This window comes from Halobellus ordinarius (assembly GCF_031823395.1).
Lineage (GTDB): Archaea > Halobacteriota > Halobacteria > Halobacteriales > Haloferacaceae > Haloquadratum > Haloquadratum ordinarius.
Map to the genome: position 1 here is coordinate 229,039 of NZ_JAVQKJ010000006.1, position 56,520 is coordinate 285,558.

The 56,520-nt window shown below is 61.7% G+C and carries 53 protein-coding genes and 1 tRNA gene (2 of these 54 cut by a window edge); 23 read left to right on the top strand and 31 right to left on the bottom strand.

Annotation, left to right across the window (positions count from 1 at the left end; translation table 11 throughout):
- From RJT48_RS10220 to RJT48_RS10240, 5 genes are all read left to right on the top strand, one after another.
- Positions 1 to 136: the final stretch of a hypothetical protein gene (locus RJT48_RS10220; protein ID WP_311172178.1), read on the top strand. It extends 800 nt beyond the left edge of the window; the window shows 136 of its 936 coding nt (coding positions 801-936); the start codon falls outside the window, past its left edge; its stop codon occupies positions 134 to 136.
- Positions 137 to 1,092: 956 nt separating this feature from the next.
- Positions 1,093 to 1,779: a helix-turn-helix domain-containing protein gene (locus RJT48_RS10225; RefSeq protein ID WP_311172179.1), complete on the top strand. Its 687-nt coding sequence runs from the start codon at positions 1,093 to 1,095 to the stop codon at positions 1,777 to 1,779.
- Between the two features lie 97 nt (positions 1,780 to 1,876).
- A complete protein-coding gene (locus tag RJT48_RS10230; RefSeq protein ID WP_425604712.1) occupies positions 1,877 to 2,935 on the top strand; it encodes an ABC transporter ATP-binding protein in 1,059 nt (352 codons plus the stop codon).
- Positions 2,932 to 3,849, top strand: coding sequence for an ABC transporter permease (locus RJT48_RS10235; protein WP_311172181.1), 918 nt, complete (start codon positions 2,932 to 2,934; stop codon positions 3,847 to 3,849). Before RJT48_RS10230 ends, RJT48_RS10235 begins: the two co-directional genes overlap by 4 nt.
- Positions 3,850 to 4,574: 725 nt before the next feature.
- Positions 4,575 to 4,787 (top strand): hypothetical protein, encoded by a 213-nt coding sequence (locus RJT48_RS10240; RefSeq protein ID WP_311172182.1) that lies wholly within the window; start codon positions 4,575 to 4,577, stop codon positions 4,785 to 4,787.
- A 144-nt stretch (positions 4,788 to 4,931) separates the two neighbouring features.
- On the opposite strand, the gene RJT48_RS10245 is transcribed toward RJT48_RS10240, so the two are convergent.
- From RJT48_RS10245 to RJT48_RS10280, 8 genes are all read right to left on the bottom strand, one after another.
- A tRNA-Glu gene (locus tag RJT48_RS10245) sits at positions 4,932 to 5,006 on the bottom strand.
- A gap of 110 nt (positions 5,007 to 5,116) precedes the next feature.
- Positions 5,117 to 5,866: an archaeal proteasome endopeptidase complex subunit alpha gene (gene psmA, locus RJT48_RS10250; protein WP_311172183.1), complete on the bottom strand. Its 750-nt coding sequence runs from the start codon at positions 5,864 to 5,866 to the stop codon at positions 5,117 to 5,119.
- Positions 5,867 to 6,021: 155 nt separating this feature from the next.
- A complete protein-coding gene (locus tag RJT48_RS10255) occupies positions 6,022 to 7,545 on the bottom strand; it encodes an FGGY family carbohydrate kinase (RefSeq protein WP_311172184.1) in 1,524 nt (507 codons plus the stop codon).
- A gap of 58 nt (positions 7,546 to 7,603) precedes the next feature.
- Positions 7,604 to 8,950, bottom strand: coding sequence for an ABC transporter substrate-binding protein (locus RJT48_RS10260; protein ID WP_311172185.1), 1,347 nt, complete (start codon positions 8,948 to 8,950; stop codon positions 7,604 to 7,606).
- Positions 8,951 to 9,003: 53 nt separating this feature from the next.
- On the bottom strand, positions 9,004 to 9,786 hold the full coding sequence (locus RJT48_RS10265; protein ID WP_311172186.1) for an ABC transporter ATP-binding protein: 783 nt from the start codon (positions 9,784 to 9,786) through the stop codon (positions 9,004 to 9,006).
- Positions 9,783 to 10,577, bottom strand: a complete 795-nt coding sequence (locus tag RJT48_RS10270) for an ABC transporter ATP-binding protein (protein WP_311172187.1) — start codon at positions 10,575 to 10,577, stop codon at positions 9,783 to 9,785. The genes RJT48_RS10265 and RJT48_RS10270 overlap by 4 nt, the downstream gene beginning before the upstream one ends.
- A complete protein-coding gene (locus RJT48_RS10275; protein WP_311172188.1) occupies positions 10,570 to 12,558 on the bottom strand; it encodes an ABC transporter permease in 1,989 nt (662 codons plus the stop codon). The genes RJT48_RS10270 and RJT48_RS10275 overlap by 8 nt, the downstream gene beginning before the upstream one ends.
- Before the next feature lie 216 nt (positions 12,559 to 12,774).
- Positions 12,775 to 13,584, bottom strand: coding sequence for a high-potential iron-sulfur protein (locus RJT48_RS10280; protein WP_311172189.1), 810 nt, complete (start codon positions 13,582 to 13,584; stop codon positions 12,775 to 12,777).
- 187 nt (positions 13,585 to 13,771) lie between these two features.
- Here RJT48_RS10280 and RJT48_RS10285 point away from each other — a divergent pair, with 187 nt between their 5' ends.
- From RJT48_RS10285 to RJT48_RS10290, 3 genes are all read left to right on the top strand, one after another.
- Positions 13,772 to 14,128, top strand: coding sequence for a helix-turn-helix domain-containing protein (locus RJT48_RS10285; protein WP_311172190.1), 357 nt, complete (start codon positions 13,772 to 13,774; stop codon positions 14,126 to 14,128).
- A gap of 138 nt (positions 14,129 to 14,266) precedes the next feature.
- A complete protein-coding gene (locus tag RJT48_RS20795) occupies positions 14,267 to 14,539 on the top strand; it encodes a DUF7521 family protein (protein WP_425604713.1) in 273 nt (90 codons plus the stop codon).
- A 416-nt stretch (positions 14,540 to 14,955) separates the two neighbouring features.
- On the top strand, positions 14,956 to 15,798 hold the full coding sequence (locus RJT48_RS10290) for an acyl-CoA thioesterase (RefSeq protein ID WP_311172191.1): 843 nt from the start codon (positions 14,956 to 14,958) through the stop codon (positions 15,796 to 15,798).
- A 36-nt stretch (positions 15,799 to 15,834) separates the two neighbouring features.
- Here RJT48_RS10290 and RJT48_RS10295 read toward each other — a convergent pair whose 3' ends face one another.
- The 6 genes from RJT48_RS10295 to RJT48_RS10320 all read right to left on the bottom strand — a co-directional run bounded on the left by RJT48_RS10295 (position 15,835) and on the right by RJT48_RS10320 (position 21,225).
- Complete coding sequence (locus tag RJT48_RS10295) at positions 15,835 to 16,305, bottom strand: MaoC family dehydratase (protein ID WP_311172192.1); 471 nt, start codon at positions 16,303 to 16,305, stop codon at positions 15,835 to 15,837.
- 5 nt (positions 16,306 to 16,310) lie between these two features.
- A complete protein-coding gene (locus RJT48_RS10300; protein WP_311172193.1) occupies positions 16,311 to 17,003 on the bottom strand; it encodes an ABC transporter ATP-binding protein in 693 nt (230 codons plus the stop codon).
- Entirely contained in the window at positions 17,000 to 17,731 is a 732-nt protein-coding gene (locus tag RJT48_RS10305; protein ID WP_311172194.1) for an ABC transporter ATP-binding protein, read from the bottom strand. Before RJT48_RS10305 ends, RJT48_RS10300 begins: the two co-directional genes overlap by 4 nt.
- Positions 17,732 to 17,831: 100 nt before the next feature.
- Complete coding sequence (locus RJT48_RS10310) at positions 17,832 to 18,851, bottom strand: branched-chain amino acid ABC transporter permease (RefSeq protein WP_311172195.1); 1,020 nt, start codon at positions 18,849 to 18,851, stop codon at positions 17,832 to 17,834.
- Entirely contained in the window at positions 18,848 to 19,711 is an 864-nt protein-coding gene (locus RJT48_RS10315) for a branched-chain amino acid ABC transporter permease (RefSeq protein ID WP_311172196.1), read from the bottom strand. The genes RJT48_RS10310 and RJT48_RS10315 overlap by 4 nt, the downstream gene beginning before the upstream one ends.
- 224 nt (positions 19,712 to 19,935) lie before the next feature.
- Positions 19,936 to 21,225: an ABC transporter substrate-binding protein gene (locus tag RJT48_RS10320; protein WP_311172197.1), complete on the bottom strand. Its 1,290-nt coding sequence runs from the start codon at positions 21,223 to 21,225 to the stop codon at positions 19,936 to 19,938.
- Between the two features lie 177 nt (positions 21,226 to 21,402).
- Between RJT48_RS10320 and RJT48_RS10325 the strand changes: the two genes are divergently transcribed.
- On the top strand, positions 21,403 to 23,043 hold the full coding sequence (locus tag RJT48_RS10325; RefSeq protein WP_311172198.1) for an acetate--CoA ligase: 1,641 nt from the start codon (positions 21,403 to 21,405) through the stop codon (positions 23,041 to 23,043).
- Positions 23,044 to 23,312: 269 nt separating this feature from the next.
- Here the strand turns inward: RJT48_RS10325 and RJT48_RS10330 are convergent, their stop codons facing one another.
- Both RJT48_RS10330 and RJT48_RS10335 read right to left on the bottom strand, forming a co-directional pair.
- Positions 23,313 to 24,746 carry a zinc ribbon domain-containing protein gene (locus RJT48_RS10330; RefSeq protein ID WP_311172199.1) on the bottom strand — a complete coding sequence of 478 codons (1,434 nt, stop codon included), beginning with the start codon at positions 24,744 to 24,746 and terminating at the stop codon, positions 23,313 to 23,315.
- Positions 24,743 to 25,918: a thiolase domain-containing protein gene (locus tag RJT48_RS10335; protein ID WP_311172200.1), complete on the bottom strand. Its 1,176-nt coding sequence runs from the start codon at positions 25,916 to 25,918 to the stop codon at positions 24,743 to 24,745. Before RJT48_RS10335 ends, RJT48_RS10330 begins: the two co-directional genes overlap by 4 nt.
- Before the next feature lie 77 nt (positions 25,919 to 25,995).
- Between RJT48_RS10335 and RJT48_RS10340 the strand changes: the two genes are divergently transcribed.
- Positions 25,996 to 26,763: an enoyl-CoA hydratase/isomerase family protein gene (locus RJT48_RS10340; RefSeq protein WP_311172201.1), complete on the top strand. Its 768-nt coding sequence runs from the start codon at positions 25,996 to 25,998 to the stop codon at positions 26,761 to 26,763.
- Between the two features lie 45 nt (positions 26,764 to 26,808).
- Here RJT48_RS10340 and RJT48_RS10345 read toward each other — a convergent pair whose 3' ends face one another.
- Together RJT48_RS10345 and RJT48_RS10350 are read right to left on the bottom strand one after the other, a co-directional pair.
- Positions 26,809 to 27,642: an enoyl-CoA hydratase/isomerase family protein gene (locus RJT48_RS10345; protein ID WP_311172202.1), complete on the bottom strand. Its 834-nt coding sequence runs from the start codon at positions 27,640 to 27,642 to the stop codon at positions 26,809 to 26,811.
- A gap of 1,091 nt (positions 27,643 to 28,733) precedes the next feature.
- Entirely contained in the window at positions 28,734 to 29,492 is a 759-nt protein-coding gene (locus RJT48_RS10350) for an IclR family transcriptional regulator (RefSeq protein WP_311172203.1), read from the bottom strand.
- Between the two features lie 218 nt (positions 29,493 to 29,710).
- Here RJT48_RS10350 and RJT48_RS10355 point away from each other — a divergent pair, with 218 nt between their 5' ends.
- A complete protein-coding gene (locus RJT48_RS10355) occupies positions 29,711 to 31,237 on the top strand; it encodes a 2-oxo acid dehydrogenase subunit E2 (protein ID WP_311172204.1) in 1,527 nt (508 codons plus the stop codon).
- Between the two features lie 97 nt (positions 31,238 to 31,334).
- On the opposite strand, the gene RJT48_RS10360 is transcribed toward RJT48_RS10355, so the two are convergent.
- The 3 genes from RJT48_RS10360 to RJT48_RS10370 all read right to left on the bottom strand — a co-directional run bounded on the left by RJT48_RS10360 (position 31,335) and on the right by RJT48_RS10370 (position 34,962).
- Positions 31,335 to 32,303, bottom strand: coding sequence for an alpha-ketoacid dehydrogenase subunit beta (locus tag RJT48_RS10360; RefSeq protein WP_311172205.1), 969 nt, complete (start codon positions 32,301 to 32,303; stop codon positions 31,335 to 31,337).
- 2 nt (positions 32,304 to 32,305) lie between these two features.
- The gene (locus RJT48_RS10365; protein ID WP_311172206.1) at positions 32,306 to 33,463 is read right to left on the bottom strand and encodes a thiamine pyrophosphate-dependent dehydrogenase E1 component subunit alpha; all 1,158 of its coding nucleotides are present in this window, start codon (positions 33,461 to 33,463) and stop codon (positions 32,306 to 32,308) included.
- Positions 33,464 to 33,582: 119 nt separating this feature from the next.
- A complete protein-coding gene (locus tag RJT48_RS10370; protein WP_311172207.1) occupies positions 33,583 to 34,962 on the bottom strand; it encodes an FAD-binding oxidoreductase in 1,380 nt (459 codons plus the stop codon).
- A gap of 170 nt (positions 34,963 to 35,132) precedes the next feature.
- Here RJT48_RS10370 and RJT48_RS10375 point away from each other — a divergent pair, with 170 nt between their 5' ends.
- From RJT48_RS10375 to RJT48_RS10390, 4 genes are read left to right on the top strand one after another with little or no spacing between them, the layout of a single operon-like run.
- Positions 35,133 to 36,461: an ABC transporter substrate-binding protein gene (locus tag RJT48_RS10375; RefSeq protein WP_311172208.1), complete on the top strand. Its 1,329-nt coding sequence runs from the start codon at positions 35,133 to 35,135 to the stop codon at positions 36,459 to 36,461.
- A 9-nt stretch (positions 36,462 to 36,470) separates the two neighbouring features.
- Positions 36,471 to 38,396, top strand: a complete 1,926-nt coding sequence (locus tag RJT48_RS10380) for an ABC transporter permease (RefSeq protein ID WP_311172209.1) — start codon at positions 36,471 to 36,473, stop codon at positions 38,394 to 38,396.
- The gene (locus RJT48_RS10385; protein WP_311172210.1) at positions 38,393 to 39,148 is read left to right on the top strand and encodes an ABC transporter ATP-binding protein; all 756 of its coding nucleotides are present in this window, start codon (positions 38,393 to 38,395) and stop codon (positions 39,146 to 39,148) included. The genes RJT48_RS10380 and RJT48_RS10385 overlap by 4 nt, the downstream gene beginning before the upstream one ends.
- A complete protein-coding gene (locus RJT48_RS10390) occupies positions 39,145 to 39,879 on the top strand; it encodes an ABC transporter ATP-binding protein (RefSeq protein WP_311172211.1) in 735 nt (244 codons plus the stop codon). The genes RJT48_RS10385 and RJT48_RS10390 overlap by 4 nt, the downstream gene beginning before the upstream one ends.
- A gap of 351 nt (positions 39,880 to 40,230) precedes the next feature.
- On the opposite strand, the gene RJT48_RS10395 is transcribed toward RJT48_RS10390, so the two are convergent.
- From RJT48_RS10395 to RJT48_RS10410, 4 genes are all read right to left on the bottom strand, one after another.
- Positions 40,231 to 41,037 carry an enoyl-CoA hydratase/isomerase family protein gene (locus RJT48_RS10395; RefSeq protein ID WP_311172212.1) on the bottom strand — a complete coding sequence of 269 codons (807 nt, stop codon included), beginning with the start codon at positions 41,035 to 41,037 and terminating at the stop codon, positions 40,231 to 40,233.
- A complete protein-coding gene (locus tag RJT48_RS10400) occupies positions 41,034 to 41,918 on the bottom strand; it encodes a 3-hydroxyacyl-CoA dehydrogenase family protein (RefSeq protein ID WP_311172213.1) in 885 nt (294 codons plus the stop codon). Before RJT48_RS10400 ends, RJT48_RS10395 begins: the two co-directional genes overlap by 4 nt.
- A gap of 543 nt (positions 41,919 to 42,461) precedes the next feature.
- Positions 42,462 to 42,746 (bottom strand): 2Fe-2S iron-sulfur cluster-binding protein, encoded by a 285-nt coding sequence (locus tag RJT48_RS10405; protein ID WP_311172214.1) that lies wholly within the window; start codon positions 42,744 to 42,746, stop codon positions 42,462 to 42,464.
- A gap of 1 nt (position 42,747) precedes the next feature.
- The gene (locus tag RJT48_RS10410) at positions 42,748 to 43,233 is read right to left on the bottom strand and encodes a GNAT family N-acetyltransferase (protein WP_311172215.1); all 486 of its coding nucleotides are present in this window, start codon (positions 43,231 to 43,233) and stop codon (positions 42,748 to 42,750) included.
- Positions 43,234 to 43,441: 208 nt separating this feature from the next.
- On the opposite strand from RJT48_RS10410, the gene RJT48_RS10415 reads away from it, so the two are divergent.
- Genes RJT48_RS10415 through RJT48_RS10435 form a run of 5 tightly spaced genes read left to right on the top strand, consistent with a single transcriptional unit; the run spans position 43,442 to position 45,965 of the window.
- Entirely contained in the window at positions 43,442 to 44,362 is a 921-nt protein-coding gene (locus RJT48_RS10415) for a Phenylacetic acid catabolic protein (RefSeq protein WP_311172216.1), read from the top strand.
- Between the two features lies 1 nt (position 44,363).
- A complete protein-coding gene (locus RJT48_RS10420) occupies positions 44,364 to 44,738 on the top strand; it encodes a metal-sulfur cluster assembly factor (protein ID WP_311172217.1) in 375 nt (124 codons plus the stop codon).
- Positions 44,735 to 44,938, top strand: a complete 204-nt coding sequence (locus RJT48_RS10425; RefSeq protein WP_311172218.1) for a phenylacetic acid degradation PaaB family protein — start codon at positions 44,735 to 44,737, stop codon at positions 44,936 to 44,938. The genes RJT48_RS10420 and RJT48_RS10425 overlap by 4 nt, the downstream gene beginning before the upstream one ends.
- A complete protein-coding gene (locus tag RJT48_RS10430) occupies positions 44,935 to 45,714 on the top strand; it encodes a Phenylacetic acid catabolic protein (RefSeq protein ID WP_311172219.1) in 780 nt (259 codons plus the stop codon). Before RJT48_RS10425 ends, RJT48_RS10430 begins: the two co-directional genes overlap by 4 nt.
- Complete coding sequence (locus tag RJT48_RS10435; RefSeq protein ID WP_311172220.1) at positions 45,711 to 45,965, top strand: PaaD-like zinc ribbon domain-containing protein; 255 nt, start codon at positions 45,711 to 45,713, stop codon at positions 45,963 to 45,965. Before RJT48_RS10430 ends, RJT48_RS10435 begins: the two co-directional genes overlap by 4 nt.
- A gap of 238 nt (positions 45,966 to 46,203) precedes the next feature.
- Here the strand turns inward: RJT48_RS10435 and RJT48_RS10440 are convergent, their stop codons facing one another.
- From RJT48_RS10440 to RJT48_RS10460, 5 genes are all read right to left on the bottom strand, one after another.
- Entirely contained in the window at positions 46,204 to 47,358 is a 1,155-nt protein-coding gene (locus tag RJT48_RS10440) for an acyl-CoA dehydrogenase family protein (RefSeq protein ID WP_311172221.1), read from the bottom strand.
- Positions 47,359 to 47,436: 78 nt separating this feature from the next.
- Positions 47,437 to 48,582: an MBL fold metallo-hydrolase gene (locus RJT48_RS10445; RefSeq protein WP_311172222.1), complete on the bottom strand. Its 1,146-nt coding sequence runs from the start codon at positions 48,580 to 48,582 to the stop codon at positions 47,437 to 47,439.
- A 3-nt stretch (positions 48,583 to 48,585) separates the two neighbouring features.
- The gene (locus tag RJT48_RS10450) at positions 48,586 to 50,145 is read right to left on the bottom strand and encodes a UbiD family decarboxylase domain-containing protein (protein ID WP_311172223.1); all 1,560 of its coding nucleotides are present in this window, start codon (positions 50,143 to 50,145) and stop codon (positions 48,586 to 48,588) included.
- Complete coding sequence (locus RJT48_RS10455; RefSeq protein WP_311172224.1) at positions 50,142 to 51,749, bottom strand: UbiD family decarboxylase; 1,608 nt, start codon at positions 51,747 to 51,749, stop codon at positions 50,142 to 50,144. The genes RJT48_RS10450 and RJT48_RS10455 overlap by 4 nt, the downstream gene beginning before the upstream one ends.
- Complete coding sequence (locus tag RJT48_RS10460) at positions 51,746 to 52,249, bottom strand: hypothetical protein (protein WP_311172225.1); 504 nt, start codon at positions 52,247 to 52,249, stop codon at positions 51,746 to 51,748. Before RJT48_RS10460 ends, RJT48_RS10455 begins: the two co-directional genes overlap by 4 nt.
- A gap of 226 nt (positions 52,250 to 52,475) precedes the next feature.
- Between RJT48_RS10460 and RJT48_RS10465 the strand changes: the two genes are divergently transcribed.
- The 3 genes from RJT48_RS10465 to RJT48_RS10475 all read left to right on the top strand — a co-directional run bounded on the left by RJT48_RS10465 (position 52,476) and on the right by RJT48_RS10475 (position 55,302).
- Positions 52,476 to 53,252 (top strand): enoyl-CoA hydratase/isomerase family protein, encoded by a 777-nt coding sequence (locus tag RJT48_RS10465; protein WP_311172226.1) that lies wholly within the window; start codon positions 52,476 to 52,478, stop codon positions 53,250 to 53,252.
- A gap of 507 nt (positions 53,253 to 53,759) precedes the next feature.
- Complete coding sequence (locus RJT48_RS10470) at positions 53,760 to 54,560, top strand: IclR family transcriptional regulator (protein WP_311172227.1); 801 nt, start codon at positions 53,760 to 53,762, stop codon at positions 54,558 to 54,560.
- 472 nt (positions 54,561 to 55,032) lie between these two features.
- Positions 55,033 to 55,302 (top strand): hypothetical protein, encoded by a 270-nt coding sequence (locus RJT48_RS10475; RefSeq protein ID WP_311172228.1) that lies wholly within the window; start codon positions 55,033 to 55,035, stop codon positions 55,300 to 55,302.
- A gap of 211 nt (positions 55,303 to 55,513) precedes the next feature.
- On the opposite strand, the gene RJT48_RS10480 is transcribed toward RJT48_RS10475, so the two are convergent.
- Positions 55,514 to 56,520, bottom strand: partial view of an iron-containing alcohol dehydrogenase gene (locus RJT48_RS10480; RefSeq protein ID WP_311172229.1) — the 3' portion only. It continues 193 nt past the right edge of the window; the window shows 1,007 of its 1,200 coding nt (coding positions 194-1,200); its start codon lies beyond the right edge, outside the window — the gene reads right to left on this strand; the stop codon is at positions 55,514 to 55,516.

The following is a 56,520-nucleotide window of genomic DNA, read 5'->3' on the forward strand; positions in this document are numbered from 1 at the left end:
TCCACTTTCGACGGAGTACATGAATTTGATCGACGCCCTTGACCTCGAACACGTCGAGACTGCCTCCAACGGACACCATCTCTGGTACGACGATACACTGTACCGATACAGCCTCTACATTAGCGATGCGAACTAACTATCACTCACATTCCTTACGAGAAACACCTGTGATTTACTATCTCCCGCGGTTTATATGACTACCTATGGTCTCTCTGCATACGCTCCGAAACACCCTCCTTGGCCGTGATGTCGCCATCACCTATGCGATTATCGTGGCACTATATCTCCTGAAATTCAATCCGCTCTAACCCCTGCAGATACCGTCCTACCTCTTGATTGTCGCCTACGATTTCGTTGAGGTAGCGCTTCCGTTCCTTGCTCCCTACTATCCAGTTGCGTTCCCCTTGTTCCTGTACATACTCGCTGCGAGTGGGGTGAAGATCACTCAGAGCCTTTGGGACACTGATGATGAACAGTCAGCCTGGCCGCAGATACTTGGCGGTGTCTGTGTTCTCATCGGAACCCTGTCACTCGGGTTCGCCGCGTTCGTCGGCGGCCCACTCATCTCCCCGACAGACAACCCTACACCGTTGGCTATTACCGGTGTGACGGGCATCATCTTTTTTGTGGCAGCCTGGTGGTTGCTCGGACGCCCGACCATACACTCACCCACTCCTATCTGAGCGAATGCATCGTCTCTCAGACTATAGTAGCGTTCGCAACTGATTGCATATCCGATCGCACGACTGCGTGCGATCGTGTGAGTGAAGACTTGCAAACGCTACTATAGCCCTGCGTGGCTGGCTCGTGCAGCAGGTGTCGGACTGAGTAGTGTCTCTATCGGGTTTGTCTTACTCGTGGTGTTCACTATTGAGAGAGGCGGCGATCTCACGCTGATCACACGACCGCTCCCGATGCAAATAGCACTCGCACTCCCGTATCTCATCCTCGTCGGGAGCCGTACTGGGTTGGCTCAATACCGAACCACCACGAGGTCCGAACACAGAGGTCGTGGCGAATCACGGTCTGTAGCCGTGTGAAATCCGACGACTTCAGTCGTTGGGAAACTCAGGACAGTAGGAATATCCACATATGGGACTCGTTGCAGAGTTCGAGATCGACTGCGAGGGGTTACCGCTCACTGATGTTGCGGTGGCCGCTCCCAACGCAACACTGACCCTTGATATGCAGTTCAATCACGGGAACCGACCCGTGTTCCTCGTCACTGTCCGAGGTGGTTCTCAGTCGAGAATTGAGAACGCTTTCACGGACGCATACGACGTTGGGCAGTGGACGCTCGTTGGGCAAGCTGACGAGACCCGACGATACCGGGTACTCCCAGCACTCAGTCTAGAAGAGCAACTCGGTGAGCATCTTGACGACCTCGCAGGTCTTGAAGCGCTTGCGACGGCTGACGCAATCATCGGACGGATTGATGTGATACCAGACGGGTGGCGACAGACCGGGTGGTTCGCTGACCGGGATGCATTCAGTAAATTCTCCTCGTTCTGGCAGCGGAACGCTGACTTCCGGTTGCACCGACTCACCCACGATGGAGAGTCTGAACCGCCGGGAGACGGACTTACCGACCGTCAACGCGAGGCACTCCGGATCGCGTACGAACTCGGGTATTTCGACATCCCACGACAGGCATCCTTAGGAGAGATCGCCACGGAACTCGATATTTCTCCGTCGTCAGTCTCTGAACGGCTGCGCCGGGCACAAACCCAACTCATCGAGGAGACCGTGGCGACAAGGTGGCCGCCACTCCCAAACTGACGGAGACTGACACGCTCGTCGACGGGCGAGGGTATTTAACCGCCCTCACGAATTCGAGAATTCCCTACCCGCGTCTATCTCGATGTTTTACTCGCCTATGGTATTGCAACAGGCACGACAACAATCTGAGAACGAGACGAACGCCTCGCAGCGTCATACTGCAATCGACACTGAGGATGTGTATGTGACGTACGAGGATGGAACTGAAGCTGTCCGAGGTGTCTCTCTCACCGTCGAAAAAGGCGAGTTCTTCGGATTTCTCGGTCCCAACGGGGCTGGCAAGACGACCACTATCAAGACCCTCGTCACGCTACTGTACCCGACGCAGGGATCGGTCCGAATCAACGGGTACGATACGAAACAGGAGCCGCAGGCTGTGCGCGAATCGATCGGGTATATGGCTCAAGAGACAAGTGTCGACTTTGAGCTCACACCCCGTGAGAATCTCCGCGTTGCCTGTCGGATGTACGGTGTTCCGAAAGAAGAGCGAGAGGCACGCATCGACGAATTACTCGACCTCGTCGATTTACGAGACGTTGCGGACAAGCGAGCAGAGACGTTCTCGGGCGGTATGCAGAAACGTCTCGACACTGCGACAGTCCTTGTTCATCGTCCCCCAGTAGTCTTCCTCGACGAGCCGACGACTGGTCTCGACCCCGAGGCACGGCTCCGAGTCTGGGAGTACTTTGAGAAGATCAACGACCGCGGAACGACGGTGTTTCTCACGACGCAGTACCTCGAAGAAGCAAACGAGTTGTGTGACCGCCTCGCCATCCTTCAAGAGGGAAAGATCACCCACACGGGGACACCAGCCGCGCTAAAATCAGCCGTGGGGACGGAGACCATCAGGTTAGCGCTGGAAGATCCGTCTGCGGAAACACATCGTCGTGCGATGAACGTTCTTCGTCAGCTCAACGCGCTCGATGCGGCGACTATGGAAAAAACCGCCCACGGTCTGACCATCGAAGCTGACAACGCTCGCGGAGCTACGAGCGAACTGTTCACGGAGCTGGCCGCGGCTGACATCACAGTCACTGATTTCGACCTTCAGTCGCCAACGCTCGATGATGTCTTTCTCACGCTGGCTGGTGAGGACGATGCCAACGAGAGTAGGGCGAGCAACGAATCGGCGGGTACTCAAGAGGTGGTTCGATGAGCGGAATCACCGACGAGCGGGATCAAATCGACAGTAACTCCGCACAGAGGGCCTCGGGGAACAGTCTCACAACCGACGCGCGGATCAGCTTCAGGCGGTGGCTGCTTAAAACATCCCGCAATCCCTACGTGACGTTCACCTCGCTGGTCCAGCCGATCATCTTCTTTGTCTTGATGGCGGAAGTCCTCGGCGTAATCGCGGGCGGTGCCATAGCCCAGTCGGTACAGAGTGACGTTACGTATGTGACGTATCTCACGCCTGCAATAATCATTCAGTCAGCGCTGGCTGCCGCGGCTGTCTCCGGGATCGGACTGGTCGACGATATGGAGACGGGAATGTTCGACAAGACGTTGATCTCCCCGATGAATCGCAGCGCGATGTTCGTTGGAAAAGTGTTGTCGGAAGTGGTTCGAATCACGGTCCAAACCGGGATTATTCTCGGGCTCGGGTATCTCCTGTTGATTCTCAAGTCAGGAACGTCTGCGACGCATTATCTCCAGACGGGGTTGTTCGGCGTCCTCGGAATATTCGTCGTGACCGTCATATTCGGTAGCGTCTTTATGGCGTACTCGAACATTGTCGCGCTCGTTACTCGTGATCGAGAAGCGACAGTACTGATTGCGAATCTGTTGACGTTCCCGCTTCTGTTCATTTCGAGCGCGTTCCTACCACTTGATGTCTTACCTGGGTGGATTCAGGCAGTCGCAGTCGCCAATCCCATCACGTACGGCGTCGACGGGATCCGAGCGCTAATGCTCGGACAGGACGTGATGTCAGTCTTTGAGGTAACGGCGTTTACTGGGCTCTGGAATACAGTCGTTCCTGCAACAGTTGTTCTGCTGGGATTCAATATCGTTCTGGGCGGTATTGCTGTTGTCCTTCTCAAACGAGCTTCCAAGGCTGAAGTTCAGTAACGGTTCTCTGCTATCTCTTTCATACGAACCCGCTGATTTACCAGTCTTCAGGAGCAACTTTGCCGCGCCCAAGGACAACTCACAGAGGAGACTGGGAGCTATCCCACTCAACTGAAAGTGACGAGAGGGTAGACGGGTCCCCTCGACTCTCAATTATCAACAGAGACTCACAAGACGACGGAGAGTTCGTGGAACTGAGAACAGAATTTGGAGTTCCTATGGTGGTAACGACACACCCGAAGAGACAGTATACCGGGCGGAAGGCGCCGAGGCCGAAGGCAATCCCCGAGACGGAACAACCGTCGACAGTTGAGGAGTATGAATCTCTTGGTAGGCATTTCACCAGTATTGAACCCTCTCTTCCCTCGATGAATAGATGAGTGCTATCCAAGACCTTCCTCTAAAATGAGTGAAGAGAGGTACCGAGCTCTCATCGGTCACGGATTTCAACAGAGCCAGTCAGGCCTATATTCAATGTAATTACCGTTGTGGGAACCGTTTAACCATCACAGGCTGTGAAAATTCACGTATTCGACGACTGATCTGTTCGAAATTCAATCCACTACCGTCGGGTCAGTTGGGTACAAATATCGAGATACGCGGCTCTGTTGAAATCCCATTTTTCAAAATACACTCGCCTGAAAGTTGGTCGATGAGAGCAGTGAATCTTGTAGATACACACTCGTAGCGTGACAATTATGATATCGTGTCGCAGACGAACAACAATGGTTGAGTTGGCCTATTTACTCATTGTCGGCGCGATCGCTATTCAGATTCCGATAGGAGCTTTGATGTATTTCGACGCAAAGCGGCTTAATCTGAAGAATCCGGATAAGTACTGGTTGGGAGTAATAGTACCTGCCGCAGGGTTTATTGTGATTCTATATTACTTTTCAGAGCGGAAGAACCTCCCAAAGAAGGAAAACGATGATTCCTAGCGTAACGGGACAGATTGTATCAGGTACCAAGAATTTTAACAAAGCCAGATACACACGGTCGTTCTGATCGATATGGCCTGAGCCTCGAGTCGATCATCGGTGGTGCATACAGGCGAAAACCGCAAGAAGGCGACCGAATTGGGATGCTCCGTCAGGGATTCGAACCCTGGTCCTTGCCGTGAGAGGGCAAGATGATTGGCCGGACTACACCAACGGAGCCTTGCTTCACTTCCCGATATCGGTGGGACGATTAAAACGGTTCCGTTTTGGCCACGCTGTGCGGTGGTGTCCCGTGGGCGAGCCCCACGTCGAAACCGCGGAACGGCGGCTTATTCCTCGTTTTCGGAGTCGCCGTTGGCTCCGTACTCGGCGATGATCTCGCCGATCCGGTCGTCCGAAACCGAACGGTACCCATCGGCCGTGACGGTGGCGACGGTCACTCCCTCCGCATCGAGTTCCTCGTCCGTGTCCAGCAGCGCTCGAACGGCGACCGTGATCCCCTCGTCGAGCGAGAGATCGTCAGCCCAGTTGTCCTCGAGGAACTCCTGGAGGTCGTCTCGACCCGACCCGATCGCAACGGCGCGCCACTCCTGTGGGGCGCCAGAGGGATCGGTCTGGAACAGCCGTGGACTGGGATCCGTCTCGGTGTCGTCGACACCGCCGATCAGCAGAGCTGCACCGAATGGACGCGTGCCGCCGATCTGCGTCGTTTCCTGAATTTCGTCGGAGAGTGTCTTCGCGAGGGCCTCGACACCGAGCGGTTCGCCGTAGCGAAGCCGGTTCCCCTGTGCTGCCCGCCGGGCGTCGTCGATCAGCCGTCGGGCGTCAGCGACGTGGCCCGCCGATGCGGTCCCCAGATAGTCGTCGAGTTTGTGGAGTTTCTCGATGCTGTCGCTTTCCATCAGCGACGAACTCGTCCGACGCCGCGCTGCGAACACGACGCCCTCTGTGGTTCGGATCCCGAGACTCGGCGCCCCGCGCTTGACCGCTTCGCGGGCGTACTCGACCTGGTAGATGCGTCCGTCCGGGGAGAAAAGCGACGTCCCCCGATCGTACGCTTGCTGGTCGTTTCGGTTCATCTACTCCTATTCCGGCCCGGGCACGGATAAAGGCTCCACCGGCCCCCGATATTACCGGAATCGGCCGACGAGTCTGACGATGAACGCTGCTCTCACAGTCTTCAGGAACCTACGTGGATGCGTGTTACGTTCGTTCACCCATCTGCATCCGCCGTTCACTCCGTTCGGCCCGAAATCGCCTCATTGTACACTGCCGCGCGGTCCGCCCAGACCGACTGCATCTCCCGTCTGGACTCCGCGAAGAACTCATACAGCGCTTCATACTGAGCGGCCACCTCGTCCCGCGGTTCGAACCGTCGATCGATCGTGACCATCCGGTCGACTGCGGCTTCCAGTGAGGGATACTCCGCTTGCGACAGCGCTAGCAAGACTGCTGCACCTTTCGCCCCCGGCTCGGAGCTTGCGGGTACAGCGACCGGACAGTCGAGACAGTCAGCGATGAGTTGACACCACAGGTCCGAACGCGACCCGCCGCCGCTCAGTGTCACTCGGCCGGTGTCGGCAGGCAGATGCTCAACGCAGTCCCGGATCGCGAGCGAGAGCCCCTCGTAAACCGCCCGTAGCAGGTGCTCGGTGTCGTGTTCCGGAGTCAGCCCCACGAACTGGCCACGTGCGTTCGGATCGACGAACGGGCCGCGTTCGCCGCTCGTGCTCAGATACGGGTGATACACCACCCCCTCACTTCCCGGCGGTGCCGCGCCCGCTCTCTCTTCTAACGCCGCGACGTCGTCGTCTCCGGCGAATGTCCCAGCAGCCCATTCCAGACTCGGAGTGCCGGCGTTCGATCCGATCGCGTACGTCCAGAGGCCGTCCAGACCGAGACTCATCTGGATGCCCGACGTTTCCGGCTGTGCACCGTCGACGAGCACTTGGTGAGTCAGGGACGTTCCGAGCGTCACGGCGGTCCCGCCGGCTGTGGCGGCGCCGCTGCCGATCGCCGAGGCGGGCACGTCGAACACGCCCGAAACGACCGGCAGGCCCGCTTCGAGGCCCGTCGATTCGGCGGCGCCAGCCGTGATCGTCCCGATCGTTTCGGTCGGCGCCGCCAGCCGTGGCAGCGTGTCCGCCGCCGCCGGGAGATCGACCAACTCGAAGACGCTGGAATCGTAGCGCTCGGTCGATTTGTTCAGATAGGGGACGGTCGCCTCGGTGTTGTCGAGCGTCCGCTCACCGGTCAGTTTGTACTTGAGCCAGTCTTTACACGAGAGGATCGTCGCCACCTGCTCGAACTGTGCCGGTTCCTCCCGGGCCAGCCACGCCAAAAGCGGGAGGCTCATCCCCGGATACGGCGCCGATCCACACTGGTCGATGATCGCCGCTAACTGGCCGTTTTGTTCCCACTCCTCTAAGATACCAGCCGATCGGCTGTCAGACCAGAGGATGGCGTTTCTGACAGGGTCGCCGTCGTCGGTGATCGCCCAGAGCCCATCGCCCTGCCCCGTGATGCTCACACCGATCGGTGCAGCCTCCTCGGGGAGCGCTGCGTTTACCTCACGGAGTGTCGCCGCGGTCCGCTCCCATACGGCCACCATCTCCTGTTCGACGTGCCCCGGCTCCGGCCGGATCGTCTCCGTCTCCCGCGTCGCCGTCGCCAGTTCGTTTCCGGCCGTGTCGAACGCCACCGTCTTGATCGTCGAGGTTCCGGCGTCGACGGCCAGGAGTACGTTTGTTTCGTTCATAGCGAAGTACTCGTTCGGTCGAATGAACTCCCGTGTCGTCTGTCTCGTCGATCCGGACTCAGAGGCTACAGCCGGTCTCCGCACAGGGCCGGATCGCGTCCTCGCCGGAGACTTTCGTGAGCAGTTCCACACCCGGAATCTCTTCGCCCTCGACGACCTGCCCGGTCCAGACCGGATTGACCGCCTGGTGGTCACACTCGCGGAACCGCGTCGTCCCCAGGGCCGTCGTCATCTCGAGTCCCTCGAGGGTCGATCTGACATCGGTCGGATCGTTCGAGCCGGCCTCCTGAATCCCGCGGGCGGTCATCCGAACCATATCGTAGCCCACGCGGGCGAAACTCCCCGGGACGCCGTCGTACTCGTTCCGGTAGGCCTCGACGAACTGTCGGTTGTCCCCCGTGTCCAGGGTGTGGTTGTACAGCGTCGAGGAGTAGGCCCCGACCGCATCGGACCCCAGCGCCTGGCGACTGACCTGCGCGAAGATCGCCGTCCCGATGACGTCGATCTCGTCGGTCAGGCCGCTGCTTTTGGCCTGCTTCATAAAGTTGATCAGGTCCGCCCCTGTGTCCGGGAGCGCCAGCACGTCCGCCTCGGAGTTCGAGATGTTGCTGATCTGCGGCCCGTAGTTGCTAGTGCCCTTGTCGGGCATCGTCTCGCCGACGACGTCGAGGTCGAGCCCCTGGGCCTCGATCCGCCGTTTGATCTGGGTGACTGCGGAGTTCCCGTACGTGTCGTCGGTGGTGTGAATCCACAGGTTCGACCCGAGTTCCGCGGCGGCGAAGTCGACGAGGCCGGCCATCTGCTGGGCGGCGTTCGTCTCCGTTCGGAACGTATTCGCGTTGCAGTTCTCGCCCGTCAGTTCGATCGTCGCGGCCCCGGAGGTGTAGAGGACGTCCTGATCGCTCACGTAATCGGCGACTGCGAGCGCGACCGAACTTTCCAGGGCGCCGACGATGTAGTCGGCGCCGTCGTTCTCGACGACCTGCTGTGCCCGCTGGAGGCCGGTCGAGGGATCCGTCTGCGTATCCTCGTAGACCGGCTCGATCGTGAAGTCGAACTCGTCGCTGTCGTTGACGTACTGCACACCGAGTTCGGCCCCCTGACGTTGCGCCCCCCCGAGCGGCGCCGACGGACCGCTCTCGGGGACCAAGACGCCGAGGGTGAGAGCTTCGGCGTCCGATCCGTCGTCGCTGCTCGTCGTCGCTGTCGACCCGTCGTCGGTCGCCGTGTCGGTATCCGTCGCCGTGTCGGTGCCGCCGTCGTCTCCCGTCTGCTGGATACAGCCGGCGGTTCCGAGCGTCGCAGCGAGTGCGCCGCCGCCGAGATACTGTAGTGCTCGTCGTCGCCGCACCCCACGGGTCGTCGATCTGTCGACCCCTGTCGTCTTCTCCTCGCGTCCGTCCATACCACTCGTAATTAAAGGCTGATATAAAATAATACGGACTTCCACCGTCGCTGTCAGTCCTCCGCCGAGTCGTCGAGTGAGACACTCAGATACCGGTCGAGTACCGCGTCGTCGTCGCGGAGCGCATCGCTCGAACTTTCGTGGACGATCCGGCCGTTGTCCATCACGTAGATGTAATCACAGACGTCCAGTGCCATCCGGACGTTCTGTTCGACAAGCAGGATCGTCAGTCCCTGCTCCTGCAGCGCTTCGATCGTCTCCACGACCTGTTCGACGACGTACGGCGCGAGTCCCTCTGTCGGTTCATCGAGGAGCAAGGTCCGGGCGTTGCTGACGAGCGCTCGCCCGATTGCGAGCATCTGCTGTTCGCCGCCGCTCAGGGTACTGCCCGCCGCCGTCTCCCGTGCCGCCAGATTCTCGAACGTGTCCAGAACCGCTTTGATGTCCCACTCGCTGGTTCCGCCGCCCCCGCCGAGTCGCGCGAGTTCGAGATTCTCGCGGACGCTGAGGCCGCCGAAGATACGCCGCTCCTCGGGGACGAGCGCGATCCCCCGACGGACGGTGTCTTCGGGTTCGAGGTCCGCTATCGACCGTCCCTCGTAGGTTATCTCCCCAGCCCGCGGCGTCAAAGAGCCCATAATCGTCCGGAGTGTCGTCGTCTTGCCGACGCCGTTGCGGCCGACGATCCCCACGACTTCGCCGTCGCCGACGTCGAAGCTTACACCCTGCAACACTGTCGTCGCGCCGTACCCGGCTGTGACCTCGTCCACGCGCAGCAGCGGATCGTCGAGGCGTCGGGACTCCGACCGCGGCGTGTCGTCGTCGTTCGGCGTCACGCGGTATACCCCCCGAGGTACGCCTCCCGGACCTGCTCGTTTTTCGCGATCTCCTCGGGCGTTCCCGTGGCTACTACCGCCCCGCTGTTGAGCGTCGTGATGCGATCGGAGACTCGCATCACCAGATCGACGTTGTGCTCGACGAGGACGACCGTCTTGTCCGTCAGGACCTCCTCGATGAGTTCGATCGTGGCCGCCGTCTCGTCGCCGCTCATCCCCGCAGTCGGTTCGTCGAGCAGCACAACTTCCGGATCGGTCGCCAAAACGAGGGCGACTTCGAGTCGCCGTCGGTCGCCGTATGAGAGATCGCTCGCCTGTGCGGTCGCGACCTCTCGGAGTCCGAGGTCGTCGATGATCGCGGCTGTCCGATCGTTGATCGCGTCGAACCGGTCCGGATCAGCGAACAGTCGCTCGATCGGAGACATCGTTGCGAACCGGGCCGATTGCGCCGCCAACCGGACGTTTTCGTGCACCGACAACCCGTTGAACACCGTCGTTAGCTGAAACGAGCGAGCCAGGTTTTCGGCGACCCGTTCGGCGGGCGAGAGGGCAGTGATATCCCGCCCCGCGAGCGTGATGGTCCCCTCTGTCGGACGCATCGCGCCGCTGATGAGGTTGAAAAGCGTCGTCTTCCCGGCGCCGTTCGGTCCGATGATGCTCCGGAATTCACCCTGTTCGACGGCTAAATCGACGTGGTCGACCGCGGTGAACTCCCCGAATCGCTTCGTGAGCCCCGCGGTTTGCAGAAGCGCCGCGTCGGCGTCGCCGGCCGTCCGCTCCGGTTCAGTCATCGGCTTCCACCTCCGGTTGTTCGTCGTTCGAGAGTGGCTTGCCCCCCACTCGGGACCGCTGGAGGTCGCGAAGTCGCGTCGGCAGCGACACCAGGCCCTTCGGGAGGAACAGGACCACGAGCACGAAGAGGGTCCCGAGCAACAGTCGCCACCAGGGGATGAGCGAGGAGAGTTGCCGCTCGATGAGCGTAAACACGGCCGCGCCGACCATCGGCCCGTAGAGCGTGCCCGAGCCGCCGAGCACGACCATGATGATCGCGTTGCCGCTGTTGATCCAGTTCAGCAGATCGGGCGCGACGAACCCATTGAAGAGCGCAAACAGCGCGCCAGAGAGTCCGGCGAGCGTGCTACTGATGACGAACGCCTGGCGCTTCACCGAACGCACCTCGTAGCCGACGAAGCGCGCCCGCAACTCGCTTTCCCGGATCGACTGCAGCACCGTCCCGAAGGGGGCGTTCATCATCCGTCGCACGGCCAGATACGCGGCAACGACGATCGCGAGGAGGAAGTAGTAGAACAGCGAGGTTCCCGTGAAGGCCAGCGGTTCGATACCGATCAGGACCTCGCTGAACCGGATGCCGACCCCACCGACCCCGTACAGCGGTTCGGGTGCGCCGAAGAGGCCGCTGCTTCCGCCCGTCGCATCGATTTTGAAGACTGCCTGGCGGACGATTTCCGCGAACGCCAGGGTGATCATCACGAAGTAAACGCCGGAGACGCGAATCGCGAGGTGCCCGACGATCCAGGCGGTGACTGCAGTCACGGTCAGTGCGATCCCGAGGGCGACGAACGCCGACGGCGAGACGTGTAACAGCGTCAGCAAGGTGGCGTACGCCCCGAGCCCGTAGAACAGCGCGTGGCCGAGTGAGATCAGGCCGGTGTATCCGAGGACGATATCGAGACTCATTGCAAAGAGCGCCCAGATCAGCACGGTGATCAGCAGCGAGACCACGAACTCGGAGTAGAGAATCCCGTTGAACACCGGGACCAGCGCCAGCACGGCGACGAGTCCGATTCCCAGCCGGGACCGGAGGCGGTCGCCGAGCACGCCGCCGCCCAGCCCGCTGACGAACTCGCTGGGCTCCGATCGGCCCGCGTCGAGTTGCTCTTTCGATCCGCCGAACAGTCCCTCCGGGCGGGCGAGGAGGACACCGATCATCAGAAGAAAGATGACGACACCCTGGATCTGCGGGACGAAGGTACTGACCGCGCTCTGGATGATCCCGACCAACAGGCCGCCGACGACGGCACCGCGAAAGCTGCCGAGGCCGCCGAGGACGACGATCACGAACGCCGGAATGATGACCGCGTTGCCCATTTCCAGGCTGACGTTCTGGTACCCGCCCAGCACGACGCCGCCGAAGGCTGCAAGCGCCGCGCCGAACCCGAACACGAGCGTGTAGTAGCGATCGATATCCACGCCGAGGTTCCGCACCATCGCCCGGTCCTCGGAGCCGGCCCGGATGACCAGCCCGAATCGCGTGAACCGCAGCAACGCCCAGATGCCGAGCGCGATCAGTCCACCGGAGGCGATGATGAAGTAGCTGTATCCGGAGTAGGAGAACCCGGCGAGGGTGACTGTCTGGTCGATGAGCTCCGGCGGCGAGAAGAACTTGGGACTCTTCCCCCAGACGAACCGCTTCAGATCGTAAATGATCAAGAGCAGGCCGAACGTGAGCAGAATCTGTGCCAACTGTCCGCGGCCGTACACGCGATTGATGAGTTTGCGTTCGACGAGCGCACCGAGCAGGCCCACGAGGAGGGGAACCACGATCAACGCCGCCCAGAAGCCGCCGACGCTGAATCCCGTGACCAGCGAGAACGCAAAGTAGGCGCCGAGCGCGAGCAACTCCCCGTGAGCGAGGTTCAACACGCCCATCACGCCGAAGACGATCGAGAGACCGGCCGCCACGAGCACGTAGACCATTCCGATCGTCAGCCCGTTGAGCAGGATGTCGAGTAGCTGTACAGCCGAGACCATCGCGACGTTATCTGTGTGCGAACCGGTGTGCTTCGATAAAAGTATCGGGTTGGGACTCGGTGGAACTGCCAGGACGCGAGTGGAGTTGGTCTCCCGTCGATGCACGCGGATGTCGACCCTTCTCGCGAGAAAGCGATGAGTTTCGTGTGCCAGTCGTGCCAGTCAGTATGAAAATAGCGGTGTGACTGCGAGAGGCGTTACTGGATGACCGTCCGATCAGTGCTCCTCGCCGGTCTGTTCCCAGACGACACACCAGTCCTCGGATGCGATGTGCCCCTCAACCTCGGCGCAGGCGCCCCAACCGTCACCGTTTTTGTCGGGGATGAAGTCCGCGCAGTTGCCACAGGACTGCCCCGGTTGAGCGGTCTCTTCGCCGATAGCTTCGGCGGATTCTGTCAGATTGACGTCCTCCTGGCTCCGCAGGTCGTCCGGATCGCGTTCCTCGTCGCCCTGTGAGGTCGCCGTGCGATACTCCCCGGGGACCTCGGCCGTGGCGAGTTCGTCTTCAGACATCCCTTCCGGTACCGACGGTTCCGGAATGGTTTCGTAGACTGTACACCAGTCTGCGCCGTCGATGTATCCGCCTACCTCGGCACAGGCCCCGAACGTGTCGCCATTTTTGTCGGCGATATAGTCGGCACAGTTCGCACAGCACTCTCCGGACCCGTGAGCGTCAATCTCCTGTGCCTCATCGAACTCGGAGAAGTTGACGTCTGCTTTCGCCATCACGTCGTCGGGGTTTCGTTCTTCGCCCCCCAGTGACTTCGCCCGTTGATAGACCTCCGGTACTGGCCCAGATTCGAACGCCTCTTCGGAGACGCCCTCCGGAAGTTCTTCCTCGTGCCCTTCTTCGTCTGTTTGTGGAGGCTCAGTGGCCGTCTGTGCGCCGCCCCCACCGCCCAGACAACCGCTGACACCTAACGCGGCCATCGTTATTCCAGCGGACAGAAGCTCCCGTCGCCGCGTCAGCAGCTCCCCCACCGATTCACAGCCTGCCAGTTCGTCTGTCGCAGTATCGCGGGACATCAGGAAAATCATCGTATGGAATCACATATCAATACCCGATAGTGACTTCATCAGATGAAGTTGCCAGAAATATAAGATGTTATACGCTCGATACAGGCCGTTGAAACAGGTTTCATCCGTAGAGGGTGGATTAGCCTCAAATATTCCGAAAAGTTAATTCAGGAAGAACGAACGGGTTCGTACGAGGATGGAAAACGGCGCCGGGCGACGGGAACTGCGCGAACTGCTTTGCGCCCCGCGAACGAAGAAAATTCTCCACGAAACCGAAAGAAAACCTCAATCTGTGGGTGAATTGAGTACAGTCTGTGACGCTTCCGAACCGACGCTCTACCGCCAAGTCAACAGCCTCCTTGACCGGGGGCTACTACGGGAGGAGACTGAAATCGACGACAACGGGAATCACTACACGGTCTATCGAAACAACGTCAAGCGAGCAGACATCCAGATACGACCACAGAACAGCGAGGTCGAGATCGATCTGACGTTCAAAGACGTGTCGGATCAGTTCAAGAACCTCTGGGAGGATTTGCGAAATGACTCATAACAGTCGACGCCGAAGACAACCACCGCTCTCAGAACAGGGGGAGTTAGATCACATCTCAGGTCGCGTCGTCATCCGAAGGTTCGATAGATTCGGGCGAGGGAGATTGGCTGCCTCTCGTCCCGGGAGGAGTCGTCGGCGATGACAGGAGTGATCGGATCCCTGTCGACCCTACTTGCCGCCGTGGCCCTCGCGTTCGCACTCGGGATTTCAGCTGTCAGCTTCAGGACCTTTCGTCGGGAACGGACGAGAACACATCGGAACGCGTTCTTTGGGTTCCTGTTTCTCACCGTGGGTGTGCTTATCGAGGAGATATTACTCGTCTTTACTCGACTGCCACTCCACAACATCCACAGTGTCGAATCGCTACTGTTCGTCGTCGGGTTCGGGTTTCTGTACCTTTCACTCCGTTGATCACTTTCGCCTCCGCGTTCCACCGTTGCCGCTCGTTCCACACTACCGATCGCAAGGGAGTCTGTGTGGTTGGAATTCCGTGACAGAACTTTGTTTCTACTGGAATCCATTTTAGATATTCGAGAGAAGTTCACTCAGCGTATATGCGAGCGGTGGTCGCAAATGGAATCTCGGAGCGGTTTCAGGGATAGACGAGATGTTTGACCGAGAATAGTTCTTTTTTTGATAATACTAAATTAAGAATAATTTTCCACTTCGCTGGATCAGAAATACCACGAACACGTCTTCGAGACACATCGGAACGGGTACCGTTGTCAATACTGTCGTAGGAATTAACCGGACGACACCGGCGGGATTCCCGTCGATATCATCGCCAGCCCGAAACGCTATTATCACCGGATTCCCTGGGGGGTGATATGCGTACCATTGACGACCACCAGGTACGGTTTGGTGAACTCGCTGGGCCGCTCGTCCACGGCGCAATGTTCTTCGATTGGCAACTGATCTCGACGCAGGAACTCGCCGCCGCGGTGGAGTATCCGTTCCCGTATCTCGTCGAAAACGACGCGATTCCGTACGCGCCGGTCGGGCTCGATACGACCGTCCACCGGTATCCGACGTTCGATGACACCGTCTCCGTGGAAGTCACCCCCACGAGAGTCGGCGACTCCAGTCTCGAGTTGGTGTACGAGATGATCGATAAAGACGGCGAGGCCCTCTCGACGGCGCAGATGACCCACGTCACGATCGCACCCGAGGGCGGCGCGCTGCCGATCCCGGAAGAGACCCAGACGCTGATCGAGGACCTCGTCGGCGACAAATCAGTTGCAGTCGGTCCCAGCAGGGACGGTGATGCCGCTTCGCACTACCCGACGTTCGAGGAGACGTTCCAAATTCACAGTCCCTACATCGAGGGGTCGGAACTGGCCTACTTCGAGGAGTACCCCCGATTTGCGGGAATCGCACTCGAACGGTACCTCGCCGCACAGGGAGTCCAGTTGAGCGACCTCGCCGGCGACAGGCAGCCGTTCCGGCTACGCGACTGGCACTGGGAGTTCAAATCGCCGGTCCGCTATGACTCGCTTCTCTCCGTCGAGTGCGACGTCCAGGCGGTGACCGAGGACACCGTCCGAGTGGCGCACACCTTCCGGACCGACGGCGAGGTCCGGATCGAGGGCCTCACCGAGTACGGGTGCTTCACGTCCGAGGGCGAACCGAGCACCTTCACCGACGCGATGCTGTCACCCTTCGAGAACTAACCCGATCCGGCACCTCAACAAGCCGAGACAGTCCCGTTACTCCGAGAGTGGCCAGTCGCCTTCGGCCTCGCGCGTGAGAAAGATGTTCGTCGAGCGCCAGTAGAGGACGGTCTCCCCGTTTTGGTTTTCGGCCGTGACGTCGTTTGTGACGTACCCGCGGTCATCTCGGCTCTCGGAAGCCGTGGTCTCTACGACCTCGACGGTTGCCGTCACCGTATCGTCGGGCCGGACAGGCGTCGGCCAGCGGAGTTCCTCCAGGCCGAAGGAACCGAGCGTCGCCGTCTTCGAGAGGAATCCCTCGTACAGCAGCGCCATACAGGAGCCTGCCGTGTGCCAGCCGCTGGCGATGAGGCCCCCGTACATCGTCTGTTCGGCTGCCGCGGGATCGACGTGGATCGGCTGCGGATCGTAGCGGCGCGCAAACGAGAGCAACTCCGCTTTGTCGGCCGTGTACGATCCGAGTTCGTGCGTCTCGCCGTCGTCGATGTCCTCGAAATACCGAACCATCGCGCTCAAAGGTAGGCGTCCTTGACGTGTTCGCTCTCCAGCAGCCCCTGACCGGTGTCCTCGCGAACGATCCGGCCGTTTTCGAGCAGGTACGCACGGTCCGCCATCTTGAGCGCCCGGTTGACGTGCTGTTCGACGAGCAGCACGGTGATCTCCTCGCTGATCCCCTCGATCTTCTCGAAGACCCTGTCGGTGATCTGGGGCGCCAGCCCTTCCGACGGCTCGTCGAGCGCGAGGATCCGCGGTTGCGCCATCAGCCCTCGACCGATCGCGAGCATCTGTTGCTGCCCGCCGCTCATCGACCGTGCGAGCTGATCGGAGCGCTCCTCGAGGATCGGGAAGACCTCGAAGACCTCCTCCATCATCTCGTCTAATTCCTCACGCTTGGTGTAAGCGCCCATCTCCAGGTTCTCCCGAACGGTCATCTGCCCGAAGAGGTTCCGCTCCTCGGAGACGTGGACGAAGCCCCGGCGAACGATCTCCGACGGGGTGAGCGTGGCGACGTCCTCGTCCCACACCGTCACCGTCCCGGCGTCGAACGGGTGGAGTCCCGACATCACCCGAAGCAGTGTCGATTTGCCCGCGCCGTTGGGACCGACGATTGACACGACGCCGTCGTCCTCGGAGACGGCCATATCGAGGTCCCAGATCACCTGGATGTTCCCGTAGGAGACGTCGATGCCGTCGAGTTCGATCACGAATCTTCCTCCGCGCCGAGGTACGCCTCGGTCACCGCTTGATTGTTTCTGATCTCCTCGGGCGTCCCTTCGGCGATCTTCTCGCCGCTTTTGAGCACGATGATGCGGTCTGCGGTTCCCATAATCGCGTCCATAATGTGTTCGATCCAGAACACCGAGATGTTACGTTCGTCGCGGAGCCGACGAATCGTGTCCGATAGCTCCTGGATCTCCGCCGGCGTCAAACCGCTTGCGATCTCATCGAGGAGCACGAGATCCGGATCGGAGGCCACGGTCCGGGCCAGTTCGAGCTGTTTCTGCTGGGCGATCGGAAGGTTCCCGGCTTTCATATCGGCTTTCTCTGCCAGGCCGACGAATTCGAGCGCTTCGCGGCCGCGCTCCTCGGCTTCCTCCCGGGAGATCGACTCGTCCGTGCCGAAAAGCGCCCCCGCGACGGCGTTTTCCATCACCGTCATCTCGCCGAACACGCGAACGATCTGGAACGTCCGCAACACCCCGGCTCGGGCGATCTCGTGTGTATCGAGCGCGAGGAGATCGTCGCCGTTGAACGAGATCTTCGTCTCCTCCTCTGGGTCGAGAACACCCGTGATCGTGTTGAATAACGTCGTCTTTCCGGCTCCGTTGGGCCCGATGAGCCCGACGATCTCGCCCCGGCCGATCTCCAGGTCGACCCCGTCGACGGCGACGAGACCACCGAACTTCTTGCGAATGTTCGCGGCCTCAAGCATTGCTACCTACATACAGACCGGCGTCCTGTAATAACGGTTTTGCCTCGTCATTCGTCACTTGAAAAAGCTGATCCTCGATAGCCGCGTCTCGACGGTGGTGTCAGCCGTTCGTTTCGGCTTCTGTTGGCGCTCCGCCGCTACCTCCGCCGAGCGAGATGTCCCGGTTTTCGAGGAACTCCTGTGCGGCGACGATGACGCCGCTCCGGAAGTACAGGAACAGCAGAATCAACAAGGCGCCGAAGATCGCCGTCCGCCAGTTGGCGGCGTAGGTCCCGAGGGTCGCCTCGATGATCTCGACGATGACCGCGCCGACGATCGGGCCGTACGTCTGTCTGATTCCGCCGACGATGAGGACGATCAGCGCGATCACGTCGACCGCGAGGAACGTGAATATCGAGGGCGTGATGTAGGTCGCCTCTCTCGCGAGCATCGTGCCGGCGATCGCGATGATGACGCCGGCGATGAACCCGGCGATGGCCTTGTAACGGACCACGTTGATGCCGATCGATTCGGCCGCCATCTCGTCTTCCCGGATGGCCTCGAAGGCGAGTCCGTAGTGGGAGTTGATGAGCCACAGGTACAGCACCATCCCGGCCAAGAGGAACACGAGCAGCACGTAGTATATCACGAGCGCCGACGGCAGGCCGACGGCTTCCGCGATTCCGTCGATCGAGAAGAGTTCGTAGGGGAACCCCGTCGAGCCGCCGGTGAGATCCCTGGCGCCGACGAACCCCTCCTCGAACACCAACTGGAGGTTGAGCGTCAGGATGGAGATCAGGATGACCGTGAACTTCCGACGCGCGGAGATCCAACTCACAGAGAGCGCGACGATCCCACAGAGGAGTGCGGCGACCGGCAGCGCCACCCAGGCGGTAATACCGACCGTATCGGCGATCAATGCCGTGGCGTACGCGCCGACGCCGCCCAAGCCGCCCATGAAGAGGAACAGCTGATCGTTGTGCCCGAAGACGATGTTCAGCGCGAGCGCGAACAGCGCAAACAGGAGGATCCGCGACAGCACGCCGACGAAGTAGCCGCTGCCCATCACCGGCAGCGGCGCGATGACGAACACCAGGCCGACGAGGGCCAGCTTGCGCTTGCCCGGGACGAGCTCTCTCACGACGACATCACCTCCGGACGGAAGAGGAGGAAAATCACGGCCGAGCCGAACAGGATGATCGTCGCGAAGTACGATCCGATGAAGAAGTTAGCCATCTGATTGACCAGTCCGAGCAGCAGGCCGGCGACGACCGCGCCGACGAGACTGCGGACGCCGCCGACGATGGAGACGATCAACGCGAACGTCGTGAACTCGAAGCTGCTCGCCACGCTGACGTTCGATCGGGAGGCCGCGAGAATGCCCGCCAGACCGGCGACGATCGCCGAGAGGACGAACACGAGCGTCCGGATCTTCCGGGGGTCGATCCCCACAAGCTGTGCACCGCGCTCGTCCTGGAAGATGGTCCGGGCCGCCTTCCCGAGGAACGTCCGGTTGAGAAAGAGGAATAGCACGGCGAGGATTACGCCCGCGATAATGATGCTTGCGACGGAGACGCCGGTGACGACCGTCGTCCCGAGATCGATCGGCGACAGCCCGAGTTTGAGCGAATACTGTGAGGAGACGTAGTTGACCATCACCCCTTCGAGCAGGACCGTCAGTCCGAGCGTGGTGAAGATCCCCAGGAGGATCCGTTCTTCGCCTTTGGAACGGTAGACCAGCGACAGGAGCGTCCGGTCGACGATCAGGCCGAAGACGCCGACGGCGAGGAGTCCGCCGAGGATCGCGACCGGGAGCGGAATTCCGTTGCTGGCCATCAACGAAGCCAGGATCGCCGCGATCACCGCAAATGCGCCGATTGCCAGGTTCAACACCTCTCCGAGTCCGTAGACGAGTGTGATCCCGACGCCGAGAAGGGCTAACGTAGCGCCGAATGCAAGCCCGTCGACGGCGAGCGCCGCTAGCGTGCTAACTGTAACCATTTAGTGCCCCGAATGATAGACGGTGGTGTATACTTTACGACTTCCAGAGCGGCACCGAGTCACTGGTGGGTCCGCGCTGACACTCATCGCTCCCGATGTAGTGTCCGCTCACGGGGGGCGATCGGATTCTCTCGATGGACGGATATGCACCCAAACCCCGAGGAAGGGCTGCAAGCCATCACAAATCGAACGCAGGAATCGAACGTCCTCGAAACGGGTTACTGTCAGGACTCCGGGGCCAGCGCCGGCAGCGGGTCAGTGCGGAACTGCTCTTCGAGGCTGTAATCGCCGTCGGGGTAGTACGAGGGTGCCTCCGCGGTAACTTTACTGTAGATTTGCACCTGGTCTTTGAGTTCGCCGTACTCGGAGTACTGGATCGGCTCGGCGAACAGCGTGTCGAACTCGATGCTGCGGATCGCCTCGGTGATCGCCTCGGAGTCGGCCTCGCCCGCGTCTTCGATGGCCTGTGCGATCATCTGTCCGGTGACGTATCCGTACGCCGTGTGGGTGTTGAACTGGCTGCCGACCTCCTCGCCGAACCGCTGTGCCACTTCGGCGAACTCGTCGGAGGCGGCGTCCGCCATATGGATGTGCGTGAATGCGCTCTCGGCAACGTTCTCGCCGATCGCAGATCGAATGACGGACGGCGGGATCGACGGCCCGGTGACGACCTCCGGGTTGTATCCGAGTTCCGAGAGCTGTCCGGTGATCGTCAGCGACCCCGGCGGGTGCCCCGTCGCGATGAACATCTCGACGTCCTGAGAGACCTGTCTGATGTACGACGAGAAGTCGTCGGCGCCGACCGGCGCCACGTGGATGTCGACGTCAACGTCGAAGTTGTCCTGGATCGCGGTCTGGACCGAACGCCCCCAGGCGTAGTCGCCGACGATGGCGGCGACGTTCTCGTAGCCGGCGTCGCTGACTAACTGCGCTTGGGCCTGCATCGTCGTCGCAGCGGGGAGCAGTCCCAGGCGGAACGAGTGCAGCGTCTCCTCGGTGATCGTCTCGTCCGACCCGGCCATATGCATAATCATCGGGATGCCGAGTTCCTGGGCCGTCCGCGACGTGCGGATACCGACGTCGGAACTCACCGGCCCGGTCGCTGCCACGATGTTGTTCTGCTCGGCGAACCGATCGAAGATCGACGACGCCTCCGCGGGATCGCTCTCTGAGTTCGACTCGACGATGTTCAGGTTCCGGCCGCCCAAGACGCCGCCATCGGCGTTGATTTCCTGGATGGCAAAGGAGAGGCCCGCCGAGTGAGCCTGGCCCCACGGCGCGAATCCACCCGACAGCGGCTGCACGGAGCCGATATTGATCTGCTCCCCGCCGTCACCATCGGAGTCGCCGGAGCCACCGGACGTCGTAGTTTCGCCGCCACCTGCGTCCGTACTGGTGTCGTCATCCGAGTCGCCGCCGTCCCCGTTGCCTGAACAGCCTGCAAGCAGGCTGACAGTCGCCGCCCCGCCGGTTACTTTTAGAATCTCTCGTCGATTAAACCTCTGCTTAGACATCTTCGTATGTAGCCTATCTTTTATTATATTTGAATGTGGCGGTTTTTAGTATCGGTCCGATTACGCCGAGAAAGCGGTATGTTTTATCGGTACCGTTTCCCGGTTTCCCAGCCGCGGACCTTTCTCATATTCGACCGTAAAGTACTTTGAGACATATCTTGATTGCCGTAACAAGCGATGCAAGAAAACGTACCAGCCTCGTATCTGCCAGATGACGGACCGGACCTCGTTCATCCGCTCCCGGAACTTCACTACCCAGAGGAGATCAACGTCGCCGACGAGTTGGTGGACCGTCACGTCCGCGAGGGTCGTGGCGACAACGTCGCCATCCGGTTCGAAGACGAAGAGATCACGTACGACGAACTGCAAACACGGGTCAACCAGCTCGGAAACGCGCTTGCAGGGCAAGGTGTCGAACCGGGCGACCGGGTCGTCGTCCGCTTCACCAACCGTCCGGAGGCCGTCATTTCCTGTCTCGCAATCCAGAAGATCGGGGCCGTGCCGCTGCCGTCGATGAAGCTGCTCCGCGCGAAAGAGCTCATCCACATCATCAACAACGCGGAGGCCTCGATGGTCGTCGTCTACGACGGCCTCCTCGAAGAGATCACCGAGGCGCTCCCCGACCTGGATACCGTTGACGACGTCGTGGTCGTCCAGCGGAACGGCGTCGAGCACGACCACCTCGACTACGACGAACTGACGGAAGCGGCCGACGACGATCTCGACGCGCATCCGACTTCCCGCGACGACCTCGCGCTGATGCTGTACACCTCCGGAACCACCGGACAGCCGAAGGGCGCGACGCACACCCACCGACAGGTGCTCGCGACCGCGGACAGTTACGCGCGCTATTGCCTCAACGTCACCGAGGACGACGTCTTCGGCGGCAACCCGCCGCTGCCCTTTGCGTACGGCTACGGGGACCTCCTGACCTTCCCGCTCCGGTTCGGGGCCACATCGAGTCTCGTGGAAAACGCCTCGCCGGCCGACCTGCTTGAAGCCGTCGAGAAGCACGAAATCACGATTCTCTGTTCGATCCCGACGGCGTTCAACCAGATTCTCGCGAAACACCCGGACGGGCCTGACGAGTACGAAACGGACTCGCTGCGACTGGCTGTGAGCGCCGGCGAGCCACTCACACACAGCACGTTCAACAAGTTCAAAGACAGCTACGGTGTCGAGATCTACGACGGGATCGGGACCACCGAGATGCTGCACATCTTCGTGAGCCACCGTGAGGGAGAGGAGATCGATCCCGGCGCGACCGGCTATCCGGTTCCCGGCTACGAGTGCAGGGTCATCGATCCGGACACTGGCGAGGAACTCCCGCGCGGCGAGGCCGGGCTCCTCGCGGTCCGTGGCCCGACGGGCATCTCCTACTGGAACCGCCCGAAAAAGCAGGACGAGGCGCTCGTCGACGGCTGGAGCCTCCCGGGTGACATCTACGTGCACCGCGAGGACGGCCGCCTGGAATACAAGTCCCGCGAGGACGACCTCATCGTGTCGAGCGGCTACAACATCCCGGGTCCGGAGGTCGAGGCGGTCCTCGAAGAGCGCGAGGAGGTCTCCGAAGTGGCCGTCGTCGGTTCACCTGACGAGGAACGCGGCCAGGTCGTGAAGGCCTTCGTGGTCGTCTCCGAGGATGCGACGCCCGGCGACGAGCTGACCGAGACGCTGCAGAACCACGTCAAGAACACGCTGGCACCGTACAAATACCCCCGACGCATCGAGTTCACCGACGAACTCCCGCGCACCGAGACCGGCAAGATCCAGCGCGTCAAACTTCGGGAGCGGGAACGCCAGCAGTACGAGGACTGATACTGATTACTCTCGTCTCTTCCCGCCGAGCGCGGTCCCCGTTGACGGCGCTCGGCGGGAAAAAGTGAGAGTAATCAGTATGAGAAGCACCGGTATCGTCCCGTTTGGGGATTTCAGCGTCGGCTGAGGAGTGACTGTCGAAGGTGTTTGAGGGATTCGAGACCCACGGCAGTTGGATACAACCGTTTTCTCAGGGTAGTTGAATAAAACCGGTTTCCCGCGGCAGTTCGATACAACCGTTTTCTCACGGCGGATACGGCCGAGATCGGCTACCGTTGTTCCGGGACGAACTTGAGTCCGTACCGTGTGACACCTTCGACACTGTAGATACGGCGGAACCGACCCGCTACCTCGTCACCTACGGAGACGTCTTCTGGATCACAGTCTGTCAACTGCACCGGGAACCGGGCTGTGCCGTCCCGTTCCCCGGTGGTCTCCACCTCGACGATCGCCACCGCGAAGGGGCCGTCGCGGCGCTGCAGTTCGACGAACTCCGGCGGCGCGCCACCCTGTCCGATCACCGTCACGGCGACGATTTCGCCGGTCCGGGCGAGCGACTCCGTCTCGAACGTCACGCGTTCGTGACAGTCGGGACAGGCACCCTCCGGCGGGAAGGCGACTGCACCACACTCGGGACAGCGGCCCGCTTCGAGCCGATATCGTTGCGGCAGCGTCCGTTGCCAGGACGGCAGACTCACGTGTGCGCCGCCACCGGCGACCTCGGCGGAGCCGATCGTCCCGCGCTCCCGGAGCGCCTCGGCGTACGAGATCTGTTCGCCGCCCGCCAGTGCGGCATCGAGGTCCACATCCAGTTCAGCAGGGGACTCGAACGCCAGCGCAACCGCGGACGCGCCGCTCCCGAAGAAGCCGACCACGGTGAGCGAACCAGGTTCGCTCGCCGCCAGCGCAGCCAGCAGACCGATCGCTGTCGTGGCGGCACCGGCATCGCCGATGTCGTCCACCACGATACCGGATCCGACCGCGCCGCCGCCGTACGGGAGCGAGCGCGCGATGCGATGCGGAAGCCCGCCCGTCGGCTGGTAAAGGCTCACCGCGTCGACCGCCTCGTGATCGATCGACAGCCCCTCGACGGCGGCCGACACCAGTTCGCGGATCATCTGCCGTTCGTAGGTCGTAATGTCGAGTCCGGTAACCGAGTGGCTCCCCCCTTCGCGGAACCTGATTCCCGGTGCATCGCGTGAGCGCTGGGCGCTGTCGATCACCTTCGCGTCGCCACCCTCGTCGAAGACGAACGCCGCTGCGCCCGCCCCGAGGCGCTGGCCGGCTTCGGCTGGATCGCCATCGGGTGCGTCCGCAACGATCACGAGCGCGGTGCCGTCGGCGTCGGCGCCGGAAAGCAGCGCCTCCGCGCCGGCGGCTGTACTCTGCGTCGCCGTCTCGGTAGTCAACTCACTCGAGGTTCCCAAAGCGGCGCCGATCCGCGGCGCGAACTCTTCTTCTTCGAGCGGCGGCGTCGTCGTCGCCACGGCAAGATGCGAGACAGCCGCCGCGTCGAGGTCGGCGTTCGCCAGTGCCTTCCTGCCCGCGGCGACAGACATCGTGAGGGTGTCTTCGTCGGCAGTGGGAACGGCGGCCTGATCGACCGGCGCGGACGTCCCCCAGGCGGCTTGGATCTCGTCGCCGCTCAGTCGCTGTCGCGGCACGTACAGACCCGTCGCCACGATCCCGCGCTCGGAACTCATAGTTCACCTCCGTCGACCCGCTCGAACACGTGGACGGTCACGCCGCCGCCGGAGCCGCCGACGTTGTGGGTGAGGCCGACCTCCGGATCGTCAACCTGAACGTGTGCCTCCCCGCGCAACTGCGAGTACGCTTCGACGACCTGGCCGGTGCCGGTCGCCCCGATCGGGTGTCCCTTCGATTTGAGCCCACCCGAGGTGTTGACGGGCAGCCGCCCGTCAGGATCCGTCTCTCCCTCCCGGAGGAGACGCGCGGCCTCGCCGCGGTCACAGAAGCCGAGATCCTCGTAGGCGGCGAGTTCGGCGATCGCGAAGCAGTCGTGGACCTCCGCGAAGTCGAGATCGTCCGGGGAGATGCCGGCATCCTCGTATGCGCGCTCCGCGGCCGTCTCAGAGGCCGGGATCCCCGTGAGCGAATCGCGCTGGAACAATCCGACCCGTCCGCTCGCAGCCCCGGCACCGGCCACCCGCACCGGCTCATCGGAGAACTCCTTTGCGACCGCCTCGTTTGCGACGAGCACGGCGCTTGCCCCGTCGGTGGTCGGACAGCAATGATAGAGATTCAGTGGCGCGGCGACGTCCGGTGCGTTCATCGCGTCTTCGAGGGTACACTCGAATCCAAGCTGTGCGTGTGGGTTCTGCGCGCCGTTCCCGTGGTTTTTGACCGCGACCCGCGAGAGGTCCTCGACGGTCGCGTCGTACTCCCGGAGGTACGCGCTGGCCATCTGCGCGTACACGCCCGCGAAGGTGGTGCCCGACAACCGCTCCCACTCGGTCTCGCCGCTCACGCCCAGCCACCACTTGGTGTGGTCGCCGCTCATATCCGTCATTATCTCGTAGCCGCCGGCCAGTGCGACGTCGACCATCCCCGATTTGACCGCCATCACGGCCTGCCGGAGGGCGTAGCCGGATGCAGCACACGCGTTTTCGACCCGGGTCGTCGGAATCCCGTGTAGCCCGAGATGTTCGGTCACTGCGGGTCCGCTCAATCCGAGTTGTCGGCCGCCCACACCGAGCGTTCCGAGGAAGGCCTCGTCGATCTCTGCAGTGGCAAAGTCGCCGTCGACGCTTTCGAGCGTCTCGTCGAACGCATCGGCGAAGAGCGATCGGTATGACTCACCGGGGAAGGACCCGAAATCGGACTGTCCGGCCCCGATGACGTACGCATCGGTCATACTCCGAGGATGACGACGACTGACTAAAAGGTACGGGCTTCGGATGGATTTATACACCTTCGATTGCCACTCGCGGTATGGTACGAGTGGAGACAGACGGCCGCGTCCGGACGCTCTCGTTCGACCGTCCCGATTCGAAGAACGCATTCACCGCTGCGGCGGCGACCGAACTGATCGAAGCGCTCGAGACGACGGCGGATTCCGACGCCCGCGCCGTCGTCCTGACCGGCGACGGCGACGCGTTCAGTGCGGGCGGCGATATCGAGGCGATGGCTGCGCGCGACGAGACGCCGCGGGAGGCCTACGACCGTGTCCAGTCGACCCTCAATGCGCTGATCGAACGGCTCCTGACGATCCCCATCCCGGTCATCGCGAAAGTCAACGGCGATGCAGTCGGCGCCGGGACGAATGTCGTCGCCGCGTGCGACTTCGCCTACGCGGACCGGGACGCTCGATTCGGGGAAGTGTTCGGCAACGTCGGGCTCATCCCCGACTCCGGCGGAACGTTCATTCTGCCCGCGCTCGTGGGGCTGAGAACCGCCAAAGAGCTCACGATGACGGGGCGGGTCTTCGACGCTGAATCGGCCGCGGCGATGGATCTGATAAACGACGCCGTCGAGAGCGACGAACTCGACGATACCGTCGAGGAACTGCTGGCGACGCTCGCGAAGAAACCCACCGAAACGCTCGGACTCACGAAACGCGGTATCCACGAGAACATCGGGCGCCCGTTCCGGGACGCACTCGAACGAGAGGCACACCTCCAGGTCCTCGCCTACGGCAGTGAGCCGCACGAGACCGGGGTGAACGCGTTTCTGAACGACGAGCGGCCGGAGTTCCGATGAGGAATCTCGGAAAAAAGCGACGCGGGAGAACCCAGTGTCGGTCCGTTATTCCGTGCCGGCTTCCTTCTCGCCGAGTTCGACGCCGAGGAAGTCCGGTTCGCGGTCGTTGAGGAAGGCCTCGACGCCCTCCTTGGCGATGTCGGAGCCCAGAAGCTGGTTCTGGAGTTCCCGTTCGTGGGCGAGCGCGTCCCACAGCGGCAGTTCGAGCCCCTCGTTGACGGCGAGTTTGTTGTGGCCGACGGCGCCGGCGGGCTTTTGAACGATCATCTCGGCAAACTCGAAGACGGCGTCTTCGAGGTCCTCCGGGTCGTGGAGTTCGTCGAAGATGCCCTTCTCGGTGGCCTCCTCGGGGGTCAGCTCCTCGCCGGTGACCATCATCCGGAGCGCCTCGGAGCGGTCGATGTAGCGCGGCAGCAACTGGGTGCCCGCCTCGCCGGCGATGAGACCGAGGTGGACTTCGGGCATTCCGATTCGGTAGTCGTCGTCGTCGCCGACGAACCGGAAGTCACACGCGAGAGCGAGTTCGAGACCGCCGCCCATACAGTGGCCGTCGACGGCCGCGATGAACAGCGTGTCCGTCGTCCGCATCTTCATGATGATCTCCTTGGAGGTCTGGCTGGCGTAGCCGACCTGCTTCCCGCTTTTTTCTCGCAGGTCGTTGATGTCGAATCCCGTAGAGAAGATGTTGTCGTTCGTACTGCCGAACACACAGATACGGACGTTTTCGTCGAAGCGAACTCCCTCGACCGCTCGCTGGAGTTCCAGCAAGACATCGATGTTGTGCGCGTTTACCGGGGGGCGGTCGATGCGGAGAACGCCGATGTGATCACGAACGTCTGTCGTAAAGTACTCTAAATCAAGTTCCTCGAATGCCTTCATTGCGTTCTTGAGACTCTACTAACGAGGTAAATAGTTTTTGATGAGTGGTTTTGGAACCGGCACTGCTGAGGACTCCATACACCCACTTGGAGGTTCAAACCGATTTCAACTGATAAGAAAACTGTCCGGGAACGTTCAGTCCACAGATACGGAAAATTCCACACACTGAGGGTTTGTTTCTGGTTGAACACCCTCAAATTATCACAGCAAATATATTTGTATACATTTCACGTATACACCTCTGGCCGGGCTCAGATGCCGGCTTTCGTTATATCAGGCAATTGATATACTAACAGACGTACGTTTGTTCAGGTCCTCCGTTGGATCCAGCGTTGGCCACAATGCTTATATATTTATCACACATCATTGGCAAAATAATTATAAAGATAGTATAAATACATTGGCGAATTGCAATCGAGGACACGTTACTGCAGAATTCCTGCGGCATTTCCGGGTAGACTCGCTGTATACATATTCGTATACTCGCACTCCCATCTGGAACCGTTCTGCGCGATAGGGTCCTCTCGTAACCAGACTGGGACCGATCAGGAAAGCTGGCACTCTCGATCACCACGGAGTGGGTCCGAAGGGAGGTGACACAGGAGGCAGCGTAACAAACGTACTGTTGTTATGCTATCGCCGATGGCGCTTCCGAATCACGTCGTTGGACGTGGTGGCCGATGGGAATACCACACAGCTGTTTACTATCGTGAATTTTCTGTTTGATAGGACCGGACAATTGCGTCTGTAATCCGAATCAGAGAATCAAAATACCCCGACTTTCGCGACGAAGAGGTTCTACCAGAAAGACGCTGATAGGAACAAAAGATTGCCTACTGTGGCATTCTATCCGTCAGTACACCCAATTTCGCCAGGAATAGTCCGGCAAGGTAGCAGCGTTTAGGACTCCCGTGAAAGCGGTTCTGTGTCGTCACCAGCACATCGAGTTCAACTATAGTGAACGCAACTGGACCGTAGCTTTCGAATCACTTCCGGTTCTCGACGCATTTCGATAAGAGAAAACACCCGCCCACGTCGGAGCACATTACTGGCTGTTCGCTCACGAGAACAGTCGGCAATCCAGAGGCGTCTCAGTTGAAAACGAATTTGAGTTGGATAACGTTCACCGCCTCGCGAAGTGCTTCGATCAGTTCTTCTTCCCGACCGGGATCAGTGAACTGTTGTGACGGGCCGGAGACGCTCAGGGAGCCGAGTGGCTTGTCGTCGACGATTATCGGCGCCGCAATGCAGCGGAGCCCCTCAATAGCTTCCTGTTCGTCGAAGGCAATTTCGGCGTCCCTGATCGAAGCCAACTCCTCCGCCAGCGTGTCTCGGTCCGTAATCGTGTGCGGAGTGAGTGCCGGGAGGCCGTGCCGATCGACGATTTCGTCCACCCGTTCCGAGGGCAGGTGAGCCAGGATCGCTTTTCCGGTGGCCGTGGCGTGTAGCGGCCACCGCTCTCCGGGAGACATATAGATGTCCATCGACCCGGAGGCGTCCGCCGAATGGATGCAGGTACCTTCTCCGGCCTCTTCGACGACGAGATTGGTTCGCTCGCCGGTCTCGACGGCCAGCTCGTCGACGGCGTTCCGTCCACGTCTGTACAGATCGAACCCACGCTGAACCGAGAAGCCCAGCCGGAGGAACTTACAACTGAGCCGATACGTGTTGTCCTCTTTCACCAGATACCCGCTCCTGTGAAGCGTGTTCAGATGGGTGTAGGCGGTGCTCTTCGAGAGCGATAACTCCTGGGCGATCTCCGTCGTCCCGGCCGCACCGAGATCTTCAAGCGCTTGTATGATCCCAAACGTCCGTTCGACCGCGCCGATGGTTTTCGGCTCCGTTGCCATACGAGTCACCACTCGGTTGGTTGTCTTAGTAGTACCGACTATAGGGGAAAAATAGTTACTATCGTTGAACAGGTGGCTACGGAAGCGAAACCGGTACGACAGATTTCGATAACGTGACTGATGGTTACGGAGCGGACAAGACCCGGGCACAGCAACTATGCTGTCGAGGGTCGACCGATGACCGAAGGAAGTATAGCGACAGGAGAAAACTGCGTACTATGGCGCAGCAAAATTTCGAACTCCCAGACATCGGTGAGGGTATCGCCGAGGGAGAGTTAGTGAACTGGCTCGTCGATCCCGGCGACCGTGTGGCACAGGATGAGCCACTCGCCGAGGTCGAGACCGACAAGGCTCTCGTAGAGGTCCCATCACCGTATGACGGGACGATCACGGCTCTCGAAGCCGAGGCGGGCGAGATGGTGCCAGTTGGTGAGGTGATCGTCACTTTCGAGGTCGACGACAGGGCGGAAGCGACCGCAGAGTCCCAACGTGAACCTCCAGCCTCTGATACCGAGTCGACGCCGAGTCACACGGACACGGACCCTGAGGAAGAATCGGGACAGGAGCCGGAGGTCGGGGACGGTCGCGTCTTTGCTCCGCCGCGGGTGCGTCAACTGGCCCGAGAGAAGGGCGTCGAAATCACAGCAGTGCAGGAGTCCAGTACCGGCAGCCGCGTCACCGAGACTGACGTGCTCGCAGCCGCAGGGTCCACCGCCGATCGGGCCGCTGAAGAAAGCGAGGACCGGGATACCACAGCGGCACAGACGGCTGATGCGACCGTGGGTGCGGAGCGAGACAGCTCGCTCGCGATGCCGGCGACGCGCCGCCTCGCAAGGGAGAACGGAATCGACCTAAACGACGTCCCGGCGAGCGAGCGCAAAAACGGCGAACCGTTCGTCACTCCCGAAGACCTGGAGGCGTATCTCGATGATCCTCCCGGAAGACCGGAACGTGGGACACCGGATTCGAATGGAACGTCGACGGGCCAGAGCGATCGAGCAAAGGCCTCGGCACCATCGAGCCGGACCGCCGACGAGGGCGGACAGAACCCCGGTGACCGCGTTCCCTACAAGGGGATCCGACGAACCATCGGCGAACGAATGGCGACGTCGAAGTTCACCGCCCCGCACGTCAGCCACCACGACGAGGTCGACGTGACGCCGCTTGTCGAACTCCGCGAGCAGTTACGGGATACCGCCTCCGACGACGGAGTTCGGCTGACGTATATGCCGTTCGTCATCAAGGCTGTCACCGCAGCGCTGCGATCGCATCCGTACCTGAACGCCGAACTCGACGAGGAAGCGGGCGAGATTCTCCTCCACGACGAATATCACATCGGAATTGCTGTCGCGACCGATGCGGGACTGATGGTTCCGGTGATCGAGAACGCGGATCAAAAAGGATTGCTCGAACTCGCGACGGAAGTGGCCGACCTCGCCGAACGCGCCAGGTCCCGATCGATCTCGCCGTCGGAGTTAGAAGGAAGCACGTTCACGATCACGAACGTCGGCGCCATCGGCGGAGAGTACTCCTCGCCGATCATCAACTACCCCGAAAGCGGGATCCTCGCCTTGGGCGAGATCAAAACGAAGCCTGCCGTCCACGACGACGAGATAACGAAACGGGAGTTGATGACGATCTCGATGTCGGTCGACCACCGCATCGTCGACGGCGCCGAGGCCGCACAGTTCACAAACGAGGTGAAGCGGTATCTCAACGAACCGAAACGGCTCCTGTTAGAGTGATACGGCGGTCCGATGAGTCCTGATCGTCGGTCGGATTCCGACCGTCCACACGGGGACGTACCGTCTCAATCACCCGGGTCCAGCAAAGACCCTCGATTCAGTAGGAGGCGGTCTCTTCGATCGCGGCCGCGATCCGCGGCGGATGCGGGATGTAGAAATCCTCCATCGCGAGAAGTGGAACCGGAACGTCGAAGCCGGTGACGCGACGGACGGGCGCCTCCAGATACATCAGCGCCTCGTCGTTGATCGTGGCGATGAGTTCCCCCGCGAACCCGCCGCTCTTCGGGGCCTCGTGGACGATGACGCACCGGCCGGTCTTCTGTACGGATGAGACAACTGTCTCTCTGTCGAGCGGCGAGATAGTCCGGAGGTCGATCACCTCACAGTCGATGCCGTCCAGTTCCGCGACCGCCTCGGTCGTCTTGTGCATCATCGATCCCCACGAGACGACGGTTACGTCTTCACCCTCCTGACGAACCGCAGCCTCGCCGATCGGCTCCGTGTAGGTGCCGTCAGGAACCGTCTCGCGGATCGAGCGGTAGACGTGCTTCGGTTCCATAAAGAGCACCGGGTCGGGGTCGCGGATGGCCGAGATCAGCAGGCCTTTGGCGTCCTCAGGGGTCGAGGGGATCACCACCTTCAGGCCGGGGATGTGGCTGTAGGCGGCTTCGAGACTCTCCGAGTGGTGTTCCAGCGCCCTGACACCCGCGCCGTAGGGCATCCGGACCGTCATCGGGGCGGTCAGTTCACCACGCGTTCGCCACCGGATACGGCTCGCGTTCGTGACGAGCTGATCGAACGCGGGCGGCAGGAACCCCGAAAACTGGATTTCGGCCACCGGCCGGTAGCCGTGCGTCGCGAGTCCGATCGCGGCACCGACGATCGCGATTTCGGAAAGCGGCGTATCCAGCACGCGGTCGTTTCCGAACTCCTCGAGGAGCCCCTCGGTGGCCCTGAAGACTCCGCCGGATTCCGCGACGTCCTCGCCGAAGACAAGCGTCCGGTCGTCGTTTTCCATCTCTTCGTGTAACGCGTCGTTGATCGATTCGATGATTGTCGCCTGCATAGTTACCCCTTCGGCCGCTGCTCGATGTACTCGTACATCTCCGGGTGATCGTCGAGGAACTGCTCGTACTCCTCGAGTTGACGCCGGAGTTCCGGTGGCATCTCCTCGTGCAGATACTCGAACATCGCTTCGACCCCGCGTTCCGAGAACGCGTCCGCCGCGTCGACCGCCTCGGAGAACTCGTCTTCGATTTCGGACTCGATGGCCGCCTCGTCGATCTCCGCGGCGTACCCCGCTTCTTCGAGGAACGACCGGTAGCGTTCGAGCGGATCGCGTCGCTTCCACGCCGCGACCTCGTCGTCCTCGCGATACCGGGTTGGGTCGTCGCTCGTCGTGTGGGCAGCCTGCCGATACGTCACGGCCTCGACGAGGACCGGATCGCCGTTCAACGCACGCTTACGGGCCTCCGTCACCGCGTTATAGACCGCGAGGACGTCGTTGCCGTCGACGCGAATTCCGTCGATTCCGTAGCCGATCGCCTTCTGTGCAACCGTCTCAGCCCCCGTTTGCTTCTCGAAGGGGAGCGAGATGGCGTATTGGTTGTTCTGACAGAAGAAGACACACGGCGCGTCGAGCACGCCGGCGAAGTTGACTCCCTCGTGGAACGCGCCGGTCGACGTCGCCCCGTCGCCGAGATTGGCGAAGGCAACGCTGTCGGCATCGTCCAGTTTGAGTCCCCAGGCTTTGCCGGTGACGACCGGGATGTGTGAGCCGATCGAGATGGCGAGCCCGAAGATGTTACCACCGTCCATCCGGGAGGCGTCCTCGATACCGCGCCAGTACAACAGGAGGTCCCGCATCGACAGGCCGTGCATCAACAGCATCCCCGCTTCGCGACCGTACGGGAATATCCAGTCCTCGTCGTCGAGCGCGTACCCGCTCCCGATGATCGCTGCCTCCTGTCCACGCCCGGAGGCGTACGTACCGAGGCGGCCGCGACGCTGGAGTTTGGTCGCCCGATCGTCGAAGGTCCGCTGAAGCAGCATCCACCGATAGATGTCACGGAACTCGGCGGGGGAGAGGTCGGGGAGCCTGTCGGCGTCGAACGCGCCGTCGGGATCCAGTACCCGATAGGTCTCGACGCTCACGTCCGCCTGGGACGTCCCCCGAACCCCACCGTCGGGTGACTGTGGCGGCGTCGGTCTCGTCTCTTCGTACATACTTCGTTTGGAGGTGTCCGAAGAAGTATATAAATATTTGTGCTCGGGACGAGGTGCGCCCTACGGTATCGACCGTGGGTAGGGGTACCGAACCGCCGACGTCGACGACGCGCCGTCGCCTACTCGAAAATCTTCCCCGGATTCAGGATGCCGTTCGGATCGAGTGCCGATTTGATCGACTGCATCGTCTCGATGACCCCCGGATCGACCTCCTGCCGGAGGTACTTGCGCTTGCCGACGCCGATCCCGTGTTCTCCGGTACAGGTGCCACCGTTCGCGATGGTCTCCTCGATGATCCGACCCGACGCCTCGTGGACCCGTTCCAGTTCGGCGTTATCGTCGGGATCAGCGAGAATAGCGTAGTGTAAGTTGCCGTCCCCGGCGTGCCCGAACGCCGGAATCGGGAGGTCGAACGACTCGGAGATTTCGCCGACAAACCGGACCATCTCGGCGTAGGCACCGATCGGGACGGTGACGTCGCCGACGACTTCGAGTTCGCGCGCGGGGTCGTACTCCAGCAATGCCTTCCCGATCTCGCGACGGGCTTGCCAGAGCGTATCCCGCCGTTCCTCGTCGAAGGCCGTCTCGATCCGCTCGGGTTCGTGGCGGTCCAGTATCTCCGAAAGGGCCCCGTACTCAGCGTCGATCCCGCGCCCGTGGAGCTCGAAGACGACCATCGGTTTCGCCGGAAGGTCGCTGCCGGTGTAGGAGTTGGATATCTCCGCCGTCAGCGGGTCCATCAGTTCCAGTGTCGCCACGTCGATTCCGGCTCGGATCGTTTCCGCGATGGCGTCGGCCGCATCAGCCAGGTCGCTGAAGATCGCGCGCCCGGCGAGCGTCTCGGCCGGTTCGACGGCGAGATCGAGCGTTGCCCGCGTGATGACACCCAGGGTCCCTTCGCTCCCGACGAAGAGGTCGGTGAGGTTGTAGCCCGCGGAGGACTTCTTCGCTTTGCTCCCCACCTCGATGACGACGCCGTCAGCGCGAACCACTTCCAGCTCCAGCACCCAATCGCGGACTTCGCCGTATTTGACTGTCCGGATACCGCTCGCGTCGTTTGCGATCATCCCGCCCACGGTCGAGAACTGCGCAGACTGCGGGAACGCGGGGAAGTACAGCCCCTCCTCGGAAACGCGGTCTTCGAGGTCGGCACCGACCACGCCCGGCTCGACGTCGATCTGCATATCGTCCGGTCGGAAGTCGCGAATACTGTCGAAGCGGTTCATCGAAAGCGAAATCCCGCCTTCGACCGGGACCGCGTTACTCTCCGTACTCGATCCAGCGGCGTACGGCGTCACGGGGACCTCTCGGTCGTTCGCCGCGGCGAGGACCGCGGAGACGTCCTCCGTCGATCGTGGATAGACGACCACATCCGGACGACTCGCGTCGGCGGGGGTAGTCCCGTAGTCCGTCGCGAATTCCGCGCGCTCTTCGGTCGCAAAGGAATACTGATCGGGGGAAAGGGGCAGATCCGTTATGAACGTACAGTCGTACGACATAGCTGCCCCGTTTGCGTCCCACTGTAAAATTCCTTCGTTGAACGGGGGCGCTCTCGAACCGTCAGGAGACGCCACCCGCTGTGGTCTGGCCTTCGATGAGGGGAATAGATCCGGAACTTGTGTGGTCGATCATAATAAAATATATATTGGATGGTCTGCAGTGTGATGGTATGGCAGATCAAGACAGGCGTATATGGGTAGGTAATCGACGGACTGTCCTGCGGACCATCGGCGCGAGCGGCGTCGTGGGATTGGCTGGGTGTGCCGGAGGGGGTTCGGGCGACTCTTCGGGCGAGACAACCGACGGTGAAGCCGGCGGCGACTCGACCGAGACCGAGACCGACGCCGGCGGGGAAACCGCCGGAAGTAGCGACGGCGAGACTGTCAAACTCGGGTGGCTATACCCGTCTACCGGCCCGTACGGCGGGCTCGCCAGCTATCAGGAACAGGGGGCAAAGCTCGGGATCAAACTGATCAACAAGAACGGTGGCATCAACGGGATGACGGTCGAAGGGTTCCACGAGGACACCCAGGCCGACCCACAGACTGGCAAACAGAAGGCACGGAAGCTCGTCCAGGAGGATGACGTCGACGCGCTGTTCGGGACGATTTCCTCGTCTGTCGGGTCCGCCGTCGCCGGATACGCCGAAGAAGAGAACGTTCCGTTCTATCCCGACGTTGCCGCCGACGGGCTCACGATGGACAACTGTCGACGGACGACGTTCCGGTATGAGACCCGCGCGAGCCAGACCGCCGCGGCCGGGGCGCCGTGGGCAGTCGACAACTTCGGTACGAAGGTGTGGATTCACAACGCGGATTACCTCTGGGGCAACAGCGTTGCCTCCGCCTGGGAACGGGTCGCGAAGGAACACAGCAGCGACGTAGAGGTCGTCGGCAGCACGACGAGTGAACTCGGTGCAACCGACTTCTCGTCGTATATCAGCCAGATCACCTCATCGGACGCAGAGTGGGTCGTCACCGGACTCAACGGTGGGGACGCGGTGAACTTCCTGAAGCAGGCCAACAGTTACGGCCTGAAATCCGAGAAGACGCTGGTCAGTCCGGTGAACGCCTTCCAGTTCATCCGGAAAGCGGCCGGCGAGGCAGCACAGAACACCTACTCCGCAGTCCGGTATTACGAGGGCTTCGACACGGAAGCCAACGCGGAGTTCGTCGACGCCTTCAGCAACGAGTACGATACCGCTCCGGACAACTTCTCGCACGTCTCCTGGGTGTACCTGTATCTGTACAAACGCGCCGCGGAGGAAGCAGGCAGCGTCGCGGCGGACGACATCATCGAGGCACAGACCTCGGTGAGCTTCGATGGCCCGATGGGCGAAACGAGCTACCGAGAGTGTGATCACCAGGCCGCACGGCCCTACAGTATGGGGAAGATCGTCGCCCCCGGTGACTACGAGTGGCCGGACATCGACGTGATGACGACGATCAGTGCCGACGAGGCAACTGTTCCGTGTAGCGACGTTTCCTGTCAGTTCTGAAGATTTTCTATGGATCTGAATCTACTCGCGCTCCAACTCCTCAACGGGCTCGCGCTGGGGGTCCTCTACCTGCTCATCGCATCGGGGCTGTCAGTCATTTTCGGAATGACCGACATCATCAACTTCGCCCACGGCGCGCTGTATATGCTGGGCGCCTACGTCGGACTCACCGTTATCGACGCGACGGGGAGCTTCTGGATCGCACTGCTCTTGGCACCGCTCATCGTGGGAGTGGTCGGCGTCATCATCGAACGGTCGACGCTCCATCGAATCTACGACCGGGATCCCCTGTACCACATCATCCTCACGTTCGGGCTCACGCTTATGATCTCCGACGCCGTGGAGTTCATCTGGGGCAAAAGTCCACAGCAGTTCCCCGGGCCTGAACTGATCACCGGAGCGATGGAACTCGGACCGATATTCTATCCCAGGTACAAGCTGTTCTTGATCCTCGCCGGCTTTGCGGTCGCCGGAGGCGTCTGGGCCCTCTTCGAGTGGACCGATTTCGGACTCATCGTCCGCGGAGGCGCACAGAGTCGCCGGACGGTCCGGATTATGGGGATCAATATCGCGAACTACTTCACCCTGGTTTTCGGGCTGGCGGCGGTGCTGGCCGGCATTGCGGGCGTGCTCGCCGGACCGTTTCTCAATGTCACGCCCACGATGGGCGATGAGATCATCATCACCGCGTTCATCGTCGTCGTGGTCGGCGGACTCGGAAGTTTCCGTGGCTCGGTGATTGCTGCGCTCCTGATCGGTCTGGTTCAGTCCCTCGGGACCGTGTTCCTCCCGCAGTTCACGGGCTTTCTGATCTATCTGCTGATGATCCTGGTGCTTTTGATTCGTCCGCAGGGACTGCTCGGGGAGTACGAGGTCCGGAGCGAGTCGACGAAAGTCACGTTCAGCGAGATCATCGAACCTGTGCCGTTGACCGACCGACGAGTACTCGGGTTCGTGGGAGTCCTTGCGCTGGTCCCGCTCGGCATCGACAGCTTCTATTCGCAGTATTTCGTCGGCCTGCTCTCGCTGATGTTCATCTGGGGGATCCTGGCGCTCAGTCTGGACATGGTGATGGGATATATGGGACTACTATCGTTCGGCCACGCGGCGTTCTTCGGAATCGGTGCCTACGTTACTGGGCTGTTCACGATGCACATCTTCAATTCGTTCGTCCTCGCCGCAATCGTCGCAATCCTGCTTGCCGCCGCAGTCGCGTGGGTCATCGGCGCGCTGTCAGTACGACTGACGGGGGTGTACTTCGCAATGATTACGCTGGCGTTCGCCCAGATGTTCCACCAACTCGCGCTCACGTGGAACGACGTCACCGGTGGCAGCGACGGCCTCACCGGGGTTCCGACGATCGAGCTGTTCGGCGTCGGGCTCGTCAGTCTCGGTAGCACTGCCACGTTCTACTACTTCTCGCTGGCCGTTACCATCGCGACGTACTTCGTCGCGGTGAAGCTGCTCGATTCGCCGTTTGGCCGGATCGTGACCGCGATTCGCGAAAGCGAGCGTCGGGTCTCCTTCCTCGGGTACGACACCGATCTGTACAAGCGCCGTGCCTTTGCGCTGTCCGGCGGTATCGGCGGGCTCGCGGGGGCACTGCTTGCGGCGTATCAGACCTTCGTCTCCGCGGGAACGCTCCACTGGGTCGTCTCCGGCGACGTCGTCATCGCGATGATGTTCGGCGGGATCGGGACCTTGTTCGGCCCGATATTCGGTGCCGGCCTCTTCATCGGGTTACAGGAAATCCTCTCGTCGTACACCGACCAGTGGCGGTTCGTGCTCGGATTGCTGCTCGTGCTGACCGTGATGGTCGCACCGAGAGGGCTGATTACGGTGTACAGTTCAGTTCGGGACGCGATCCGGATCCGGCTGGGATCGGGTGGCGGCCCGCAGACGGACGTGACGACCGACGGGGGTGAGAAACGATGACTGCAATCCTCGAAACCGAGGCGCTGACGAAGCGGTTCGGCAACCTCGTGGCGAACGACGACATCGATCTGGTAGTCGAGGAAGGTTCGACACACTCGGTCATCGGGCCGAACGGGGCCGGCAAGTCGACGCTTTTCAACCTCATCACGGGGCTGCTCGAACCGACGTCGGGTGAGATACGCTTCAACGGCGAGGATATTACGCACGAAACGCCGCACGAAGTGGCTCGACGCGGACTCGCGCGCTCGTTCCAGATCACGGACGTGTTCGACGGCCTCACCGCCTTCGAGAACGTCCGCGTCGCCGCGCAGTTCGCCGACGACCGGCGCTCGAGCGTCTGGCGCTCGGCGGAGAATCTCGCTGAGCCGCGAGAGCGCGCCGAATCCATCCTGGAAGATGTCGGGCTCGCGGACCGAGCAGACCAACGTGCGGCGGAGTTCGCCTACGGCGACCGACGCAAACTCGAAATCGGCATCACGATTGCGACGGAGCCGGACCTCCTAATGCTGGATGAGCCGACCGCCGGGATGGGACGGGAGGATACGGTGACCACCATCCAGCTCGTTCAGCGACTCGCGGACGAACGGGACTTCACGCTTATGCTGATCGAACACGACCTCGAAATCATAATGAGCATCTCGGATACGATCACCGTGCTTCAACAGGGGGCGGTCATCGCCGAAGGCACACCTGCAGAGATCAGTGCGAACGAGGAAGTACAGCGGGCGTATCTGGGAGGTGCAGACCTGTGAGCGAGGAACTGCTTCGCGTCGACGGTATCGACGCCGCCTACGGGCAAAGCAAGATCCTCCAGGACGTTTCGCTGTCGATCGACCGCGGCGAGGTTGTCTCCCTTGTCGGGCGAAACGGTGCCGGCAAGACCACGACGCTCCGTTCTATCGTCGGGATCCTGACCCCGTCGGCGGGGACGATCACGTTCGAGGGAGAAGACATCACGGCGCTGTCGGATTATGAAACCGTCGCCCGCGGAATCCAGTATGTCCCGGAGGACCGGCAGGTGTTCCCCGACCTCACCGTCGACGAGAACCTGCGGATGGGCGAACTGAAAAGCGGGGGGGCGGGCGCGCTCTCGATGTCGGAGGTCTTCGACCGGTTTCCGCGGCTCCGGGAGCGGCGGTCGAACAGCGGCGCGCAACTCAGCGGCGGCGAGCAGCAGATGCTCGTCATCGCGCGGGCGCTGCTCGGACAGACCGACCTCCTCCTGCTTGACGAGCCGACGGAAGGGCTCGCACCACAGATTGTCGAGGACGTGATCGAAATCATCGAGACGATCAGCGACGAGGGGGTGACGATTCTCCTCGTCGAGCAGAACGTTCAGGCGGCGATGTCGGTCGCCGATCGCCACTACGTCATCAACAAAGGGCAAAACGTCTACGAAGGAACGACAGAGGAACTCCGGAACGCGGACGAGATACTGGAGCAGCACCTCGGTGTCGGCGGCGAAATGGACCTCTCGATCTGAACCGAGACCTGCCGCGGATTTCCGCCACCGTCGAAGGAAGCCACGTTCCGAGTGCTACCTGCGAAGAAAACATCTATTAATTCAATAATTTAGTGTCGTCCGGGTCCACTAATTTCGATTTGACGGCCACAAACCGCTTTTCCATTCCGATCTGCTCTGGCAATCTTATTTCAGCAAAACGACAGAGTATAATTATTATTTGGGTATTAGTACTTTTAACCAGGGTGTCACAGATATGCAAGGCAGAAGCCAACGACTTCACTCGTGGGCCACTGACTCCGGGTCGCCGACCCGCGTGGGAGACGAAAGCCGCCTCGTCGACCGTTTTAGAAGCGGGAGCCGCCTCGTCGACTACTCCCCCTGCCACTCGGGGTCCCGGTCCTCGAAGAACGCGTCGATCCCCTCGTTTTTGTCCTCTGTCGCGAACAGTTGGACGAACAACTGTGCCTCGTAGTCGATCCCGTCGTCGAGCGGGAGCCGCGATGCCGAGCGGACGCTCTCCTTTGCGAACTCCAGCGCAACCGGGCTCTTTTCGGCGATAGATGCTGCAAGCTCCTCGACTCGGTCGCCGAGTTCCGTTCGCGAGCAGAGTTGGTCGACCAGCCCGATTCGTTGTGCCTCCTCGGCGTCGATCAGTTCGCCCGAGAGGATCAGCCGCATCGCCTGGCCCTCTCCCACGAGTCGAGGGAGACGCTGCGTTCCGCCACCACCGGGAATCAATCCCAGGTTGATTTCCGGCTGTCCGAGTTTCGCCCCTTCCCCAGCGATGCGGACGTCACAGGCTGTAGCGAGTTCCAGGCCGCCACCCAGCGCGTGCCCGTTGATCTGTGCGATCACGGGGATGCGCAAGTCGTCGACGAGTTCGTAGATCCGCGGACGGGCGCTCGCCTCGCGCTGTTCGAGGAGATCCCGTTCCCGAAGTTCAGTGACGTCGGCACCGGCGACGAAGGCGTTGCAGTCGTCTGACCCTTTGATCACGCCTACGCGGGCGTCCGAGTTTTCGACGGCTGGCAGGACGGTTTTGAGTTCCTCTCTGACGGTCGCGTTCAGCGCATTCCGGTTCTCCGGCCGGTCGATGGTGATCGTCACGATGCCGTTGTCTCGATCGAGTAGCAGCGACTCGTACTCGGCATCGAGGAGGTCGTCCGACTCGCTCATCTGTCGCCCCACTCTCCGCTCGGTTCGACGGCCTCGCCGTCCTCCCAGATGTAGAACCCCTCACCTGATTTCTTGCCGAGCTTCCCGGCTCGGACTTTCCGCTTGAGCAGCTGGGGGGGCTTGAACCGCTCGCCCAGTTCGGTTCGGAGATTCTCGAGGATGTCCAGACGGACGTCGAGCCCGACGACGTCCGTGAGTTCGAGCGGCCCCATCGGATGGTTGTATCCGAGTTCCATCGCCGTGTCGATATCCTCCGGCGACGCGACGCCTTCCTCGACCATCCTGATCGCCTCCACGCCGAGTGCGACGCCCAGTCGTGAGGACGCGAATCCGGGGGTATCACGGACGACGACCGGCGTCTTTTCGATCCCCTCGACGAACTCCGTGGCGAACACTCGGGTGTCGTCGTCGGTCCGCTCACCGACGATCACTTCGACGAGCGCCATGATGTGTACCGGATTGAAGAAGTGCAGTCCGATGAATCGCCCGGGGCGGTCGAGGGCACTCGCCAGTTCAGTCACCGGGATCGAAGAGGTGTTTGTCGCCAGGACTGCGTCCTCCTCTGCGACGGCTTCGGCGTCGGTGAGGACGCCTTTTTTCAGGTCCGGGTCCTCCGGGACGGCCTCGACGACGAGATCGGCGCCGCTCGTCGCCGTTTCGAGGTCGGTCTCCCCGGAAATATTACCCAGTGTCGCCTCCATTTCCGCTTCGGAGACTTTGCCCCGGTCGACGCCCCCCTGCAGGTTCGAGCGGATCGATTCGATCCCGTCTTCGACCAATTCCGTCTCCAGATCCCGCAACGTGACGCTGTGTCCCGCCATCGCACTCACCTGCGAAATCCCGTGACCCATCGTCCCGGCTCCGAGTACAGTTACCTTCATTCAGGCAAATTCACTTCGGGCGGGAACTTAAACATTACAATCCGCCCCGTCACGGTGTGAGATCGTTGTAACGAGGGTTCAAATCGATGGGCGCGCAGCGTTGCGGATCAGATTTGGAGTGGATGTATACGAGTTTGTATACAAACTCACCGCCCAGGAGCCCACTGACGGATCACACAGCGACTCTCGCATAAATAACGGAAGTACATCTGTTACAGATTCGTCGCACGCGACGACGGTCGAGTGGCGTTCGTTCCCGATATTGTATACGTAATTGTATACACCTCGACTCGTCTCGAAGGCCGGACCGGCGTTTCGGACGCCCGGTACCAGTCTGTGGGGAATGGTGCGCAACCGTGGTTGCTGCGGTTGTGAGCACCGACAGTCGGGCGAGCAGCCGGTCGATTTGGGGTCGTCCCGAGAACGGCCGGTGAAGACGTCCGACCGGTGCTGTCGTTCGGCGCGTACGGACTGCTATACTTCTGTTCCGCTGATCCCAGCACTGTCTGTCGTGAGAGCGGCAAGAGACGACAGCAGTCCGTATCAGGGGCTCTCGTTCGACCGGAGCTTCAGATCCGACCGCGGCTTCGCGACGCACGTGAGGACGTATCCCTCCTCCTTTTCGGACCCCGAGAGGAACATCCCTTCGACCTGACTCGTCTCGCCTTCCTCGACTTTGAGCGCCGAACAGACCCCACAGACGCCCATCCGGCACTGATACGGCAGATCGAGGCCGGCCTCTTCGGCCGCCTCCAGGATCGGTTTGTTCTCGGCGACCTCGATGACCCGTCCTTCGTCGACGAACTCGACCTCGTAGTACTCGACCATATTAGAGTCGCTGCTCGTAGACGTGTTCGACCGGTTCGAGCCCGTGGGATTCGAGCATCCGCTTTGCAGTGTCGTCGTCCGCGAGCACGTCAATGCGGTAGTAATTGACCTCCCGGGGGTCCTCCCTGAACCACTCGGCGGCCGCATCCAACAGCGCGGCGGCGACCCCTTCCTGGCGGTGGTCCTCGCGGACGAACAGCCCGTTGACGTACCCGTGATTTTCCAGCTGGAAAATCGGGTGATCGCCCATCACTCGCGCTTCGAGAACGCCCAGCGGTTCGTCGGCCTCGTCGCTCTCGGCCAGGAGGACCGTGCCGTACTTCGAGTCCACAAGCTGGTTCTCGAAGTAACTGAGCCAGCGGTCGTCAGCCTGATCGCCGTGACTGTACCGTTCGTCGTATTTCGAGAGGTGCGCTGTGAACCCGTGCCATAGCTCGAGGATTTCGTCGCCGTCTGCTTCGGTGGCGTGCCGTGTTCGAACGTCCATACCCACCGTTCCGGACCGGGCATCCTAAAAGATTCGCGTCGATGGCTGCTCACAATTGCAAGCGATACGGGCTTTTCGAAATCGCCGAGTCTCGAACTGTGACCCCCTCGCTACGGCTCCTGAGGAGATTCCGTCTCCCGTACTGGCCGGCGGGGAGAAGGTTTATTACCGTTGCATCCTCACTTCTCAGCGAGGCGAATTTGGAGCTATGCCAACGGAAAAACGATTCAAAGAGCAGTTACAGAACGGTCGGATGATCGAAGACGCATCCGAGATGACAGAGGACTACAAGAAGACGCTCAAAGCCACCCTCAAAGTCTCGGCCGACACCGAACTGATGAGTGCGCCGGCGTACTACGAGCAGTCGATGAACGCGCCGACGCTGGATGCCCGCGCTTCGTGCGTGAGTGTTATTCAGGACGAACTCGGTCACGGCCACATCGCTTACCGGCTGCTGGAGGACCTCGGCGAGGATCGCGAGGAACTGCTGTACGAGCGCGAACCCCACGAGTTCCGGAACACTTACGGGTTCGACCAGCATCTGGAGACGTTCGCGGAGCTCGTCTGCGGTCACGGGATGTTCGACCGTGCCGGGATGGTCCTTCTGAGCGACATCGAAGCGAATACGTCGTACGCGCCGTGGAAACGTGCGCTCCGAAAAGTCGGGAAGGAAGAACAGTTCCACCTCCGACACGGCGAGACGTGGATGCGCCGGCTGGCCAACAAATCCGACAAGACAAAGCAGCACGTCCAAGACGCCGTCGACTGGATGTTCCCGATGGGCGTCGAATGGTTCGGGCTCCCGGACGACAAAAAGCACAACACCGACCAGTTAGACTACCGCATCAAGGGCAAGACCAACGACGAACTCCGGCAGGAGTGGATGAGCCACACCGTCCCGCTGGCCAACGAACTGGGCCTGGACGTGCCGGCTCACTACGACGAGGAGTCCGAGGAGTACGTCCTCGAATACGACATGCCCGTGGCGTTCGACGCCGACAACAAGGAATGGCGGTTCGACGAGCCCATCACCTGGGACGACGTCATCGACCGGTGGCGGGACCGCGGCCCCGCCAACGAGAAGTACGTCAATATGCTCCAGTCCGGTTCCATCGAAGTGGGGGTCTGAGATGAGCGTCAACACGGCGAACGCTGGAACGCCGGGCTTCGAGATCGGCCCGGACGACGACGCCGACGAGTTCGAGCGGGAGGTCTGGGAAACGCTCGACACCGTCCCGGATCCGCACATCCCGGTCAGCCTCGTCGAGATGGCGATGATCTACGACGTCGACGTCGACGATGGCACGGTGACCGTCACGATGACCTTCCCGTGTATGGGATGTCCGGCGTACGATATGATCAAACACGACGTCCGCGCGGCGCTGCGGACGATGCGCGGCGTCGAGGACGTCGAGATCGAAATCACGTGGGACCCCGTCTGGTCGAAGGAGATGCTGACCGAGGGCGCCCACGAGGAACTCAAGGAGGCAGGAATCAGCCTATGAACTACCACGTTTTCACCCGCGTCAACGCCGGCGACGATATGATCCACGCCGGCACCGTACAGGCCGACTCCGACCGACTGGCACGCATCTACGCCCACCGAACCTACGACGAGGAAGACTGGGACTTTATGGGCGTCGTGCGTGAGGACGATCTGCTGGAAGTCAAAACCGAAGCTATCGCAGGAGGACTCTCGCCATGAGCGCAGAAGCAGAAGCCGGATGGCCGGAAAAGGCGGTCGACTACGTACAGGCGATTGCGGACACGAAACTGCTCCTCGGACAGCGGTACGGGGAGTGGATGCTGAAAGCGCCGAACCTCGAGGACGACATCTCCGGGGCGAGCAACGCACAGGACGAGATCGGACAGGTCCGACAGCTGTTCCGCTTGCTCAAGCAGCAAGGTGTCGGCGACGACTGGCTGGAGTCGGAACGCGACCCCGAGGAGTACGCCAACGCGCCGACCCTCGACGAGGAGGAAACGCAGTGGCCCGCGTTTATCGTCCAGGCCGCGCTGACCGACCGGACGGCCTGGCTGCTCTTGGACGCGATCGATCACGACGACTTCACGGGGATGGTCCAGAAGATGGGCGAAGACGAGTACTTCCATCTCGAACACCACGACGGTCGTCTGGAACAGCTCGCGAAGACCGACCCGGAGGCCGTCGAGGAGGCCCTCGAACGGTACTTCCCGAAGATTCTCACGTTCATCGGCCCGGCTTCCTACGACGAGGAGTCGGACCCGCTCGTGAATGCGGGATTCACCGACCGGCCGGTTTCGGAGATCCGCCGGGCAGTCCGCGATCACTTCGCGACCCTGCTCGAAGGTACCGAGGTGTCGATGCCGCCGCTCGACGACAGCGTTCCCGATCCCGACGAGTGGGACGAGACGCGCCGCCGAACCGGCGACGGACACGTCGAACCCGACGTGGTCGACCAGCTACAGGGGCTGTCCAACAAGGAATACGTCATCGAATGAGCTCGAACACCACCCCGGACAGCGACCCCGATCCGACGCCCGAGCAGGCGGGCGAAGGGCCCGAGGAGAACGGCACGTTCCGGCCGGCCTGTCCGTTCTGCGGCTCCGAGGACGTCGAGAAGGAATCGACGTTCGGCACGGAGATCTCGAAGAGCCAGTACTACTGCAACGGCTGCCATACCCTCTTCGAGCGGATCAAATACGACGGCGCAATGCCCGATACGGGCCGGGACGCCGACGGCTCCCGCTGAGCGTCTGTCTCCGCTTTTCACGCGCTTCGTAGACGACCAGGTACGGGGCCGGCGATATCCGTACTCGCCTTTTCGCCGTGTTCACTGAGGTCTAAAAAAGAGTCCGCTCCGAAGAGAGCGCGACCCTCACCGAATCCGCGTCGGTCCCGAAGCAGCGTTCGCCGTCGGCTTTCGCGACCGGTTCGTCGCCTCACTCTTCGATCAGCGCGGTCCCGTCGTAGATACGGGACATTGCCGGTCAGAGGCCCAACGCTTCGCTCGCCACGGTTGTCTTTTGGATCTCGGAGGTGCCGCCGATGATCGAGAGGATACGCGCATCGCGGTAGTACCGCTCCAGCGGATAGTCCGTCCGGTATCCCTTCCCGCCGAAGATCTGCATGGCGTTCCGGGTGCAAAACTCCGCCGCGTCGCTCGCCGTGAACTTCGCCCGGGAGGACACCCGGGTGTCGCCCTCGCCGTCGGCGATCCGAACCGCCGAATCGTAGACGAGATGCCGGGCCGATTCGAGCCGGGAGTCCATCTCCGCGACGAGCACCTGGACCGCCTGGTACTCGCCGACGGCCTTCCCCCCTTGTTCGCGATCACCCGCGTACTCTATCGCCTCCGAGAAGGCCGCCTGAGCGATCCCGCACCCGATCGCACCCAGGCCGGTGCGGGCCATATCGATCGTCCCCATCGCGATTCGGAACCCCTCGCCGACGGAGCCCAGCAGCGCGTCGGCGTCGACCGCGACCTCGTCGAACGACGCGTCGCCGGTCACGTGACCGTGCATCCCCAGATACTCCCCGCGCTCGAAGGTGAACCCCTCGACATCCTCTGGGTTCGGGACCAGAAAGACGCTCACGCCGTGGGAGTCCTCGGGCTGCGGCCGTCTGCGTGCGACCACGAGGTGGACGTCGGCGACGCCGGCGTTGGTGCCGAAGGACTTCTCGCCGGAGATCTCGTAACCGTCGTCGGTCGCCGCCGCGACGGTTTGCAGTTCCGTCGGCGACGATCCCGCGCCCGGTTCCGTCAGCAGCATCGCCCCCACCGACTCGCCGGCCACCATCTTCGGCAGCAACCGCTCGCGCTGTGCGTCGGTGCCGAAGTTCAACACCGGCAGCGTCGCGAAGGTGTGGCCCTGAATGATTTCGGCGACGGCGCCGCTTTCCTCGGCGATCCGTTCCAGCGCCAGGCAGTACGAGAGAAAGTCGCTTCCCATCCCGCCGTACTCCTCGGGGACGAGAATGCCCAGAAGTCCCGCGTCTCCCGCGGCCTCGACGACGTCGCGGGGGAACTCCCTGGTGTCTTCGATGTCCTCTGCGCGGGGGCCGACCGTTTCCGTCGCAAACTCCTCGGCGCGGTCGAGAACATCACGGTGCTCCGCGGATAGTGCGCGATCCAGTAGCGTCATACCTACCCCTGGACGGGTAGGATACTTATCAGTATCGCGACGACACGGTGGCCTCAGTATCGCGACGACACGGTGGCCTCAGTACCGTGAAGACACAGCGCGTCTCGCAGCCGCTTCCGTGAGTCCGGTATCGGTCCGTACGTATCGATCCGGCTCCGTCCCGACCCGTTCCGTGAACCCCATCTCGGCCGCGAACCGGAGGTGCGCCGCGGCCTCCCCGGCACCCATCTTCGCGTGGATCCCTGTCATCTCACCGAAGAGCGCACGCGCCACCGCCCACGGAGTCCGACCTCGGGCGTCGTCCCGGGCACTGTCGGGGTCGTCGTCCCGGGCTCTGTCGGGGTCGTCCCGGGCACTGTCGGGGTCGTCGTCGGCAGCATCTGCTGCGGCCGTCGATTCAGCAGTCGACGACCCCTCAGCCGACGAAGGTGACGGAGACAGGGCGTCGACAACGTCGAATAGTCGTTCGGCGTGGTGCGTTCGGATGGTCTCGATCCGGGACGGTAACTCGACCGTCGGTCCGTGTCCGGGCAGCGTTCTGACGGTCGACCACTCGCCCTGAAGCCGCTCGAACCGTCGGGTAATCTCGTCGAGCGTCCGCAGATAGCTGGACAGCGGATCGTCCATCCGGGTGTCGGACCCGCCGACGTTCGGCGTATACGTCGGTAACACCGCATCACCGAGTAGAAGCGCGTCACCGACTTCGATCGCCAGGTGTCCGGCCGTGTGGCCGGGCGTGTGCACGAATTCGACACCGTCGATCCGCTCGCCGTCCGTCACTGATCTCACCGGACATCGGTCCGGCATCGGCGACGGCTCGTCGGTCGCTTTGATTTGGGCCAGTACGGAGTCAGGCACCCCCCACTCGCGGAGCCGTCGCACGTCCCGTTCGACTCGCCGGCCTCGTTGCGTTCCATACTCGCCAACCAGCGGCGCGTCGTCATCGTGGAGGATCAGCTCCGCGTTCGCCTCCGCAGCCAATCGAGGTGCCACCCCCGCGTGGTCGGCGTGCCAGTGCGTGACGACGACGGTTTCAATCGAGGCGAGTGACAGCCCCGCCGCCGATAGTCCTTCAGTCAGTACCGTCCACGACGCGTCTCTCGGCGGTCCCGGGTCGAGGACGAGCCCCCGATCCGGGAGCACGTAGGTGCTGTTCGTGCCTTCCGGACTCCCACCGGGATGGCCGATGCGCTCGATCGACGGCGGATCAGATCGGCGGTCCATACGTTACTCCTCGGCCCCGTTTTCTGCGTCGATTTCGCCCGACGCCTCGCGGTGGTAATGTCCCGCCTCGTACTCCGGGCCGTGGTCGAAGCCGAGCGCCTCCCATTCAGCCCGGACCGCCTCTCTGAGATTTCTGGGGTAGGTCGTCTCGAAGGTGACTCGGGGAGCGATGTACTCCTCGTCCCATCGGGGGTCCCAGGCAGCGTTGACGTAGACGTTCGAACCTGTCGACCCGTCCCCCCGGTAGTGTGTCGCAGTCGCGGCCGGGGCTTCCGGATCCGAGAACTCCCAGTCGTTCGCCGGGTGGGCCTTCACCCAGATGTCGTCGAACGCGCGGCCGAGATCCATCGGTGCCGTCTCCGTATCCAGGACGACGACCTTGTCGAACAGCCGCGAAAACGAAAAGAGCGTGTTCGCCAGTTGCCACTCGAAGCCCGCGTAGAGAATCTCGCTTGCGACCAGACAGACGCCGAGTCCCGCCTCCGCGGGTAGTGCGAGCCACTCGACCGGCCTCACCCCCCAGTAGTTGTTCACCCGGCCGTAGAGGCGGGCGGATTCGATGATCGAAAGCAGGCTGCGGCCGTCTGACATCGCCGCTCCGGTCGGCGAGAAGGGGAGCAACGGATCCGGCCGTATTCGGACCGACTCGACCTGCGCCGTCATCGTCGCCGTCGTCACGGCGTGTTCCCACGGCGATTTCGGTCCCGCAGGCTCAGTGTCGGCGTCCGGTTCCGTGACGGTCGCCTCGACGACGATTTCGCTGTCGGCGGGGACCCCACCGGCCGCCGTCGGCGCGACCGGTACGTCGCCCAGGCTGTTTGCGACGCGTGGCGCGCCGTCGATGTGCGACTCGCCGATCCACCGCATCGTCGCCCCGATCAGCGCCGTGGGCGGTGCTCCCAGAACGAGAGACAGGGGTGCTCCCGACGATAACTCGCCTGCCGGCGTCGCCGGGACCGAGAGCCGCAGCCCGTCGCTTCCGTGGATCGATCCCCGAACGGGAAGCCAGTTGACGGCGTCGACGTCGACACGCTGGCCGTCCGAATCGCCAGCGGCGTCCGTGTGCTCGGCCCCGTCCGACTCGCCCGGCGGTCGATCCGCGATCTCCCGTTCGGATTCGTTCTCCGCCGGAACCGCGGCCAGCCCCAGAGTTATGACGGGGAGATCCGCTCCGTCGATCGCCGGGATGCCGAGAGATCGAAGGTCGGATTCGCGCCCCGTCGCGGCTAGGGTCGCGACGGGCGGCGCCGTTCCCCCCCGACGCGCACTCTCGAGCGTGTCGAGAACGTCGAGATAATCCGCATCGATCCCGAGTCCCAGGGCGGCCGCGATCCGTGACCACGGATCCCGGGGGCGCACCGAGAGCCGGTCGGGACCGCCGAGCGTCCCCGAGACTGGGCGGGCCGTCCCCCCGGTATCCGTCAGGAGAACCGCCGGCCCGTTCCCACGGGCCGCTTCGGCGGCAACTGCCGCGGCGGTATCAGCCCAGTGTGTCCGCTCGTCGATTTTGAGCAGGTCCTCGGCCGCGTCGAGTTCCGCCAGAAGGGAGCGGAGATCCGTCACCAGTCACCACCTCGTTCCATCATCCCTCCGTCGGCGTCGAATTCGACGCCGGCGCGTGAGAGGACCTCGCGAGCACGTTCGCGAAGCATCGTATCCGACGGCGAATGCTCCGGATCGTTCGGCGGCGAGCGTTCCGGGCCGTCCCCGTCGGTCGTCGCATCGATGTAGGCCTTTGCCGTCTTGGATCGGGACGTCCCCGTCTCCGCGTCGCCTTTCTCCTCCGGGGTCTGATAGATGTTCAGCGGGACTTTCGGCATCGCTTCGACGCCGAACTGGTGGAAGTCCGCGTCGGGATCAGCCGAGAGCGCGAGCGCCTCCAGGACGTCCCGCGTCGCAAGCGGATCCACGTCGGGATCGACGAACACGAAGAAATCGACGTGGAGCATTCCCCAGGTGGTGAAGATGAAGTTCGCCAGTTCGTGGAGATAGCCCGGCCGGGGCACGTCCGTCGAGACCACGTAGGCCGTCCGGGGAGTGAATCGCCAGGGGACGCACTTCTCGACGTCGTACCCCGCCGCGCGCAGTCCGAGCGTGGCGTCCGGGCCGATACAGGCCACCTCGGTGGTCGAACTCGTGTTCAGCGAGTAGCCCACACCCGAGCCTTCGACGCAGAACGGGATCAGCGGCTCCGATCGGTGGGTGATCGCCTCGACTTCGAGCACGGGCATCGAGCGTCGCGGCCCGTGCATATAGCCGAAGTAATCGCCGAACGGCCCCTCGTCGAGGCGCTCTCCGGGGATGATCTGCCCCTCGATGACCAGTTCGGCGCTGGCCGGCACTTTCAGGCTGTTGGTCGTACACTCGACGAGTTCGACCGGTTCGCGTTTGAGACCGCCGGCAAAGGCCGCCTCGTCGCTGCCGGTGGGGATCCACATCGAGGCGGTGAACTGCGCCGCCGGCTCGACGCCGACCGCGACCGCGACCGGCATCGGATCGTTCTGCCGCTCGTACCGGTAGTAAAACAGGTTCGGCGCCTGCTCGCCGGCCAGAAGGAGTACGCTCGCTCTGTCGCCGTCCTGTATCATCGCGCGGTGGGACGACCAGTCCGTCCACGAGGAATCCGGGTCCGGAACCACCATCGTGTGGAGATTCGAGTACCGGCCGCCGTCGGCGGCGTGGATGTACGGCCACGGGAGCGCAAACAGATCCGCGTCGCTGCCCCGGTGGATGACGTCTTTGCACGGTGCCGAATCGGCGTCGACGGTCGTCGGTTGTATCGGTGAACGCAGGCGGTCGATGAGCGTCTCGTAGTACGTATCGCCGTCCAGATCGGGCGGCAGTCCGAGCGCCCGCGCGACCCGATCCCACGGCCGCGCACGCGAGCCGCGATACGGATCCCCGACCAACCGGGCCGTGATCTCGCTGTCCGTGACCGACTCGAAGACCGGAATCCGGTCGTCCCGGTTGTTCGCCAGCATCGTGATCGCGCTGGCTTCCAGGTTCCAGGAGATATCCCGTTGGATCCGCGTCAGTTCGTCCGCGGCTTCCAGACCGGCCAGATACGCGCGCAGGCTATCGGCCGGTTCGTCGGGGCCTGGAGCGGCGACGCTGCCGCCATCCGAGAGCGGGTGCGTTCCGTCGGTGCTCCCCTCGGATCGTCTCATTCCTCATCACCGCTTCGCAGTCGCAACTCCATCTCCTCGCGCTCGCGTTCGGTGCGGAGGTCGACGTACCGGTCGACCAGTTCGGGCCGGGTTTCGGAGAGGTGATCCCGGAGTAACGACCGAACTGCCGTCGAGACGGAGTCGTACTCGCCGGTCTCGACCAGGTACGACACCAGTGTCTTCACGTCCTCTCCGCGGGCAGTCAGCACGTTCGATCCCTCCCGACTCTGCCGAAAGCACTCCCGCAGCACGTCCTCGTCGATACTCGTCTCCTCGACGTCGGTCTCGATAATCTCGATGTACCACTGCTCCTCGCGGTTTTCGTGCGGTCCGCGCAGGATCGTCAACGGGGCCGGGTCCGACAGCTCCGCGGGATCGCGAGCGATCCGCGCCCGCGTCGTGAAAATGTGCTTCGTCTCCTGATCCATCACCTGCATCGTGATCTCGCCGTCAGTGTCCGCAGGCAGGTGGTCCTCGGAGGTGATGTACTGGTCGCTCACGCGACCACCCCGCCGAGTCCGGGAGCCGTGTTCATATGGAAATTCCGGCGGCGAGTCGTTATAAAATCTTCCCGGCGATTCCAGCAACCGTGACGCTCAGATCGAGCGGGGTGGATCGATGACCCGTGAAACGGGGTCTCGCGATCGGATGAGCGAGGACCTGCAAACGCCACGAGGGTTCGTCGCAACAGACTGTTTTATGCCGTCGGAGCATCGAACCGCCGATATGGGTTTCGACACACTCGATGTCACCGTCGACGAGGGGATCGCTACAGTCCGTCTCGCGAACGACCCCGTGAACGCGATCAGCCAGGAGATGCGGTACGAACTGTCCGAGGCTGTCGACGTGCTCCAAGAAGACAGCGTTCGCGTCGGAATTTTCACCGGCACGCCCGACGTGTTCTCTGTCGGAGCCGATATCAGCCTCTTCGAGGAGGCTCAAGACTGGACGACCGCCGAGTTTCGGAAGAATAGCAAGATACTCGGGCGGGTTTTCGAGTCGATCGAAACGATCGAGAAACCGATGCTCGCCGCGATCGAAGGCACGTGTGTCGGCGGCGGTCTCGAACTCGCACTCGCCTGTGACGTTCGTCTGGTCTCGCCGGCTGCGACGGTGGGGTTCCCGGAGCACAACATCGGGCTGATTCCCGGACTCGGCGGTTGTTCGCGGTTCGTCCATCTCGTCGGCCCCGGCAAAGCGAAGGATCTGATCTTCAGCGGCCGGCTCATCGACGGGAAGGAGGCGGAGGAGATCGGTCTCGCCGAGCGGGTCGTCGACGATCCGGACGAGGCGGCCAGCGAGTACGCCGAATCCCTCCTCTCGAAGCCCCCGCAGGCGCTTGGGTTGGCGAAACGAACCGTCAACACCGCACGGGATGCGGATTTGCAGACGGCCGGTTTCGTCGAGTCGCTCGCACAGAGCACCCTGATCGAAACCGCAGATCACAAAGAAGGTCTCGAAGCGTTCCGCGAGGATCGTGAGCCGGAATTCACAGGGGAATGAATATATAAATATTAGAATAATTTTGAAAAATTTCTGCTATCGGTACAGTAGCTTTTATTATTTTTATCGCGGTCTCTGAGACTACTGTACCACGTTATAATATTCAGTTGCTGAAAATATCTACCATAATTATTCTGTTATTTAAGCCAAAAGGTATAATTTCGAATATGATTCTCTGTCCAGTTCTTCGAAGAGAGGTCGAGGTCAGTCAATCAGTTTCGATAAATCGAACTTCGGGATTACGGTCCCGCGATGCTCAATACGTTGTTCTCGTCGATAAACGCCTACAGCGGGTGCAATCCCAACGATGAGAAGACGTGAAATAATATTTGTACGCCTATTATTTTTTGCTCGTCGGGAGCCGCGAAGGTGAAATAGTTTCGCTCACCCGAACTAACGAACGACCGAATCAACGGGAGGAGGCAGTAGTGCGCCCATAGCCCCATCGCCACGGATTCGTTCTATCCTACCGAACTATTAATTCCCCCACGGGCGAACCGACGTAGTATGACGTCGACAGGTGACAGCATCGGGGTGGAGACGACGCAACTGTCGCTAGACATTTTAGATCTCGTCGCCGAACGGGACGGGGTGCGGCTTCGTGGCGTGGTCGAGGAGTTCGATGTGGCAAAGAGCACCGCGCACAAGCACCTGACGACACTGCGGGACAACGGTCTCCTGGTGAAGCACGGCGAGACGTACGACGTCGGGCTGAAATCCCTGAACCTTGGTGAGCGCGCGCGGAGCCAGTGGCCGGGCTACACGCACATCGAAGAGGCGATTGCGACGCTGACCGAGTTGACCGAAGAGGAGTGTGACTTCGTAGCGCCCGATCGAGGCCGGGTCATCACGATCGCCGAGTCGTATCACAAGTGGGCGAAATACGAGGGCACGAACGGCAGTTCCTCCAAGGAGTATCGCGCGCGAACGGGATCGTACTACCGTATGCACGCGACCGCCTCGGGGCTGGCAATCCTCTCGACGTACTCTCGGGACCGTATCGAGACGATCATCGATCGGTGGGGGCTCCCCGCGCGAACCGACTACACGATCACCACGCGAGAGAACCTGTACGAGAAACTCGATCAGATCCGGGAGCGCGGAATCGCAGTCGACAACCAGGGCTACACCGAAGGGATGCGGAGCGTCGGTAAGGCTATCCACGGACCGGGCGACAGGGTAATCGGTGCGCTCAGCGTCTCCGGTCCGACCTATCGGATCGACGGCGCAGTGCTCGAAGAGGAGATCCCCAACGCTCTCACCGACGTCGCCAGCGAGTTAGAGGAGCACGTCGGGACGGCGAACTGATGCCGAACTGATGCCGAGGGCCAGGTTGAACCATCCGAGGTGGTGGCCGTGGGTTTTCGCGTCGAGTCGATACGGTCCCGGGATCGGCGTGCCGTCGATAACTATAGTAGCGTTTGCAAGTCTTCACTCACATGATCGCATGACTGCGTGGAATCGAATGAGCAATCAGTTGCAAACGCTACTATAGCCCGCACCTTGCCACATCCGGCGGACGATAGCTTGTTCACCGAACTTCGGACCCCGATGTCGAGTGCAGTGTCGTCTCCGATATCGTGTCGTTGGCCGGTCCTCGCCCGCAGAACCGGACGTTTGGGTGTGATCGGATACGCAACCAGTTCCTTGCGCTACTATCGGAAACTCCGTGGAACGATGCTCCCCGCGACGACGAACGCTGAGATGGTGTGGACCGAGTGCAAGAGAGCCGGGTCGGCCAAAACTTTTTGCACTGCAAAAAAAGAGGTTAGGGTCACCTATGGGACTGCTTTCCAATCTCAAAGACAAACTCAACCAGGAGACCACCTCCCAGGAGACAGCCGGAGTGGACAAAGATCCCGACGCTACCCGGATTTTCTTCGCCACAGACGTCCACGGGTCGACGGCGTGTTGGCGGAAGTTCATCAACAGCGCAGACTTCTACGACGCCGACGTGTTGATCCTCGGCGGCGACACTACCGGGAAAGCGATCTTCCCCATCGTCGACGAGGGCGACAAGTACACGTACACCCTTCGGAGGCGTATATAAACCATCTCAGCTCCGCACGTCGAAATCGAAGCGTGACGTTGCGGTGCCGAATACGGATGAGACAGATGACGGCACCAGGACATCCCTATAGTAGCGTTTGCAAGTCTTCGCTCACACGATCGCACGATAGCGTGCGATCGGATGAGTAATCAGTTGCAAACGCTACTATAATATACCTTCCGCGGACGGCGAAAGTGGAGTGAGGGCTAAATCAGTATGCGTCGCGGGCGACTTCGAGTAGATCAGCCGCGTCGGCGTCGCGGGGGTTATCGTGGATTTCGATGGTGTCGAGTGATTTTTCGGCGATCGTTTCGAGATCGTCCTCCGCGACGTCCAGTTCGCTGAGACTCGACGGGAGATCCACTTCGTCGATCAGAGCCTCGACGGCGTCGACGGCTTCGTGAGCGGCTTCGACGTCCGAGAGTCCGGAGACGTCGATACCCATCGCATCAGCGACCTCGGCGTACCGGCCGGGATACTCCTCCAGGTTGTACCGCATCACTGGAGGCGTGAATACGGCGATCGCCTCGCCGTGGGGGATCTCCGGATACATCCCGCCGGTGACCTCCGCAAGCGAGTGGATCGCGCCGAAGCCGGCGAAGTTCTCACAGAATCCGGCCATGTGCGACCCGAACAGCATCTGTTCGCGTGCTTCCATATTCCCCGTCTCGTAGGCGTCACCCAGGTATTCCGGCACGAGCCCCATCACGTGTTTCGTGTAGGGCTTTACGAGTTCGGGCGCGCCCGCGGCGACGTGGTTCTCCAGCGCGTGTGAGAACGCATCGAAGCCCGTCGCAGCGGTCTGTCGTGGCGGCAGCGACGCCGTCAGTTCGGGATCGACGAGCGAGACGTCCGCGCCGAGATACGGCCCGTCGGGGTACAGCGGCGGTTGGCCGATCGCCATCTTGAACTCCCGCTCCTGTGCCGTGATCACGGCCCAGTAGTCGACCTCGCTTCCGGTGCCGGCAGTCGTCGGGATCGTAATCAGGGGGTGGGTGTGGTTCTCGACCGTCCCAGCGGTCACGTCTTCCGGTGTATTGACCTCGTAGTCGGCGAGACTCCCGGAGTTGGTCTTCATCAGCGTCGCACACTTCGCCGTATCGATGACGCTGCCGCCGCCGACAGCGACGACGACGTCGTATCCGCCACCCGACAGGACATCGAGTGTATCGTGTACCATCTCCGCGGTCGGATTCGGTTCGACCCCGTCGTAGACGT

What these genes read in the sequence shown, in the direction of transcription:
- RJT48_RS10225 (WP_311172179.1), top strand. Translation starts at nt 1,093, where the DNA reads ATGGGACTCGTTGCAGAGTTCGAGATCGACTGCGAGGGGTTACCGCTC.
- RJT48_RS10230 (WP_425604712.1), top strand. Translation starts at nt 1,877, where the DNA reads ATGGTATTGCAACAGGCACGACAACAATCTGAGAACGAGACGAACGCC.
- RJT48_RS10235 (WP_311172181.1), top strand. Translation starts at nt 2,932, where the DNA reads ATGAGCGGAATCACCGACGAGCGGGATCAAATCGACAGTAACTCCGCA.
- RJT48_RS10240 (WP_311172182.1), top strand. Translation starts at nt 4,575, where the DNA reads ATGGTTGAGTTGGCCTATTTACTCATTGTCGGCGCGATCGCTATTCAG.
- psmA (WP_311172183.1), bottom strand. Translation starts at nt 5,866, where the DNA reads ATGAACCGAAACGACCAGCAAGCGTACGATCGGGGGACGTCGCTTTTC.
- RJT48_RS10255 (WP_311172184.1), bottom strand. Translation starts at nt 7,545, where the DNA reads ATGAACGAAACAAACGTACTCCTGGCCGTCGACGCCGGAACCTCGACG.
- RJT48_RS10260 (WP_311172185.1), bottom strand. Translation starts at nt 8,950, where the DNA reads ATGGACGGACGCGAGGAGAAGACGACAGGGGTCGACAGATCGACGACC.
- RJT48_RS10270 (WP_311172187.1), bottom strand. Translation starts at nt 10,577, where the DNA reads ATGACTGAACCGGAGCGGACGGCCGGCGACGCCGACGCGGCGCTTCTG.
- RJT48_RS10275 (WP_311172188.1), bottom strand. Translation starts at nt 12,558, where the DNA reads ATGGTCTCGGCTGTACAGCTACTCGACATCCTGCTCAACGGGCTGACG.
- RJT48_RS10280 (WP_311172189.1), bottom strand. Translation starts at nt 13,584, where the DNA reads ATGTCCCGCGATACTGCGACAGACGAACTGGCAGGCTGTGAATCGGTG.
- RJT48_RS10285 (WP_311172190.1), top strand. Translation starts at nt 13,772, where the DNA reads ATGGAAAACGGCGCCGGGCGACGGGAACTGCGCGAACTGCTTTGCGCC.
- RJT48_RS20795 (WP_425604713.1), top strand. Translation starts at nt 14,267, where the DNA reads ATGACAGGAGTGATCGGATCCCTGTCGACCCTACTTGCCGCCGTGGCC.
- RJT48_RS10290 (WP_311172191.1), top strand. Translation starts at nt 14,956, where the DNA reads ATGCGTACCATTGACGACCACCAGGTACGGTTTGGTGAACTCGCTGGG.
- RJT48_RS10295 (WP_311172192.1), bottom strand. Translation starts at nt 16,305, where the DNA reads ATGGTTCGGTATTTCGAGGACATCGACGACGGCGAGACGCACGAACTC.
- RJT48_RS10305 (WP_311172194.1), bottom strand. Translation starts at nt 17,731, where the DNA reads ATGCTTGAGGCCGCGAACATTCGCAAGAAGTTCGGTGGTCTCGTCGCC.
- RJT48_RS10315 (WP_311172196.1), bottom strand. Translation starts at nt 19,711, where the DNA reads ATGGTTACAGTTAGCACGCTAGCGGCGCTCGCCGTCGACGGGCTTGCA.
- RJT48_RS10320 (WP_311172197.1), bottom strand. Translation starts at nt 21,225, where the DNA reads ATGTCTAAGCAGAGGTTTAATCGACGAGAGATTCTAAAAGTAACCGGC.
- RJT48_RS10325 (WP_311172198.1), top strand. Translation starts at nt 21,403, where the DNA reads ATGCAAGAAAACGTACCAGCCTCGTATCTGCCAGATGACGGACCGGAC.
- RJT48_RS10330 (WP_311172199.1), bottom strand. Translation starts at nt 24,746, where the DNA reads ATGAGTTCCGAGCGCGGGATCGTGGCGACGGGTCTGTACGTGCCGCGA.
- RJT48_RS10335 (WP_311172200.1), bottom strand. Translation starts at nt 25,918, where the DNA reads ATGACCGATGCGTACGTCATCGGGGCCGGACAGTCCGATTTCGGGTCC.
- RJT48_RS10340 (WP_311172201.1), top strand. Translation starts at nt 25,996, where the DNA reads ATGGTACGAGTGGAGACAGACGGCCGCGTCCGGACGCTCTCGTTCGAC.
- RJT48_RS10345 (WP_311172202.1), bottom strand. Translation starts at nt 27,642, where the DNA reads ATGAAGGCATTCGAGGAACTTGATTTAGAGTACTTTACGACAGACGTT.
- RJT48_RS10350 (WP_311172203.1), bottom strand. Translation starts at nt 29,492, where the DNA reads ATGGCAACGGAGCCGAAAACCATCGGCGCGGTCGAACGGACGTTTGGG.
- RJT48_RS10355 (WP_311172204.1), top strand. Translation starts at nt 29,711, where the DNA reads ATGGCGCAGCAAAATTTCGAACTCCCAGACATCGGTGAGGGTATCGCC.
- RJT48_RS10360 (WP_311172205.1), bottom strand. Translation starts at nt 32,303, where the DNA reads ATGCAGGCGACAATCATCGAATCGATCAACGACGCGTTACACGAAGAG.
- RJT48_RS10365 (WP_311172206.1), bottom strand. Translation starts at nt 33,463, where the DNA reads ATGTACGAAGAGACGAGACCGACGCCGCCACAGTCACCCGACGGTGGG.
- RJT48_RS10370 (WP_311172207.1), bottom strand. Translation starts at nt 34,962, where the DNA reads ATGTCGTACGACTGTACGTTCATAACGGATCTGCCCCTTTCCCCCGAT.
- RJT48_RS10375 (WP_311172208.1), top strand. Translation starts at nt 35,133, where the DNA reads ATGGCAGATCAAGACAGGCGTATATGGGTAGGTAATCGACGGACTGTC.
- RJT48_RS10380 (WP_311172209.1), top strand. Translation starts at nt 36,471, where the DNA reads ATGGATCTGAATCTACTCGCGCTCCAACTCCTCAACGGGCTCGCGCTG.
- RJT48_RS10385 (WP_311172210.1), top strand. Translation starts at nt 38,393, where the DNA reads ATGACTGCAATCCTCGAAACCGAGGCGCTGACGAAGCGGTTCGGCAAC.
- RJT48_RS10395 (WP_311172212.1), bottom strand. Translation starts at nt 41,037, where the DNA reads ATGAGCGAGTCGGACGACCTCCTCGATGCCGAGTACGAGTCGCTGCTA.
- RJT48_RS10400 (WP_311172213.1), bottom strand. Translation starts at nt 41,918, where the DNA reads ATGAAGGTAACTGTACTCGGAGCCGGGACGATGGGTCACGGGATTTCG.
- RJT48_RS10405 (WP_311172214.1), bottom strand. Translation starts at nt 42,746, where the DNA reads ATGGTCGAGTACTACGAGGTCGAGTTCGTCGACGAAGGACGGGTCATC.
- RJT48_RS10410 (WP_311172215.1), bottom strand. Translation starts at nt 43,233, where the DNA reads ATGGACGTTCGAACACGGCACGCCACCGAAGCAGACGGCGACGAAATC.
- RJT48_RS10415 (WP_311172216.1), top strand. Translation starts at nt 43,442, where the DNA reads ATGCCAACGGAAAAACGATTCAAAGAGCAGTTACAGAACGGTCGGATG.
- RJT48_RS10420 (WP_311172217.1), top strand. Translation starts at nt 44,364, where the DNA reads ATGAGCGTCAACACGGCGAACGCTGGAACGCCGGGCTTCGAGATCGGC.
- RJT48_RS10425 (WP_311172218.1), top strand. Translation starts at nt 44,735, where the DNA reads ATGAACTACCACGTTTTCACCCGCGTCAACGCCGGCGACGATATGATC.
- RJT48_RS10430 (WP_311172219.1), top strand. Translation starts at nt 44,935, where the DNA reads ATGAGCGCAGAAGCAGAAGCCGGATGGCCGGAAAAGGCGGTCGACTAC.
- RJT48_RS10435 (WP_311172220.1), top strand. Translation starts at nt 45,711, where the DNA reads ATGAGCTCGAACACCACCCCGGACAGCGACCCCGATCCGACGCCCGAG.
- RJT48_RS10440 (WP_311172221.1), bottom strand. Translation starts at nt 47,358, where the DNA reads ATGACGCTACTGGATCGCGCACTATCCGCGGAGCACCGTGATGTTCTC.
- RJT48_RS10445 (WP_311172222.1), bottom strand. Translation starts at nt 48,582, where the DNA reads ATGGACCGCCGATCTGATCCGCCGTCGATCGAGCGCATCGGCCATCCC.
- RJT48_RS10455 (WP_311172224.1), bottom strand. Translation starts at nt 51,749, where the DNA reads ATGAGACGATCCGAGGGGAGCACCGACGGAACGCACCCGCTCTCGGAT.
- RJT48_RS10465 (WP_311172226.1), top strand. Translation starts at nt 52,476, where the DNA reads ATGGGTTTCGACACACTCGATGTCACCGTCGACGAGGGGATCGCTACA.
- RJT48_RS10470 (WP_311172227.1), top strand. Translation starts at nt 53,760, where the DNA reads ATGACGTCGACAGGTGACAGCATCGGGGTGGAGACGACGCAACTGTCG.
- RJT48_RS10475 (WP_311172228.1), top strand. Translation starts at nt 55,033, where the DNA reads ATGGGACTGCTTTCCAATCTCAAAGACAAACTCAACCAGGAGACCACC.